Source organism: Serratia sp. NA_13 (assembly GCF_052691735.1).
The window spans coordinates 57,672-115,342 of record NZ_JBQZFV010000013.1 but is presented as its reverse complement, the minus strand read 5'-3'; the positions used below and the strand labels follow the sequence as shown (position 1 = coordinate 115,342).

The following is a 57,671-nucleotide window of genomic DNA, read 5'->3' as shown; positions in this document are numbered from 1 at the left end:
AGGCGGCAACCAAGCGTATCCCCGGGAGCGTACAGCCAGTACGTGACAGAGGTACGCGCAGGCAGCCAACACTGATGCAGCTTGAAGTATGAAGAGTATAACCCCGTGCGGCACTGCGCCGCGCTTTTAAGGATCTTTTCCATGTATATCGGCATCGACCTCGGCACGTCCGGCGTAAAAGTCATTTTGCTCAGTGAGCAGGGCCAATTGCTCGCCAGCCACGGTGAGTCGCTGCCCATCTCCCGCCCGCATCCCTTATGGTCAGAGCAGGCCCCGCAAGACTGGTGGCACGCCACCGATCGCGCCATGCTGGCGCTGGGCAAACAACACAGCCTGCAACAGGTGAAGGCCATCGGTCTCAGCGGCCAGATGCACGGCGCCACCCTGTTGGACGCACGGCAACAGGTGCTACGCCCGGCCATTTTGTGGAATGACGGCAGAAGTGGCACGCAATGCCAGGCGTTGGAACAGGCGGTGCCGCAATCGCGGCAAATTACCGGCAACCTGATGATGCCGGGCTTCACCGCCCCTAAACTGCTGTGGGTGAAACAACATGAACCCCAGGTGTTTGAGCGCATCGATAAAGTGCTGTTACCCAAAGATTATTTACGCTGGTGCATCACCGGCGACTTCGCCAGCGACATGTCGGACGCCGCCGGTACCGGCTGGCTAAACGTGGCACAGCGCGACTGGGGCGACGAGATGCTGGCCGCCTGCGGCCTGACCCGCCGCCAGATGCCGCAACTGTTCGAGGGTAATCAGGTCACCGGTCAAATCCATACCGAACTGGCCCGGCGCTGGGGCATGTCACCAGTACCTGTCGTGGCCGGTGGCGGCGATAATGCCGCCGGGGCGATCGGTGTGGGGCTATATCAGGCTGGCCGGGCAATGCTGTCGCTCGGTACCTCGGGGGTTTATTTTGCCGTCAGCGACGGCTTTCTCAGCAATCCGGCCAGCGCGGTGCACAGCTTCTGCCATGCGCTGCCCGACACCTGGCACCTGATGTCGGTGACCCTCAGCGCCGCCTCCTGTCTGGACTGGGTTTGCAAACTGACTAACGTCGAAGACGCCGCCACCCTGCTGCGCAATGTCGAACAGGCTCCCCCGGCGGCGGCTTCGCTGTGGTTTCTGCCCTACCTGTCCGGCGAACGGACGCCGCATAACAATCCGAACGCCAAGGGGGCATTCTGGGGCCTCACCCACCAACATGGACCGAACGATCTGGCTCGTGCGGTGCTGGAAGGCGTAGGTTTCGCTCTGGCAGAGGGCATGGACGTGCTGCACGCCAGCGGGCTACAGCCCTCCAGCATCACCCTGATTGGCGGCGGTGCGCGTAGCCCGTTCTGGCGGCAAATGCTGGCGGATATCAGCGGTCAACGACTGGAATACCGCACCGGCGGCGACGTCGGCCCGGCGCTGGGGGCCGCGCGGCTGGCGCAGATCGCCATGAATCCGCAGCGTTCACTCGGCGAACTGCTGCCTGAGTTGCCGCTGGAGCAGGTACATACCCCGAATGCCGAGCGCCATCAGCAATACGCAGAACAACGCAGCACCTTCCGCGAACTCTATACTCGCTTGTTGCCGCTGATGTAATACCAGAGGGGGCATTAGCCATGCCCCCTCAGACTGATGACAAACCTCATTCCTGCCCAGAGCGAGTCGAGGCCGATAAATAAAAATCAGGAAAATCAATTTATTGATTTTCGGCTGCTCACCACAAAGCAGGAAAAACCACGTTTTTTCCTGCTTTGTCAGCAACCTAAGGGGGCATTAGCCATGCCCCCTTATTATTGCGAAATCGAATAGTCGCCAGTGGCAAATGTCACTGCCAACCCGTCGGCTCCTCTCCTAAATTGGTGGCTGTCTTTTGACGCACTTCACCTCTGGATTAAGGAACTGAACGTGGAAAAAAACCAACAACAAAGCCGCAGAGCTTTCCTCAGCCAAACTGGCAAAATTACCACTGCCTGCGCGGTGATCGGCCTGACCGGCGGCATGGCGCAGGCCGCCGTACCCACCGGCAGCCCTTGTTTACCGGAGGCCCAACCCATGACCCTGACCGACAGCCACTACTGGCTGAGCGATGTGCGGCTGGAAGAGGGTTTCGAGTACGATGGCGACACGGTGATCGGCACCCGCACCGTGCTCTATCAGCTTGAAATCAAAAACGGCAAGATTGCGGCTATCCACCCGAAGGATGCAGCGGCCCCCGCCGGTGTACCGCGCTATCAGGCACAGGGCCAGTTGCTGTTACCGGCATTTCGCGACATGCATATCCATCTGGATAAAACCTTTTACAGCGGCCCATGGCAGGCACCACGCCCACGCCAGGGCAAAACCATCATGGATATGATCGCGCTGGAACAAACATTAATCCCCAAACTGTTGCCCACCTCGCAACAGCGCGCAGAAAACCTGATCGCCCTGTTGCAATCCAAAGGCAGCACCGTGGCACGCAGCCACTGCAATATCGATCCGGTCAGCGGGCTGAAAAGCCTGGAACACCTGCAACGGGCACTGGAAAAGCATCAGGCGGACTTCAGTTGTGAAATAGTCGCCTTCCCGCAGCACGGGCTGCTGCATTCCAAAGTCGAGGGTTTGATGCGCGAAGCCATGCAGATGGGGGTGCAATACGTTGGCGGGCTGGATCCGACCAATGTCGACGGGGCGATGGAACAGTCGTTGGATGCCATGTTCCAGATTGCACTCGATACCGGCAAAGGCGTCGATATCCACCTGCACGAAACCAGCCCGGCCGGGGTGGCCGCCATCAACTACATGATTACTACCGTAGAAAAGAGCCCTTCGCTGCGCGGCAAAGTCACCATCAGCCATGCCTTTGCCCTGACCGCGCTGAACCCGAATGAATTAGAGGAAACCGCCACCCGGCTGGCGGCACAGCAAATCACCATCGCTTCGACGGTGCCGATTGGTGGGCTGATGATGCCACTGCCGCAGCTCAGTGAGAAAGGGGTATTTGTGATGACCGGAACCGACAGCGTGATTGACCATTGGTCCCCGTTCGGCACCGGCGACATTCTGGAAAAAGCCAACCTTTACGCCCAGCTGTATCGGGGTTCCGACGAGTTCCATCTGTCACGCGCCATGGCGATTTCCACCGGCGGGGTGCTGCCGCTGAATGACAAAGGCCAACGGGTGTGGCCCAAAGCCGGGGACAGCGCGGAATTCGTGCTGATCGACGCCAGTTGCTCCGCCGAAGCGGTAGCCCGTCTGCCGACGCGCCGCACCACCTTCCATCAAGGGCGGCTGGTGGCCGGTCAGGTTGGCAAAGCCTGATATAGGTCCGCTAATGCCACCATGATGGCCGTTTTTGGCCTTCTTCCCAGCAGGATAACGGCTCAGTATGGCGTTATACCTAATTGGCGGAGGGCCGAAAATGTCACATAGCGCGTTATTGATCATCGATGTTCAACAATCATTTCAGCATCGTCCATTCTGGCAAGAGCAGGATCTCCCCGCTTTCCAACAGGCGTTGACGCGGTTGATTGCAGGCTGCCGTCAGCAGGGTGTAGCGTTGGTTGATGTATTCCATGTGTCGCCAGAGGGGCCATTTTCTTTGGCGTCCGGCTGGGTAAAGCGCCTGCCGTTCCTCGACCATCAGGCCGATGTCACCGTACACAAACAGGTGCATAACGCGTTGACCGAATCCGGCCTGGACGCCTGGCTGAGCCAACGGGATATCAATCATTTGATTATCTCCGGCATTCGTACCGAACAATGCTGCGAAACCACCACCCGGGTGGCGGCCGATCTCGGCTACCGGGTGACTTTCGTGACCGAGGCCACGCTGACTTTCCCGATGCAGCATCCCGACGGAGAAGTCTTTACCACCGAACAACTCAAGCGGCATACTGAGACGGTGCTGGTCGACCGCTTCGCCCGCATCGCCAGCGTGGATGAGGCTCTGGCGCAACTCTCACAGGAGTAACCATGCCGCAGGCCGTCTACTTTCTGATGCTGCCCCAGGTGCTGTCGCTGGACGTCAGCGGCCCGGCCGAAACCCTGCGTCTGGCCGGGCAGTTCAGTCTGCACTACATCAGCCCAGTGCCGCAGGTTATCTGCTCGGTTGGCATGACGTTGAGTCAGCTCCAGCCGCTGCCTGACCGGCTGGAAGACGGCGCTATTTTAGTGGTGCCGGGCGTCAGTGATTCGCAACATTTCTTCGCCAATGCGCCGGCCGAACAGGCCCGCCGCTGGCTGGCAGCGCTGCAACCCGACCTGCAACAGCAACGTATCACGCTGGTCTGTGTCTGTTCCGGCGCCCTGCTGGCAGCACAGGCCGGTTTGCTCGACGGTTACCAGTGCACCACCCATCACGACGTGCTCGAACGCATGCGCCAGCAGGCCCCGGCAGCGCAGGTGAAAGAAAACCGCATCTTTGTTGAAGACCGCAGCGTTTACACCAGCGCCGGCATCACTGCCGGTATCGATCTGGCACTGCACCTGATTAATCGCCAATGCGGTGCTACCCAGGCGATGGAGATTGCCAGGGAAATGGTGGTGTATTTTCGCCGTTCCGGCGACGACCCGCAGCTTTCGCCCTGGCTCCGCTACCGAAACCATCTGCACCCGGCAGTACACCGGGCGCAAGACGTGATGGCTGCCGAACCGGAAGCGGAATGGTCGGTGCCGCAGGTGGCGGAAAAGGCTCACGTCAGCAGTCGCCATCTGGCGCGGCTATTCCGCAGCCATGTTGGTATCAGCGTGCGTGAGTACCATGAGCAACTACGGCTGGCAGTGGCGCAGCAGCGTCTGCAGCAAGGCTATGGGCTGGAGAAAGCGGCGTTGGCCGCGGGGTTTTCCTCTGGCCGCCAACTGCGCCGCGCCCAGCTGCGCGGCTCAAGCGGATTATGACACCAGCCGCCGAGAGTCTATTTTCTGCAGGCCTATCGACAGCAGCAGGCTAAGCGCCAGCGCCACGCCGAACACCCAGAAGATATCCAGCAACGGATGAGATGTCAGTTCCAGGTGCCGGTTGCGCATAAAGTTAACGATAATGGCGTGAAAACCGTAGATTGCCAGCGAATGTCGGGAAAAAATGCCCAACCAGCCAATCGGCTCCGGCAAGCAATTTTTAAACCAGATAACCAGCGATACCGCCGCGATAAACACCAGCGGGCCGCAGTAAATGTAATAGGTATCGGCAAAGTTGCCGTTAATGAACATCTGGCTTTTGGTGCCGTGAATAATCAACGCCACGCAGGACACAAAACCAAACGCCGCCAGCCCACTGACGCCACGTCCCTGAGTGTCCATCATGCCAATCGCCCGTCCGGCCAACGCATACAGCAGGTAATAGAAGGTATCGCCGTAAATATACAGATTTACCGGTAGCAGGTGCGCGTTGCCCAGGGTCAGCGAGCGGGTATTGGGGTTGGCGATCACCGCCAGGATCACCAGCACAGCGGCCAGATAGCGGCGCGATACCGGTTTGACGCTGACCAGCGGCGACAGCAAGTAAATGACCGCAATCGCATAGAAGAACCACAGGTGATAGAACACCGGCTTCAGTAGCATGCCGCGCAGCGAAGGCCAGAAGCCGATTTTGGTGAACGTCGCGATATAGATCAACGCGATGGTGCTGTAGAACAAGATGCAACAGCCAATGCGGATGAAATGTTTCTTACCAGCGCTTTTCTCGCCGAAAAACAGGTAGCCGGAAATCATGAAAAACAGCGGCACCGAGACGCGTGACAGCGAGTTCAGCACGTTGGCGATATCCCAGTTGTGTTCCCCCACCGCCACCCCGCTGGTGACGTAATAGGTAGTTGCGTGGATCATCACCACCATCATGCACGCCACCGCACGCAAGTTATCTATCCAGCCAATTTTATTACTCAAAAGGTCGCCCGCAATATTGTCATCTTCGTCTGTTATATACCCTATAGCTTTCAAGTTGCAGCTAGGCGACCAACTCGCTCATCCCCGGGCACTTACACAAGATCGTCCCTGGGGTGAGCGACAAATCTGTCGGGAACAGATTTGAACGCGCGATCAGCGGCCCTGAAAGGGCAAGAACCCTGGATGGGCCTTGTAAGCAGGTAACAACGCTGCAGCTTGAAAGATGACGGGTATAAAGAGGTTAACTAGCCAAAGTGTGGGTGGCAACCCTGATGGGCAATATCAGAATGTGCTGAAACCACACCGGATGATTGCCAAGGTGAACAATTGGCGGCAAAATAGCCGCCACAACTCGCTCAGATAGCGCTCCCCGCCCTGACAGTTCCTTATTTCTTCTTTACTTTCAGTACGATAACTATGAAAACAACATTACCACCTGCGGCTCGCTTGGGTCGACAGGCGCTTTTATTCCCTCTTTGTCTGGTGCTGTTCGAATTTGCCACCTATATCGGCAACGATATGATCCAACCTGGCATGTTGGCGGTAGTGGCAGATTTCAACGCCGGTGAAGAGTGGGTGCCAACCTCAATGACCGCCTATCTGGCCGGCGGTATTTTCCTGCAGTGGCTGCTGGGGCCGTTGTCGGATCGCCGTGGCCGTCGCCCGGTGATGTTGGCCGGTGTGGCGTTCTTTATCGTCTCCTGCCTGGCGATTTTGCTGGTGACTAACATCGAGCAATTTATCTTTATGCGTTTCCTGCAGGGGATTGGCCTGTGCTTTATCGGCGCGGTCGGCTACGCCACGATACAGGAATCCTTTGAGGAATCGGTGTGCATAAAAATCACCGCGCTGATGGCCAACGTGGCGCTGATCGCCCCGCTGCTCGGGCCATTGGCCGGTGCTGCGTTGATCCACGTCGCGCCGTGGCAGAGCATGTTCGTGTTGTTCGCTGCGCTGGCGGCCTTTGCCTTCTATGGCCTGTGGAAAGCGATGCCGGAAACCGCGACGCTACAGGGTGATAAATTTTCGGCCGCCAACTTGTGGCGCGACTATCGCCAGGTGCTGTCGAACCGCCGCTTTATCTGCGGGGCACTGGCCATTGGCTTCGCCAGCCTGCCGCTGCTGGCCTGGATTGCCCAATCACCGGTGATCCTGATCAGCGGCGAGTCGCTGTCGACGCTCGATTACGGCCTGTTGCAAATTCCGGTGTTCGGTGCGCTGATCCTCGGCAACCTGACGCTGGCGCGTTTGACCGGTAAAAACAGCGTACAACGCCTAATCAAACTGGGCGCAGGGCCAATGATGCTGGGGCTGTTGATCGCGGCACTGGCGACGCTGTTCTCAAGCCACGCCTACCTGTGGATGACCGCAGGCCTGAGCCTGTACGCCTACGGTATCGGGCTGGCCAATGCCGGGCTGGTTCGCCTGACGTTGTTTTCAAGCTCCGTCAGCAAAGGCACGGTTTCCGCCACCATGGGCATGCTGAGCATGATGGTGTTCACCGTCGGTATCGAGCTGACAAAAGTGGCCTACGTGTGGGGCGGCAGCGGATTGTTCAATTTGTTCAACCTGATTAGCGGCCTGTGCTGGCTGGCGCTGGTGGCGCTGTTCCTCAGCAAACGCCGCAGCGGCGACGCAACGCCTGCGCCTAACCAAGCGCGGTAACGACAAGCGGGGCTAACGCCCTAATGCTTGTCAGTTAAGCCTGACTGGCATTTCTTATCCAATCCCTGTGCGCTCCGTGCAGGAGGAATTGCCGTAAATATCCCGCATTTCTCTGCTACTGCCATGAACGGCAATTGGAGGGGCCGAAGGCGCGGCCCCTCCACCCGCGCCCTCGCTTAACACCGTCTGTCCGCTACGCGGATACCCTCGCTGCACCTGCGTTGTCGGGCGGGTCGGCTACGACAAACCTCCCTGTTAGTCTCGCCTCAACCGGCCTTCCCTGGCCGGTTGCCCCTGACAACGCCGTCTTGCTCGGCAGCCGGTGATGCGCGCCAGGGTCAACACCCGAATCGGTTGCCACCGGGCAACGTTGGATATTGCGTTATAAAAAACAGTGAAAATGATGAGATGAGCAGGGTGTTGGGCGCCCTTGAAGACGCCGAACGCAGGAGCGGCGCATAGGCGAAACCGCCACGGACGGCGGTTTCAGGCGAGACAGGCAGGGACGCCTGTCGTAGCCGGCCGTGATGCGCGGTGACGGAGGGAGGGGCGTTGGCGTAGCCAACCGTCTGACAGGGCAAAGGCGCGGGTTGCAAGGGGCCGCGCCTACGGCCCCTTGCTCGGTCGAGACGAGTGAGTTTCATGGCGCATTTCACCTTTATCGACCGAAAACTTCACCACACCTTCAGAAAAACGTTAACTGACAAGCATTAGGCTAACGCCCCGCTTTAGCGTATCACCATCAACGGCCAAACAGCCCGCCATCGCGCAGCAGATGCTGGTTGCCCTTGCGGCGAGTGAAACCGCTGCGGTCGAAGAACTCCAGCACCTGGATCGCCAGCTTGCGGCCCACACCGAGCCGATCGCGAAAATCGGCGGCATTGGCGCTGCCCTGCTCCACATCAAGCTCGCGGATCAGTGCCGCGAACTGTTCAATACGTCGACTTAGGTAATAACGATCCACCACTACTGCCGTGACATGCCCCAACTGTGCCGCTTTACGCAATGTCGCCCGTATCCGGGCCTCGTCTTCGCCCAATTCGCTCGCCAAATCGCGTACCCACCATGCCTCGTCGCCAAACCGCGGCTCAATACTTTCCCACAGGGTCAGTTCTTCGGCACTGAACGCCAGACCGTGCTCCGGCAGGTGCAACCAACCCCGGGTATTGTTTATCAACCGCTCGGCCAGCAGCCGATCGATCATCATAAATACCAGCGGTTCAGCAAGCTGAGGCAAAGCCATGCGCCGTAGGCGTGCCCGCCCCAGGCCGAGCTGATCGGCATGCTGCTGGTGATACTCGGCCAATACCTGCAATAAACGCTGTTGGCCCTGCTGTGCATTCTCCTGCGCCAGCGCCATATCGCCGGCAATCAGCAACTCACAGCCCGCCAACAGTGCTGCCAATTCGCCTGCGGTCAGTTGCCGGGCCCAGGAAAAGGCGGCCAGATCCAGTGCGCCATTAGGCAGATGCAACGCCAACACTTGCCGGTCATCGTCGGCCTGTGCCAGCGCCGCCAGCCAGGTCAGATACTCAGGTTGGCGCTTGCCTCGCTTCGGGGTGGTCAAACTCAGTACTCTGGCACCGCCCAGCGTTTGGCGAGCGCCAATATCCCGCAGCACCAGCCGGTCGTTTTCCGCCAGCCACAGTGGACAATCGAGGAGTAGCTCTGCCAGCCCCTCATTGAGCAGCGAAATTCGCCCGGTGATATGGCTGGCGGCATGATGCAGATGCAGCGGTTGCCAATGTTTTATCGGTTGGTCAGCATCCAACGCAACCAAAATGCGCTCGGCAGCGGCCAGCGGCTTTTGTGCCAGCAGCCAGTCACCGCGCGCCACCTGCTCTTTACTGACGTCACCGCTGATATTCAACGCGATACGCTGCCCGGCCTGCGCCTGCTCAACCTGCTGGTTTTGCGCGTGCAGGCCGCGTACCCGCACCGGAGTATCGGCACCGGTCAGCCACAGCGAGTCACCCACCGCCACCTGCCCGCCCAGCGCGGTACCGGTCACCACCAGACCCGCACCTTTTACGCTGAACGCGCGATCCACCGCCAGACGGAAGCGACGGCTTAACGCATGTTCGTTTGACTGCAACGCCAACAGGTGCGCACGCAATGCATCGATCCCCCGCGCCTGTAGCGCTCCGGTGACGAACATCGGCACCTGATGCCACCCCTGGTGCGCCAGCTCGTCACTTAGCTGGCGTCGTACCTCTTCAATGCGTTCCTCATCCACCCGATCGGCCTTGGTCAGCGCCACAGTCAGCGCCGGCCGACCACTTAACCGCAGGATGGCCAGGTGCTCGCGGGTTTGCGCCATCACGCCGTCGTCACAGGCCACCACCAGCAGCGCATGGTCAATGCCGCCAACGCCTGCCAGCATATTGGCGAGGAATTTTTCATGACCGGGTACGTCGATAAAACCCAGCACCCGGCCATCCGGCTGCGGCCAGTAGGCATAGCCCAGATCTATGGTCATGCCGCGGCGTTTTTCTTCCGGCAGCCGATCGGCATTAATCCCGGTAATCGCCTGCAGCAGGGTGGTTTTGCCATGGTCGACATGGCCGGCGGTAGCGATAATCATGCGCTCAGCGCCTCAATCAATGCGTTTTCCTGCTCCAGACAGCGTAGATCCAGCCACAGCCTGCCGTCGTTAATGCGACCAATCACCGGTTGCGGCAGACGGCGCCAGCGTTCCGCCAGTGCCTCCAAAGTCGCGCCGCGACCGTCCTGCGGCGTAAAGGTCAATGCATAGCTGGGCAGCCGATCCACCGGCAATGAACCGCTACCGATCTGCGACCAGCACGGCTCGGCACGCAACTGGAAATGCCCGGCAAACTGCGGCGTCAACGCCTGTAACAGTCGCTCGGCGGCATACTGCATGGCCTGCTGTGGGCGAGTGAGCAACCGCAGCGTCGGCAGTTGCTCCGCCAACAATTCAGGTTGTTGATAAAGGCGCAGCGTGGCCTCCAGCGCTGCCAGCGTCAGCTTGCCGACGCGCAGCGCACGCTTTAAAGGATGCTGCTGCAACCTGGCGATCAGCGCCTTTTTACCGACAATGATGCCGGCCTGTGGGCCGCCCAACAATTTGTCACCGGAGAAGGTCACCAGATCCACCCCGGCAGCCAGCAGCCGCTGCGGCATAGGTTCGGCCGGCAGGCCGTACTGCGCCATATCAATCAATGAGCCGCTGCCCAGATCAGTGGCGGTCGGCAGGCCGTGTTCGGCACCAAGCCGCGCCAGCTCGGCTTCTTCCACCGCGGCGGTAAAACCCTGGATGCTGTAGTTGCTGGTATGCACCTTCATCAGCAACCCGGTCTGTTCGTTAATTGCGTTACGGTAGTCCTTTAGATGGGTGCGGTTGGTCGTGCCGACTTCGACCAACTGGCAGCCCGCCTGACGCATCACATCGGGGATGCGGAACGCGCCGCCAATTTCCACCAGTTCACCGCGCGACACCACCACTTGCTTGCCGGGGGCGATCGCCGCCAGCATCAGTAGTACCGCTGCCGCATTGTTATTGACGATGCAGGCGTCTTCCGCGCCGGTCAGTTGACACAATAAATCCGCGACGGCGCGATCGCGATGGCCGCGACCGGCACCATCGAGATCGTATTCCAGCGTCACCGCCGCGCCCATCGAACACGTCACCGCCTCTATCACCGGTTGCGCCAGCAAGGCCCGGCCGAGATTGGTGTGCAACACGGTACCACTGAGATTGAATACCGGGGCCAGCGACGGGCGTTGCTGTTGTGCCAACCTGACGCCAAGCGCCTGCGGCCAGTCAGCACACCAGCCAGGCAACCGTTGATGTTGTTTAATTGCCTCACGCGCCTGTAATTGCAGTTGGCGCAGTAGCTCGCTAATCAGCGTTTGGCCATGTTGTGCCACCAGCGGTTCGATAGCGGGATCGCGCAGCAGGCGGTCAATGGCGGGTAACTGGCTGTAAAGATGCTGGGATTCTGTGCTCATGGTCGCTCGGTTTTAATGTAATGGTCTCGGCATAAAGCAAAACCCCGCCGCAGCGGGGTAAGACTGCTGACCAAGCCTTGGTGGTTAACGTAATGATTTGAGTACCAATAAAAACAAAAGAATGATGTCTACTGGTTTACCCCAAACATCCGAAAACCACGTTTTTCGGGTGTTTGTCATCAATCTAAACCCCGCCGCAGCGGGGTAAGAGAAAGCAGATCAGGGGGGCGAGGTGCGGGCAAAGCTTTCGCGGGCAAACAGCCGTTCGGCCAGTTTGATCAACGCCGGTCGTTCAACGCACCAGTTGGGCATGATGCGGCGAAAGTTGAGGTAGCCCAATGCGCAGCCGGTAGCGATGTCCGCCAGCGTCAGCGTTTCGGTGTTCAACAGCTTTTTTTCCTGCGCCAACTTTTCCAGCGCGTCCAGCCCGTGCGTCAGCTTGGCGCGCTGGCGCAGGATCCAGTTTTCGTCCTGTTTGTCCGACGCCCGTTTGCTCTCGCGAAACAGCGTGGCGGCGGCCTCTGTCACGCCATCCGCCAGGGCTTCCACCTGACGTATGCTCAGTGCTGCCGCGCGATCGGCAGGTAAAAAAGCCGGAGCTACCGACAACAACTCAAGGTATTCGGCGATCACCCGCGAGTCGTAAAAGACGCTACCGTCGTCAGCCACCAGCACCGGAACCTTGGCGAGCGGATTTAGCTCCACCACCCGGCTGCCCGGCTCATACGGCGGATCGTTAACGAATTCGAACGCCATACCCTTTTCCAACAGCATCACGGAAATCTTGCGGACAAAAGGGCTGGTGTAACTGCCAATAAGCTTCATCAGTCTTCCCCTCGGCTTGCAAACCTCAGCGTTGTTATTTGATCGTCAGCGTGTCGATAATCTGCTGCACCAGTGCCTGGTGCGCCTCCGGCGTTTTGGCCGGCGACAACATTTGCAGCGTCACCACCCGCTTATTGAACACCGTCAGCACGATGGTGGATACCACCTTCTGCCCGTTGATGCTCTGCTCGGTATCCAGACGATGGAATTTCTGTTTACCGACGGTGAAGTTCTCTTCTTTGGTGGTCTGGATATTCTGATAACGGTCGGCCAGTTCGGTAATGATGCTCTGCGTCAGATCTTTCAGCATTTTATCGCTGCTGTTGAGCTTCATGTCGTCAGGCGGGATCACTTCGGAAGAGACGGTGCTCTGGCGCGATTTGCCGTCCAGAAAGCGCTGAATAGTGGATTGGCTGTCGTTGATGATGCCGCTGTTCTGGGTCTGATCGCTAAAGCCCGATGGCAATTCAAAGGTAATCTTGCCCTTTTGCATCGAGACTTTCAGGCCCGGAGGAGCTGCAGGTTTTGTCTCCACCACCGGCGGTGGCGGTGCAGGTTGCGTGACGACCGGCTTGGTATCCGGCTTCGGCACTTCCGGTTTGGTGTCGTCCTTGTTGTCACAGGCCGCCAGTCCGATGGCCAAAACGGCAACCGCCGTGAATTTCGCAATGGTCTTCAACATCGTCAGTCCCTTTCCTTTCGCTTCGCGCGTCATTGCGTAAACGTAGCAAGTCGCCCCGGCGAATGCCAGAAACCCAGTCCGAAATTAATCATTGTTGTTCACTACCAAGAGACGTAGCGAGCAACGGCAGTTTGAGCGCGGACAGCGCACAGGCCCCGGAGCGTACACGCAGTACGTGAGGAGGCCGAGCACTGCCCAAGGTCAACATGCCGCAGCACAGTAGCCGGAGACCATCATTCCCCAGGGAACAGGAACGGGTTGATGCTGCTACGTGCAAAGCCTTCATCTTCCATTTTGGCGTCGAGCACCAGCGTGGCCAGATCGTCGGCAACCGCCTCAACCTGCGGGTCTTTCTCCTGATATAAAATCTTCAGGTAAGTGCCGCAGTCACCGCAGCTTTCCGCTTTCACTGCCGCCAGTTCGCTGTCCAGCGACCAGTAGTTGAGGTCACGGGTCTGCTCACAGTTGCTGCATTTGATTCGCACCACGTGCCATTCGCTTTCGCACAGGTTGCAGTGCAAATAACGCAGGCCGCTGACGGTGCCGATATGCACCACGCTGGAAACCGGGATACTGCCGCACACCGGGCAGAATTGGCGGTGCTCGCCATATTCGGCGCGTGCCTTGCCGGGGATAAGACCTGCCATCTGCGCCCAGTAAAGCGACAGCGCGGCCCAGATAAACGGCGCTTTCTCGCTGCCAATCTTGCTGAACTCTTGGTTAAGCAACGCCTGAGCCATCAGTTCTAACTCATGCGACGAGGCCTTTTCCAGGTTATCCAGCACCGCCAGAATGTGTTCCGGCGCCTGCGGGCGCAACTCGGCAATCAGCGAAGCCAGCAGTTTGTGCCAGTGTTCACTGCGCGGAAAAACGCTCAGATCCAGCGGGGGTTTGCCGCTGGCTGCGCCCTGTTGTAACGCTTCGGTCAGATCCAACGTCAGCGGATTGTCGTGCAACGCGTGATGTTGCGCCTCGGCCAGTTGGGCGGCGAAGTTCAGGTAGTCGCCCAGCGGGTTGTCGGTCGCCAGCTTGCGCAGGCGTTCAGCACGGCGGCTGTAAAGGCTTTTCAGATTCGCGAAAAGTAACGGCGGGATGGTTTCCGCCGTTGTGGACTTCTCACGCTGTGCCCCTAACTGCTCTTTAGGAACAATGCGGATGCTCATCAGGGTTTGTCTTCCTGTTGTTTCTCGCGGACCTCTCGGTACCAACGCGGGTGATGTTTTTTAGCCCAGGCCGCCGGCACCCAGCCTTCCACCATCGCGGTAATGGTGCCTTTTACCCACAGCGCGGCGTAAATATGCACCATGATAACGATAATCAGGCCAACCCCTGCCAGCGAATGCACCAGCAACGCGATACGGATCAGCGGTATCGGGAAGGACGGCGCAAAGTACGGCCGCCAAATCACCACACCGCTGGCCAGCAACAGCACCAGACTAATGATTGCCGCCCAGAATACGCACTTCTGACCGAAATTATAACGCCCGGTGTCACCCACTTCTTCGTTCATGACGATTTTTTGGATGTTTTTAGCCCAGACGATGTCTTCACGGTTGATCAGGTTATGCTTCCAGTAGCGCAGGAACATCAGCAGGAAGGCCACAAACATAATCACCCCGATAAAAGGGTGCAGAATGCGCGCCAACTGCGGCGTGCCGAGAATGTTCATCAACCAGTTGAAGGAAGGGAAAAAGAACCCCAACCCGCTGATGGCGGCGAACACAAAGCAGAACGCCACAATCCAGTGGTTAATCCGCTCCGGCGCGCTGTAGCGCTGAATACGCTTTTCCTTCTTCATTTGCGCGTCTCCTCATCGTGCAGTTCGTCGTTGTCTTCCTCTTCGACGCGATTAGGGCCGACGCCGACATAGTGGAACACGCTCGCTGCAAAGGTGGCGGCAAAGCCGATGGCCGCCAGGGGTTTCCACACGCCTTTCCAGAACGTGACTGCCGGGCTGATGGTCGGGTTATCCGGCAAACCGTGATACAGCTGCGGCTTGTCGGCATGGTGCAGCACATACATCACGTGGGTGCCGCCCACGCCCGCCGGATCGTACAGACCGGCGTTCTGATAACCTCGGGTGTTCAGCTCGCTGACGCGCTCGGCGGCGATCTCCTTCATGGCGTCCTTGGTGCCGAAATGGATGGCCCCGGTCGGACAGGTCTTCACACAGGCCGGTTCCTGGCCGACATCAACCCGATCGACGCACAGGGTGCACTTGTACACCCGGTTGTCGTCCTTGTTCATGCGCGGCACATCGAACGGGCAACCGGCGATGCAGTAACCGCAGCCGATGCAGTGTTCAGACTGGAAATCGACGATGCCGTTGGCGTACTGGATGATGGCCCCTTCCGACGGGCAGGCCTTCAGGCAGCCCGGATCGGCGCAGTGCATGCAGCCGTCCTTGCGGATCAGCCACTCCAGCTTGCCGTTCTCCTCAACTTCGGAAAAGCGCATCACCGTCCACGACTTGGCGGTCAGATCGGCGGGGTTATCGTACACCCCGACGTTGTGACCGATTTCATCGCGGATGTCGTTCCATTCGGAACAGGCCACCTGACAAGCCTTGCAGCCGATACAGGTGGTGACATCGATCAGTTTGGCCACTTCCTCCTGGTGGTCACGGGCGCGCGGCGCCGGCGTGAAACCATTGGTGGCGGATTTACGAATGATGTCCTGAGATTGCATTGCCATAATTCGTCTCCGTTACACCTTTTCCACGTTGACCAGGAACGCCTTGAACTCTGGCGTTTGCGTATTGGCATCACCGACAAACGGCGTCAGCGTATTGGCAATAAAGCCTTTCTTCGCCACCCCTTCGTAACCCCAGTGGATCGGGATACCTATGGTGTCGACCTCCTGGCCGTGCACCTGCAGGGTACGGATACGCTTGGTCACCACTGCCTTGGCCTTGATAAAGCCGCGGTTGGAGCTGACCTTCACCGTATCGCCATGCTGAATGCCTTTTTTCGCCGCCAGCTTCTCGCCAATCTCCACAAACTGCTCCGGCTGTGCGATAGCGTTGAGTATCGCGTGCTTGGTCCAGTAGTGGAAATGCTCGGTCAATCGGTAAGTTGTCCCAACGTACGGGAACTTGTCGGAAGTGCCCATTGCTGCCAGATCGTCCTTGAACACCCTGGCCGCCGGGTTGGAAACCACGTTCGGGTGCAGCGGGTTGGTACCGAGCGGCGTTTCAAACGGCTCGTAGTGTTCCGGGAACGGCCCTTCGGCCATTTTATCGGTGGCAAACAGGCGGCCCATGCCTTCCGGCTGCATGATGAATGGCCCCACGTCACTGCCCGGTGCGGCGGCGCTGTAGTCCGGAATATCCACCCCGCCCCACTTGGTGCCGTCCCACTCCAGCAACTGACGTTTTGGATCCCAGGGCTTGCCCTGTGGATCGGCAGAAGCACGGTTGTACAGGATGCGGCGGTTGAGCGGCCAGGCCCAGGCCCAACCCAGCGTATTGCCGAGACCGGAAGGATCGGCGTTATCGCGCCGCGCCATCTGGTTACCGGCCTGTGTCCAGCTACCGGCGAAGATCCAACAGCCGCTGGCCGTCGTACCGTCGTCACGCAGGTGGGCAAAGGTGCTGAGTTGCTCACCTTTTTTCGCCAGCACTTTGCCGTCGGCGTCGAGAACATCCGCCAACGCCTTGCCGTTGCTTTCCATCGCCACTTCTTCAGAAGCAGGATTTTCCGGCGTCAGATAATCCCAGGTCATGTTCAGCACCTGTTCAGGTACCGCCCCCCCTTCACGCGCGTACATCTCACGCAGACGGATAAAGATACCCGCCAGGATTTCCCCGTCGTTCATCGCTTCACCCGGAGCATCAGCGCCCTTCCAGTGCCACTGCAACCAGCGCCCGGAGTTGACGATTGAACCGTTCTCTTCAGCGAAGCAGGTGGACGGCAGGCGGAACACCTCGGTCTGAATCTTCGACGGATCAACGTCGTTGAACTCGCCGTGGTTCTGCCAGAAGTTGGAGGTTTCGGTATTGAGCGGATCAATGGTCACCAGGAACTTCAGTTTTGACAGCGAGGCCACCACCTTGTTCTTGTTCGGGAACGACGCCACCGGGTTAAAGCCCTGACAGAAGTAACCGTTGACCTTGCCTTGTGACATCAGCTCGAAGTACTGCAGCACATCGTAGCCTTTGTCCCACTTCGGCAGCCAGTCGAAGCCCCAGCCGTTTTCCTTCTGCGCCTTGTCGCCGTAGAAGCTCTTCATCATGCTGACGAAGAATTTCGGGTAGTTGCTCCAGTAGTTCACCTGGCCCGGCAGCAGCGCCTTCGGCGTATTGGCTTTCAGGTAGGTGTCGATATCGGTCTGTTTCTCCGACGGCAGCGTCATATAGCCCGGCAGGCTCTGCGACAGCAGGCCCAGGTCGGTCAGACCCTGAATGTTGGAGTGGCCGCGCAGCGCGTTGACGCCGCCGCCCGCCATGCCCATGTTACCGAGCAACAGCTGGATCATCGCCATGGTGCGGATGTTCTGCGCGCCGACCGAGTGCTGAGTCCAACCCAGGGCGTACAGGAACGACGCGGTTTTATCCGCCACACAGGTTTCGGCGATGTATTCGCACACCTTGATGAAGTCTTCGGTTGGCGTACCGCAGATATTGTTTACCACCTCCGGCGTATAGCGGCTGACGTGCTGTTTGAGCAGGTTCCACACGCAACGCGGGTCCTGCAGTGTCAGATCGCGCTTGGCGAAGCCGTTTTCATCGAACTGGTAGTTCCAGGTGGTTTTATCGTACTTGCGGTTTTCCGCGTCATAACCGCTGAACAGGCCGTCTTCAAAGGTAAAGTCTTCCCGCACCAGCAGGCTGGCGTTGGTGTAGGCGTGGACGTATTCGTGGTTAATCTTGTCGTTGGTCATCAGGTACAGCAACACGCCCGACAGGAAGGCAATGTCGGTGCCGGAACGGATCGGCGTGTAGAAATCTGCCACCGATGCGGTACGGGTAAAGCGCGGATCGATGACGATCAACTTGGCTTTATTGTGTATTTTGGCTTCCATCGCCCAGCGGAATCCTACCGGATGCGCTTCCGCCGCATTACCGCCCATGACGATAATCAGATTCGCGTTCTTGATATCAACCCAGTGGTTGGTCATCGCACCGCGACCAAATGTTGGAGCAAGACTTGCTACCGTTGGTCCGTGTCAGACACGTGCTTGGTTGTCTACGGCAAGCATGCCGAGAGCGCGACTAAATTTTTGCGTTAAATAACCGGTTTCGTTACTGGAAGCAGAGGCACACAGCATGCCGGTGCTCAGCCAGCGGTTGACGGTCACGCCCTGTTCGTTGGTTTTAACGAAGTTGGCGTCACGATCTTCCTTCATCAGCTTGGCGATGCGGGTGAAGGCGTCGTCCCAGCTCAGGCGCTGCCACTTGTCGGAACCTGGCGCGCGGTACTCCGGATACTGAAGGCGGCTTTCACTATGGATGAAGTCGACCAAACCTGCGCCTTTCGGGCAAAGCGCGCCGCGGTTGACCGGGTGATCCGGGTCGCCTTCAATGTGGAAAATGCTTTCTTTGGCGTTTTTGGCGCCATCACCAAGGCTGTACATCAACAGCCCACAGCCGACGGAACAATACGTACAGGTATTACGGGTTTCACGGGCGCGCAGCAGTTTGTACTGCCGGGTTTCCGCTAACGCCACTTCCGGGGCAAAGCCCAGAGCAGCTACCGTCGTCCCTGCCATACCGCCAGCGCAGATCTTAAAGAACTGCCTTCTGCTGACCTGCATGGGGGTCTCCTTTCACTTGCGATTGTCACATTGTTTCAAATGGCGCTTTCCCCCTGGAAGCGGGAAGCGCTAAAATTACTGTTGTTTTTACGCGGCAATATTACCACAGCGTATTTGTGGGTGTTACAAACAGGTGCCACTTAAGTGAACAATATAAACCCAGACCAACATATCAATGAAACCTTGCTCACAGGGGTGACCCGGTCTCAGGTGTATCAACGCGGGCAACTCGCCACCGCACAGCAGGATTGGCTGGCGGAAGAAGTGCCGGTCGCGCTGGTCTATAACGGCATTTCTCACGTGGTGATGATGTGCACCCCCAAAGATCTGGAGGCCTTCGCCCTGGGCTTTTCCCTGTCTGAAGGCATCATCGAGTCACCGCGCGATATTTACAGTATAGAGATTAACCAAACTTGTAACGGACTGGAGGTGAAAATTGAGCTTTCCAGCCGTCGCTTTGCCGGTTTGAAAGAGCGCCGCCGTGCCATGGCAGGCCGCACCGGCTGCGGCGTGTGCGGTATCGAACAGTTGGCGGATATTTTTCGCCCGCTGCCTGCATTGCCGTTTACCCAAACCTTTTCCCTCACCAACCTCGATCACGCGCTGGAGCAGCTAAAGCAGGTGCAGAGCGTCGGCCAGCTCACCGGTTGCACCCACGCCGCCAGTTGGATCTCACCACAGGGGGAACTGCTGGGGGGCTGTGAAGACGTAGGACGCCACGTGGCGCTCGACAAGCTGCTCGGCGTGCGGGCAAAACAAGACTGGCAACAGGGAGCAATCCTGGTTTCCAGCCGCGCCAGCTATGAAATGGTGCAAAAATCCGCCATGTGCGGCGTCGAGATCCTGTTTGTGGTTTCTGCCGCCACGTCACTGGCAGTGGAAATCGCCGAGCGCAGCAACCTGACGTTGGTCGGCTTCAGCAAACCCGGCCGTGCCACGGTGTTTACCCACCCGCAGCGCATTGTGGATTAACCAAAGACCACAATATAAGTAGGGCATTGATAATCATTTTCAATATCATTTAAATAACTATAATGATCCGACTGCTTACGCGGTGCTCACATAATGCGCCGCCCTATACCCTTGGAGATGATGATTATGAGTTACTCACTGCCATCCCTGCCGTACGCCTACGACGCACTGGAACCGCATTTCGACAAGCAGACGATGGAAATCCATCACACCAAACATCACCAGACTTATGTTAACAACGCCAACACCGTGCTGGAAGCTTACCCAGAGCTGGCTCAATACAGCGTTGAAGACCTGATCCAGGATCTGGATAAAGTGCCTGCTGACAAGCGAACCTTCATGCGTAACAACGCCGGCGGCCACGCTAACCACAGCCTGTTCTGGAAAGGCCTGAAAATCGGCACCACTCTGGGTGGCTCCCTGAAAGCGGCTATCGAACGTGATTTCGGCAGCGTTGAGAAATTCCAGGAAGAGTTCGAGAAAGCCGCAGCGACCCGCTTCGGTTCAGGTTGGGCCTGGCTGGTACTGAAAGGCGACAAACTGGCTGTAGTGTCTACCGCTAACCAGGACAGCCCGCTGATGGGCGAAGCCGTTGCCGGCGCTTCAGGCTTCCCAATCGTGGGCCTGGACGTGTGGGAACACGCTTACTACCTGAAATATCAAAACAAACGTCCAGACTACATCAAGGCATTCTGGAACGTGGTTAACTGGGATGAAGCCGCAGCACGCTTCGCGGCGAAGAAGTAATTCGCCCCCAAAAATGAAGATACCCGCTTCGTGCGGGTATTTTTTTGACCAAAACTCGCTAAAGTTTGACCGTTCTTTGCCGATGGTTTATTCAATTGACGTTCGCCCAAAGGAAAGGAAAATCATTATGGCGGCATTGAAAACATTGGCAGGAAAGTTTGTTCATCTCACCGTGGGTAAAAAACTCGGTCTCGGTTTCGCACTGCTGCTGCTGCTGTCCACGGTCATCGCTGGCACCGGCGTGCAATATCTGCACATCATCAAATCCCGTTCCGCTCGCATCGATTTCAGCAACCATTTGAAAGAGGAGATCAACCAGGCCAAGTACAACCGCGCCATGTTCAGCCAAACCTACAAGACAGAGTATCTACAGAACAACCGCACTAACATCAAGAACGCTGTCAAACTGATCGGTCAGGGGCAGGAGCTGGACTGGGACCCGCAGAGCCACAAAGATCTGCAACGACTAATCACGCTGATCGACGAATATCAGCAGCAGCAAACAGCCTTTGAACAGGCCGTGGCAGCGAAAGACGCCGTGCGCCAGAGTTGGAATATGTCAGAGGTCCAGGCCAGCCTGGATCAAGTAGAGCGCCAGTTAAACAACGGTGAACTTCAACTTGCTTTCATCCAGCTAAATCAAAAACTGACCCAGATACACTACGGTTCCCGCGGTCTGCTCTTGAACCTGAATAAGGAAACCGAAACCTCGTTGATGACCACTATCGACGAGGCGCGCAACGCAGCCAACGCGTTGAATCGCCGGGTCAGTGAAGCACAGCGCCCTCAGTTGCAACCGCTACTGACTACACTCGACAATTACAAAAAACGTATCGCGGCCTATCTACCCGCCTATCAGCATGAACAGCAGCTCAGCCAAGAGCTCAGCGGAAGCGCACAACAGATCGGCGAACTGGTGAACGCCTTTATGCTGGACGAACTGGCGCAGACCCGCCACGACATCAATCTAGCGCAGTTGCAGATGGGGATCACCACCTTGATAGCCATCATCGCTGGGGTGCTGATCGCTTGGCGCATCACGCTGCAGATCACCCGCCCACTGCATAACACACTGGCGATGGCAGAACGTATCGCCAACGGCGATCTGCGCCAAGCGCAGACCAGCGACCGCCGCGACGAACTGGGGCAGTTGCTGAACGCCGTGGCGGCAATGAGCCAGAATCTGCGCGATATGATTGAGAAGATCCAACTGGGGGTCAGTCAGGTTTCGACCGCCTCGTCAGAAATTGCCGCTGGCAATACTGATCTGTCCTCCCGCACCGAGCAGCAGGCGGCGGCGGTTGAAGAAACGGCTGCCAGTATGGAACAGTTAACCGCGACGGTGAAACAAAACGCCGAAAACGCCCATCATGCTAATCAGTTGGCTACCGACGCCTCGCAGACTGCCCAGCAGGGCGGCAAGCTGGTGGAAAGCGTGGTCAGCACCATGCGCGATATTTCCAGCAGTTCGCAGCGGATCGCCGAAATTACCACCCTGATCAACGGTATTGCCTTCCAGACCAACATTCTGGCGCTGAACGCGGCAGTGGAAGCTGCGCGTGCCGGCGAACAGGGCCGTGGCTTCTCGGTGGTCGCCAGCGAGGTGCGCAATCTGGCACAACGCAGTGCCCAGGCAGCAAAAGAAATCGAAGGGCTGATTGCCGAGTCGGTCAACCGGGTACAGACCGGTACCACACTGGTGGAAAACACCGGCAACACCATGGAGCAAATCGTTCTGTCGGTCACCCACGTGCGTGACATCATGGCGGAAATCGCCGCGGCCTCCGACGAACAGACCCGCGGCATCGCCCAGATCGGCCAGGCAATTGTCGAAATGGACCACACCACCCAGCAGAACGCCGCACTGGTGGAAGAATCCGCCGCCGCCGCCGACTCGCTGGAGGAACAGGCAGAAATGCTGTTGCAGAGCGTCTCGGTCTTCCGCCTGACGGAACATTCTGCGCCTGTCGCCGCGAAAGCCGTCGCAGTCAAAACCCCGAGCGGCAAACAACCGGCCAGCCAAACCGCCGGGCAAGACAACTGGACCACCTTCTGACCCTATCCCGCCCGAAACCTCTCGGGCGGGTTATTGTTCCCCGCGGGCAACTCGGGCTATGCTGGGCCTTCGACGCGGGACAAGGAGGCGCATATGCATCACCCAGAGGTTTACATCGGCACTATCCAACCCTACGAAGGCGGGCGGCCCAGCGGCATTGCCAAACGCCTGGTGGACGGTGCCGTCAAGCTGACCCCGCTCGGCCTGGAAGGCGATGAACAGGCAGAGAAAAGTTATCACGGCGGGCCGGACCGTGCGCTGTGTCACTATCCACGTGAACATTATGACCACTGGCGTGAACAGTTCCCGGCACAAGCGGAAAAGTTCAGCGCGCCCGCTTTTGGCGAGAACATTTCTACCCTCGGGCTGACCGAACATAACGTGTTTATGGGCGATATCTTCCGCTGGGGCAAAGCGCTGATCCAGGTCACCCAGCCGCGTTCTCCCTGCTTCAAGCTCAACTACCATTTTGCTATCGATGAGATCTCGGTGCTGATGCAGCAAAGCGGCCGCTGCGGCTGGCTGTACCGCGTGGTATCTGCCGGCAAGGTCAGCGGCGATCACCCGCTGGAACTGATGACGCGCAACAGTGATGTCTCGGTCGCCGAAGCCATTGGCATCGCCTGGCATATGCCATTTGATGAAGAGCAGTATCGTCGCCTGCTGGCGGTGGCCGGGCTGTCTGCCAGCTGGAGCAAAACCATGCTGACGCGCATCAGCGAAGGACGTCTCGAAGACTTTAATCGCCGCTTGCTGGGCCGCTAAAACAGACCGGTGGAAAATAAAACCTGACGCTGCCTACAGCGCTTAACTTTTTCACCGGCCTATACTGTTCAGCGTCGGTTGTTCCGGCAACCTCATTCAGGCAGGAGCAAAGTTATGAACACCCCGTCTCATTCGATTCACCCTGCAGCAGCCGAAGGCTACCAGGCCAACGCCGATCGTTACGTTAAAGGGCGTCCGGATTATCCGCCGGAGATAGCGACCTGGCTGCGCGACACCATCGGCCTGCACGCCGGTATGACGGCTCTCGATCTCGGTGCCGGCACCGGCAAGTTCACCCCTCGCCTGCTGGAAACCGGTGCGCAGGTGATCGCCGTCGAACCCGTGGCCCAAATGCTGGAAAAGCTGTCGGCGGCGCTGCCGCAGGTGAAAACATTGGCAGGCACCGCGGAATCTATCCCATTGCCGGATGAGTCGGTCGACGCGGTAGTTTGCGCGCAGTCCTTCCACTGGTTTGCCACGCAGCAGGCTTTGGCCGAAATCCAGCGCATCCTCAAGCCCGGCGGCAAGCTTGGCCTGGTGTGGAACATGCGCGATGCGCGCGTGAGTTGGGTGCGTAAACTCAATCAGATTGTCGACCGCCATGAAGGCGACGCGCCGCGTTTCTACACCGGTGAATGGCGTAAACTTTTCCCGTCCAAAGGATTAGAACCGCTGCAGGAACAGGTGTTTATGCTCGGCCACCAGGGCGCAATAGAAGATGTGATTTATAACCGGGTGCGCTCCACCAGCTTTATCGCCGCCTTGCCGCACGAGCAGCAGGAACAGGTGATCGAACAGATTCGGCAGTTGGTGGCAGAGGAAGGGGAATTGCAGGGCAAGAATACGGTGACAGTGCCCTATCAGACCAAGGTGTATTTCACCACCAAGCGATGAAAACCGGGCGCCACAAAAGGCGCCCCAGCAATCAGAAAGCTTTTCTGGCGTAGCCGGTGACCACTTTCAGGCCCATTTCACGGCCCAGTGCGGTCATCGGGTGCACCACGATCAGGCCGCGCACGTTTTTCTTCAACGTGCCCATATCCGCCTGCTCTTTCTTGGTGATTTCACGATTGAACGGCAGTTTGCTCAGCTTTTGCGCTTCGGCGCTCAGCTTCTCAACGCGCACGCCTTTCAGGCGCTCGATCTCCGCTGCCATCTTCTCTTTTTCTTTGGTGTGCTGAGCAATCAGGTCAAGATTACCCTGTTGGATAATCAGGGTGTCTTTGTGCTTGAGGGCGTCCAGCAGGTCGCTAAGGCGCTTGATCTCTGCCTTTTCTATTTCTTTCATGGTTTCTGGCCTGTTGTGCCGATACGGCACGCTAATCAATGATGTCCACATTGTAGCAAAATGCGCGCGTGGTTACTCGTCTTGCGCGATGCCCGGTGGCAAGCCGCTCATCTCGCAGGCTTTGGCACCAACACGCGCCAGTGCCTGGCTGTAACGGGCATTAAACGGGTAGCAGCAGGAAAGCCGCAACGCGTTACGATAGCGGCCACTGGGGGAATACAGCGTGCCCGGTGTCAGGCAAATTTGTTCCTCCAGCATCTGGTGGAACAACGCCACGCTGTCGACCCCGACCGGGAACTCCACCCAAAACACGAATCCGCCCGCGGGTTGTGTCGCCCGGGTGCCACGTGGGAAGTGACGCGCAATCAGCGCCCGTGCCTCATCCACCTGAGCGGCGTAGCGTTTACGCAGGTTGCGCAGATGGTGATCGTATCCACCGGTTTCCAGAAACATCGCCAGAGTTTCCGACAGCAACTGCGACTCGGACATCGACGACACCGCCTTCAGCTTGCGCAACGCCTCGTTAAAGCGCCCCCCACTGATCCAACCGATGCGAAAGTCCGGTGCCAGGGTCTTGGTAAAGCTCGAACAAAACAACACCCAACCGTCGCGATCGAAAGATTTTACCGCCGGGGACAGCGCACCGCCGAATTGCAGTTCTGCGTACAACCCATCTTCTATCAGAGGTACCTGGTGATCGTTCATCAACCGCGCCAAACGTTTTTTCGCCGCCTGCGGCATGGTGCAACCCAACGGGTTTTGCACCGTCGGCATGGCGATTACTGCGTTCAGTCGCTTTTCATTGAGCAACAGCTCCAGCGCATCCAGCGACAGCCCGTGCTGCGGATCGGTAGGAATTTCCAACGCCTTCAGCCCCAGGCTGGCCAGCAGCGGCAGCAGATAAAAATAGGTCGGTGACTCCAGGCCAATACAATCGCCCGGTTTGGTGGTCACGCGCAGCGCCAGTTGCAGCGCCTCCATGCAGCCATGAGTCAACGTGATATCGCCGGGTTCCAGCAGCATGCCCAGCGTCATCGAACGACGGGCTACCTGCTGTCGCAGCCGCAGGCTACCGGGCGGTAGCGCATATTGACCGATTAAATTCGGCTGACGGCGTAACTGCGACGAAAGCATCCGCCCCAACTTGCCACCGGGATAGAAATCAGAAGTCTGTGGGCAGGCCAGCGAAAGATTGGTGAATGCCGGGTTTTGCTGGGCGGCGAACACCGTGTCGATCAACGCCAGTACGTCATCTGCCGGTGGCTCTATCCGGTTGCTGGTCGGCGAAGCAGCTTTCAGCGCCGGCAAGGTGTTGCAGACATAAAAACCGGACTGTGGCCGTGCCTCTATCAGCCCGCGATCTTCCAGGGTGCGGTAAGCCGCCACCACGGTATTGATACTGACGCTATGGCTTTGCGCGCAACGGCGCACCGAAGGTAAACGGCTGCCGGGTAGCAACGTGCCACGGCGTATGGCTTCTGCCAGCGTATCCGCCAGCTGCTGGTAGCGCGTTTCCGGCATTTCATCGAGCAAGGTCACAGTTTGTCTCCAGGCAATGGGTACAGTTTAAATTTGATACAACTGTATCCATGACAATAGCGGGTTTTTGGTTCTGTCACCATCTGCCTGTAGGTTTTATGCTGGTTCCCTTGCTTCTCAGCCCTTGTAAGGAACCCATTATGCTGGACTCCGCCTTTATCAGTTATGTCACGGTGATGTCGATCACCCCCGGCCCCAACAACCTGCTGCTGGCCTCGTCCGGGGTCAATTTTGGTCTGCGCCGCACCATGCCGATGGTGTTCGGCATCAGCCTGGGTTGTGGGGTACAGTTGGCCCTGACCACTAGCCTGCTGGCGCTGGTGCTGAGTTGGGCCGGAGCGATACGTTTCCCGCTGGCGGTGATTGGCTGTGCCTATTTACTGTGGTTGTCGTGGAAGCTGTTCCAGGCAACCTCGCCGGATGCCAAACAGCAGGCACAGCCGATGCGCTTGCTCAACGGCGCGCTGTTTCAGGCGGTGAATCCCAAAGCCTGGCTGATGGCGATTAACGTCGCCATTCTGTTCACCCCGCGTGAAGGGGCCAGCCTTGGCCATACGCTGATGATCATTGCCGGTTTCACCGCCCTGAACATTCCTTGCGTACTGGTGTGGGCGATATTGGGCGATCGGCTGCGTGATGCGCTACGCGTGACCTGGAAACTGCGGTTGTTTAACGGCGTCATGGCGGGCTTGATGGCAGCCACGGCACTGTGGCTGTTATTCGACGAGTGGCGCGCGGCCTTTGCTTAATTGCGGCCAAGCGGGGAAAGCCGGGACGGTTGCTTGGCACCGATGCCGGCGATCAGATCGGTGACCGACAGCACCATAGTGGAACGTAACACCTGTTGGTATCGCTGACGCTGCATGGCGATCAGCGATTCTTCCGCTTCGCCGGGCTGCAGGAAGGTCGGTACCGGCGGCAGCGCAGCCACGCAATGCAGTTCACCGAACGGCCCGAGGATTTCATCATCGACAAAACGGTATTCCGCCCCGTCGTGGTTCAGTTCTTCACGCATCGCCATCAGCAGTTCGGCGTCTTCGTATTCGTGACGTGAGATCACCCCCAGCCCATACATCAGCTTCAGGCGCACCGACAGCTCACCCAATGGACCGGCGCCGGACAATAGCGGTTCGACGGCATACTTCACCGCATAGTCATCTTTGCGGAACACCTGCACCACCAGAACGTTCAGCGCTTCCGCCAGCAGCTCTACCGCCGCGATCAGAAAACTGCGCACCGTCTTGCCTGCGTTCAGCCGTTCCAGAACCTTATTTTCAAATGCCTGTGCTTCTTCCATCGTCGCTTTTCGAATGGCGTGGGAGGGGTATGCTGTATTGGCCACTAATTTAATACCATAGGCGTTATTGTCGCAGCCAGTTTGCGGGCGGACAGCGCGCAGAATCCGGAGCGTACACGTAGTACGTGAGGAATTCGAGCACTGCCCAACCGTAAAATGGCAAGTAAAATAGCCTATTGGCGCTGCATGGCGTTATACACAGCAATGGCCTGTTCTACAACCTCACTTTCCGCCGGCAGGCCGGAAATTTGCGCCAGCGCCGCTTTTGGCCCCAGTTTGGCCAGCAGTTCCACCAGCTCTTTGGCCTGCGGATCCTGCTCGCTGCGGTAGCTCATGGCGGCGGCAATACCCTGGATCAGATTGTCATGCGGCAGACCGTATTCCAGCGTGCCGAGCAGCGGCTTGATCAGGCGATCGCCAGCGCTCAGCTTACGCAGTGGCTGACGGCCCACACGCTCCACGTCATCGTGCAGATAGGGGTTTTCAAAGCGGCTGAGGATTTTTTCAATGTAAGCGGCATGCTTGGCGGCGTCAAAACCGTAGCGTTTGATCAGCACTGCACCGCTCTCTTCCATCGCACCTTTCACCACACGGCGGATCGCCGGGTCGAGAATGGCATCGCGGATGGTCAGCAGGCCGGCCTGTTGGCCAAGATAAGCGGTAATCGCATGGCCGGTATTGAGCGTGAACAACTTACGCTCAACAAACGCCATCAGGTTATCGGTCAGCTCCATGCCGGCGATTGCCGGTGGCTGGCCCTTGAACTGGGTTTGATCGACAATCCACTCGCTGAAGGTTTCAACCGTCACTTCCAGCGGATCGCTGCTGCCCGCTTCCGTCGGCGGTACAATGCGGTCAACCGCCGAATCAACGAAGCCAACATGCTGTTCGACCCATGCCTGATCTTCCTGCGGCAACACATCGAACACGTGCTGCTTTAACTGGCTGGTGCCACGCACCATGTTCTCGCAGGCGATGATGTTCAGCGGTTGGCTGTTGCCTTGCTGACGACGTTTGATTAACCCTTTGGCGATAGTCCCGGCAATCTTAGCCAGGATCTGTGGGCCCACGGCGGTGGTCACGACATCCGCTTCGGCAATCAGCGCAACCGCCTCTTCACTGCCGCTATTCACTGCGCTGACATTGTTGACCTGCTCGACCCGGGCCTGCTCACCGACCACGTTGACCTGGTAGCTTTTACGGCTGCTGAGCAGGTCCAGCACCGTCTGGTTAACGTCGGCAAAGGTCAGTTCGGCCTGCGCGTCCGCCAGTAGCTTGCCGATAAAACCACGGCCAATATTCCCCGCACCGAAATGTAATGCTTTCATATTCCTACCTTTCTAATGTCGAAGGGTGCAGCAAGCTGCACCCCTTAAAATGATTCCGTTATCCGCGTTTTTTGCCGCCCAGCAGATCCAGCACTTCCTGCACATTGGTGGTATGCGCCAGTCGTTCGATGACGCCCTCGTCATCCAACGCGTTGGTCAGGCTGGTGATCACCTGGATATGTTCGTTATTGCGTGCGGCAATACCGATGACCAGCCGAGCTACCTCGTCCTCTTCATCACCGAAACGTACGCCCTGCGGGTATTGGCAGAACACCACGCCGGTGCGCAGTACCCGGTCTTTGGCTTCGATGGTGCCGTGCGGCACGGCGATCGACTCGCCCAGATAGGTGGAGGTCAGTTTTTCGCGCTCCAGCATTGCAGGAACGTATTCCGGCTCGACGTAGCCGCCCTTGACCAGTTGCTCACCGGCAAAGCGGATCGCCTGTTCCTTGTCGCTGGCCTGCAGGTTAAGGAACACGTTACTTTCGCTGAGTCTGAACAGGTTTTGCTCGCTCGCTTCAAAGCTATCGTCAAGCCGGCTGATGACTTTCTGTTGGTTATCGGTGGTTTTGTTGGCCGCCACCAGACGCTCGGTCAGATCGCTGTACAGCTTGCTGTCGAGGAAGTTGGTCAGCGAGATATGCTGAGCCTGTGGCGCATGGCGCATCGCTCGTTCGGTCAGATCGCGGTGAGTAATCACCAGATCAACATCGTCCGGCAGGCTATTGATGGCGCTGTTGGTCACCGAGATATTTTTCAGCCCGGCATCCGCCACTTTTTTGCGCAGCACCCCGGCCCCCATCGCACTGGAACCCATGCCGGCATCGCAGGCAACGATGATTTTACGTACCGTGGTCAGGTCGCCATCGACCGCTGCATGAGCCGCCGCGCCGCCTTTAGACTGCGACTTCATTTCTTGCATACGGCGAGTGGCATCGATCAGGCCGTCCTCTTCTTTCACTTTTGAGGTCTTCAGCAGGAAGCTGGCGACCACGAATGACACCACAAATGCCGCACCGATAGCCGCCAGGTTGGCGAAATAAGCGCCCTTCGGCGTCATCGCCAGCACCGCCAGAATCGAACCCGGTGAAGCCGGTGAAACCAAACCGCCATTCAACAGGGTCAAGGTGAATACCCCGGTCATGCCACCCAGGATCACCGCCAACAGCAGGCGTGGGTTCATCAGCACGTACGGGAAGTAGATTTCGTGGATACCACCGAAGAAGTGGATGATCGCCGCACCACCGGCAGACTGCTTGGCACTGCCGCGGCCAAAGAACATGTAGGCCATCAGCACGCCCAAACCCGGGCCTGGGTTGGCTTCGATCAGGAAGAAGATGGATTTGCCGGTTTCTGTCGCCTGCTGAATGCCCAGCGGTGAGAAGATGCCGTGGTTAATCGCGTTATTCAGGAACAGGATTTTCGCCGGTTCCACGAAGATGGACGCCAGCGGCAACAGGTTGTTGGTCACCATGATATTTACACCGGCAGCCAGGATATGCGACAACCCTTCTACCAGCGGACCAATCGCCATAAACGACAGAATGGCCAGCAGCATACCGATAATGCCAGCGGAGAAGTTGTTCACCAACATCTCAAAACCGCTTTTGATCTTGCCGTCTACCCAGCGGTCAAAATGCTTGATCGCCCAGCCGCCCAGCGGACCGGCAATCATCGCACCGAGGAACATTGGCATGTCGGCACCGACAATCACACCCATGGTAGTGATGGCACCGACCACGCCGCCGCGCTCGCCCCCCACCAAGCGGCCACCGGTGAAACCGATCAGCAGCGGCAGCAGGTAAGTGATCATTGGGCCAACCAACTTGGCTAAGGTTTCGTTCGGCAGCCAACCGGTAGGAATGAATAGCGCGGTGATGATACCCCAGGCGATAAATGCGCCAATGTTGGGCATCACCATGTTGCTTAAGAAGCGGCCAAAGTTCTGAACTTTGACTTTGATGTCTGGTGAAAACATAAAACACACCCCTATTGTTACGCGCTGACAATAGAGCGCGTGATTATTGTTGTTACGATCCAGCTGTGTTGTGGCTGTACGCGAAATGGACTCTATCACGCTGTTTTTACTGTGCGAACTTCACGAGTTTTTTGTGATTCAGATCACCAATACCACCCTACTCAATGGGCACTTATAGTGATCTGAATCACATTTAATCGGTGTAGAAAAAATACAACGAGCAAGATTCGCCCTGAAATCCCAATAAAATGCGATTATGATCACGTTTTTACATTGCGTGTTTGTTTTTAAATTGTGACATTAATCACAATTTATTTATTGATGGTTACCGAATCCTGGTCTGGAGGTGTTCTTCCCTGTGAGCATTCATCCCGTCGGGAAATAGCAGTGCGATGAATGAAAGAAAACTACATATCGGAAAAAGATGATTGATTGAAGTGTAGTACAGAAGCGACGCGCAAGAAGTGAGCAAGTGATTGGAAAGACTGGGCGGGAATTCTTGGAACAGAAAGGCAGAAGCCGAGATACCAGCCTCTGCCTTTCTACTATTACTGGGTGACGCTTGAGACGGTTTTCTGTGCGTTCAGTAAATCCTGCTGCTTGGCGACCAGATTCGACATCATGGTGTTGTACTGCGTTGCCTGCTGGGAAGTACGCAATTGCACGCCGTTATTGTTAAAGCTCACCTGATTACCCTGTGTACGCAGGAAATCCCCAACCTGCACCAGATCCTGAACGAAACTGGCGGTAGCTGGAATAACCGGCATCAACGCATTGGCCGGCCCGGTGACAATTTTGTCGTAGGCCTGGTTATACACGGCTTTCAGATCGTCAGGTTGCTTCAGCGCTGCCCGGGCGGTATCCGCCTGCGACTTGGCCGACTGGATCTGCTGCCCCAGTAGGTTCAGCGCCCCAACGGATTGCTGCAGCGAATCGCGCTTGCTCATGTAGTCCTGTGCGGTGCGGATCTGGTTAATTTGATCCAGCGCCGGCGTCAGGCTGGCATCCAGTGATTTGGACAACTGCTGTGAAAAACCGACCAAAATAGCGTAATCACCAGCATAGTTGCCGAACTTCTGTTTCTGATCTTCGCTCAGCGTCGGGATTTTCGCGCCGCTGCGCATCACCGTGTTCTGTATGTAATCTATAAACGCCTTGCGTTGTTCCGGCTCTTTATCGCCGCAAGCAGTCAGCTGCATGACCACCAACAATGCCAATACCGGGGCCAACCAACGCGCGAAATTTCTGCTCTGGATCCCTACCGCCATGTGACATAACTCCTGTTATAAACCTGCTTTTTCATCGGACTCCGTCCCTTTTGCTGCACTCCCTGCACCTATAAGAATAGATCAACTGAGTGCGATCCGATACGCGATTCACCTTTCGGGGCTTATTCTTCGGTGAAAGGGAAGTAATAGCGATACCTGAAACCAGGTCGAACATGATTTGAGAGCGAAGAAATCAAGCCCTACCCCCCAATTCAGCCCCCAAGTCAGTGAGCTATTGGCAGCGTTAAAAGGAACAGGTTTGACACAAAACCGCCCACTGCGCCGACAGCAATAGAAAAGGCGCCCGCAGGCGCCTTTTCACAGCAGAACCGCTTATTGCAGCACGGAGATATCCGCCACCTGCAAGAACAGCTCACGCAGCTTACTCAGCAGCGTCAGACGGTTCACACGCACCGCTTCGTCTTCTGCCATTACCATGACGTTGTCGAAGAACGCATCGACCGGCTCACGCAGGTCAGCCAGCTCCACCAACGCATCCTGATAGTTGCCTGCCGCAAAATACGGCTCCAGCTTATCGCGCAGCACCACCAGATGGGTCGCCAGTTGAATCTCAGCCGCTTCTTTCAATACCGAGGCATGGACGCGGTCATTGAGCGTATCGGTAGATTTGGCCAGGATATTGGAAACGCGTTTATTGGCCGCAGCCAGTGCAGCTGCCGCTTCCAGGGTACGGAAGTGGGTCACCGCTTTAACGCGCGCATCGAAGTCCGCCGGTTTGGTCGGACGACGAGCCAACACCGCCTGAATGGTGTCTACCGCGTGGCCTTCTTCCTGATACCAGGCGCGGAAACGGCCCAGCATGAACTCGACCACTTCATCGACAACTTTGGCGTTGGTCAGCTTGCTGCCGTAAAGGCGCACGGCCTCTTCGGTCAGGGTCAGCAGATCCAGCGTCAGGTTTTTCTCGACGATGATACGCAGCACCCCCAATGCAGCACGGCGCAGTGCGAACGGATCCTTATCGCCTTTCGGATGTTGCCCGATGCCGAAAATGCCGGCCAGGGTGTCCATCTTGTCGGCAATCGCCAACGAACAGGCCACCAGCGACTCCGGCAGTGCATCACCGGCAAAGCGCGGCTGGTACTGTTCGTTCAGCGCAACCGCCACGTCTTCAGCTTCGCCGTCATGACGCGCGTAGTGCATGCCCATCACGCCCTGGGTGTCGGTGAATTCGAAGACCATGTTGGTCATCAGATCGCACTTCGACAGCAGGCCCGCACGGGTGGCGTGGTTAACGTCGGCACCAATCTGGCCGGCAACCCAGCCCGCCAGCGCCTGAATACGATCGGTCTTGTCGCGCAGGGTGCCCAGTTGCTGTTGGAACAGCACGGTTTCCAGACGCGGCAGGTTATCTTCCAGACGTTTTTTGCGGTCGGTGTTGAAGAAGAACTCGGCATCGGCCAAACGCGGACGCACTACCTTCTCATTACCGGAGATAATCTGCTGCGGATCTTTGGATTCGATGTTGGCCACGAAGATAAAGTTCGGCAGCAGTTTGCCCACGGCGTCATACACCGGGAAATACTTCTGGTCGCCCTTCATGGTGTACACCAGCGCTTCCGCCGGCACCGCCAGGAATTTATCTTCGAATTTGGCGGTCAACACCACCGGCCATTCAACCAGCGAGGCCACTTCTTCCAGCAGGCTTTCGCTCAGATCGGCCTTGCCGCCAATGGTCGAAGCAGCCAGCTCGGCGTCACGCTTGATCATCGCCTTACGGGTTTCGTAATCGGCGATCACCTTACCGCGCTCCTGCAGGATCTGCGGATATTGGTCGGCATTGTCGATAGTGAATTCCGCTTCACCCATAAAACGGTGGCCGCGAACCGTACGCGCGGAATCGATGCCCAGCACGGTACCTGGGATCAGTTCCGCACCCAGCAGCATCGTCACGGTGTGCACCGGACGCACGAACTGCACGTCGGAATCGCCCCAACGCATCAGTTTCGGGATCGGCAGTTTGGCCAGTGAATTGCTGACCATGCCTGCCAGCAGCGCTTGCGCGGACTGACCTTTAACATGGGCGCGGTACAGCAGCCATTCGCCTTTGTCGGTCGCCAGGCGTTCGGCCTGATCGACGGTAATGCCGCAACCGCGTGCCCAGCCTTCGGCCGCCTTGCTTGGCTTGCCTTCGGCGTCAAACGCCTGGGCAATAGCCGGGCCGCGTTTTTCGACTTCGCGATCGGCCTGTGCAGCGCTTAAATTAGCCACTTTCAGCGCCAGACGGCGCGGCGCGGCAAACCAGCTCACTTCGCCGTGCTCGAGGTTAGCGCTATCGAGCTCAGCGGTAAAATTCGCGGCAAAGGATTCTGCCAGTGAACGAAGAGCCTTCGGCGGCAGCTCTTCCGTGCCGATTTCCACCAGGAAAGTCTGTTGAGTCATGGCTGCCTCTTAGCTCTTGTTCTTTTTGCACATTGGGAAGCCCAGCGCTTCGCGAGAAGCGTAGTAGGCCTCGGCAACAGCTTTGGTCAGCGTGCGGATACGCAGAATATAACGTTGACGCTCGGTCACCGAGATCGCCTTGCGCGCATCCAACAGGTTGAAGGTGTGGCCAGCCTTCAGAATACGTTCATAAGCCGGCAGCGGCAGTGGTTTCTCCAGCGCCAGCAGTGACTGGGCTTCTTTCTCGTACTGCTCAAAGCAGGAGAACAGGAAGTCCACGTCAGCGTATTCGAAGTTGTAAGTGGACTGCTCCACTTCGTTCTGATGGAACACATCGCCGTAGGTGGTTACACCCAGCGGGCCGTCGCTCCATACCAGATCGTAAACGCTGTCCACGCCCTGGATGTACATCGCCAGGCGCTCAAGGCCGTAAGTGATCTCGCCGGTCACCGGTTTGCATTCCATGCCGCCGACCTGCTGGAAGTAAGTGAACTGCGTCACTTCCATGCCGTTCAGCCACACTTCCCAGCCCAGGCCCCAGGCGCCGAGCGTCGGGTTTTCCCAGTTATCTTCTACGAAGCGGATGTCGTGAATGGTCGGATCCAGACCCAGCTCTTTCAACGAGCCCAGGTACAGTTCCTGAATGTTGTCCGGCGATGGTTTAATCACCACCTGGAATTGATAATAATGTTGCAGACGGTTTGGGTTTTCACCGTAGCGGCCGTCGGTCGGACGGCGGGACGGCTGCACGTAGGCGGTAGCCATTGGCTCCGGTCCCAGTGCGCGCAGGCACGTCATCGGGTGTGAGGTTCCCGCGCCGACTTCCATGTCCAATGGTTGAACGATGGTGCAGCCCTGGCGCGCCCAATAGTCCTGCAGTGTCAGGATCAGGCCCTGGAAGGTCTTGGTATCAAACTTTTGCATGTTGAATTCGCACGCGATACAAGTGGATTTAAATGGGATGCGCCAGTATACCCGTTGACCGTAAGATATACAGCCCGAATCCGGCAACAAGTGTGAATCATCAAAGAAGCGTGGCGTTTTTACGCACTGAAATGGGGCAAATGCGTCCGAATGGTACTGTTTCACCGTTCTGTTCGGCGGCCGCATCGCCGATGCGCTACTGAGACGCTTCGGCAATCTGCGGCTGGCCCGCAACCTGTTTGCGGCGGTAACGCTGCTGCTGACCGCCACCTGCTTCCTGTTGATCCCCTTTATGAGCACGCCCACCGAAATCATTTTGCTGATGACGTTGGGAAACGCGCTGAATGCGCTGGTGAATAATGTGTATTGGTCGGTGGTGATCGACGTCACACCCAAGGCTTCAGTAGGCACCTACAGCGGTATGACGCTGGCGATAGCCAATATTGCCTCAATCACTGCACCTATGCTGAGCTGTTGGTTGGCGCAGCACCACGGCTATGGCGCGATGTTCTTCGCCACCGCCGTGGTGTCCTTCTGCAGCATGCTGTGCATGACCCTGCTACAGCCGGAAAGAAAGATGGGAGCCGACAGCTCGCCGCACCACCGAGGTATTCAGCACGCAGCGCAGCGATAACAACAAAACCATGAGGCAAGGATGCCGTCAGGTTAGCGTCTGTCGAATTAAGTTAACTTCTGTACCTGCAGACAAGAACATTTCTATTATTCACAGAATTGATAACATACCGACAATAATCGTGCTTAAAAAGACATCCTCATGTGAAACATTCCAAGAGATAATCCGCAAACAAAAATGTGATTGTTAAAATAACAATCATCACACAAAAGAAACACTTTATTATAGAAACCAATCATCAATTATTTACCTCACAGGCTAAAAATTTACTTGCCGACTTGACTCTGGTAGGATTGTCTACCGCACCCCAGCATTGTCGCAAGACGAAATTAAATTTAAAATTCGATTATGGAAGATGTAGAAATGATAGAAATCTTTGATGTGGATTACAATCTACTGTCGGATAACCGTTCTAAAGAATTATTCTCTTTAAGAAAGAAGACATTTAAAGACCGTCTCAACTGGATTGTTAATTGCGAAAACAATATGGAATTTGACGAGTATGATAACAATCATACTACGTACCTTTTTGGTATGTATGAAAATATGGTAGTCTGCAGTCTGCGATTTATAGAAACAAAATACAATAATATGATTACTGGCACGTTTAAATCCTATTTTAATAAAATAGAACTTCCTGAAGGTAACTTTGTTGAGGCCAGTAGGCTTTTTATCGATAAAGGACGTGTGCAGGCGATGAAATTACAAAATGAACCGATCAGTTCACTACTGTTTTTATCTATGATCAATTATGCAAGAAATTATGATTACCAAGGGATTTATGCAATTATCAGCCATTCCATGCTGATTATCTTCCAAAGATCCGGTTGGGAAATTACAGTAGTCGAGCAAGGGCAATCAGAGAAAAACCAGCGAATTTACCTGATTTACATGCCGGTTGACGATCGCAACCAGCAGATATTGGTCGATCGCATCAACTTGGCCCACCCTGGCTTAACCCCGGACCGCGATGCCTGGCCATTAACCTTCCGTGTCAGGAAGCACGGGTCTGATCAGCTGTAGTTCAACGCCTAGCCTGATAGCATGCTTGGCGTTGGTAACGCCTAATTTTTTGACGGCATTACCAATATGATATTTTATTGTGGTGAGCTTGATCCCCAGGATGAGCGCAATCTCCTGATAGGATTTACCCATGCTTGCCCAGTAAATTATCTCATTCTCTCGCTTCGAGAATATTCCTTTATTGTTCATTTTGTCAAAGTAGGTAGGGCTATTAATTTCCTTGTAAAATGCAGTAAGCTTATCATGAGTAGTAATTAGCAGCATTTGAAGTTTGTCTTGGTTGGCTATTATTCTTTCTTCTATATTATAGTCGCAATGTTTATCAATCATAATAGAAAGCACCACCAAATTATGATTATGATCGTGCAGCACAAATGTATAGCCATTAACTACATTGTAATTCTTAGCCATATCAAAAATTCTTGGCAATTTTAACCCTGGATCAATCATTATATTTTCATCCCAGGAGAACGGAGTAATACGGCGCGAAGCAGTAATAAGAACCGGGTCGATAAATTGATAGTTATTTTCTGTATAAAATTCAAACCATTCAGTTCCGTTAGAAATAATCGCAAAGTTCGCCGGGTTTCTTTTATTCATTATTGCATAAGCGTACTTCACGTTACTATACTCGCTAAGTTTACCTTCCAAATCATTTTTTATGGTGGTGTTGATGGTTTCATCATTGAAGAATGAATTTGACACTGAACCCTCTCCTTAAAAAATAAAAATCCTTAGCTAATAAAAATTATAACATAAAAATTGCTGGCGGCATAACTGATAAAAAGTCAGGTTAAACTATTAAAATAGACAACCAAAACCATCTATACAATATAAATAATCACGGATTGGAATTTATTTATATTAATAAGCGCCATTTAGCCACATAAAGGATAGGTAAAAAAGAAAAATAACGTGGTTATCTTCGAAAAACTTCAGACACATGTTATGTTAATTTTTATTACAAAATAAACAAGAACACAACATACGGAGTGAGGAGTTACGAGCAAGTACGGAGGAAGACATACGATTCGCCATCAGAGGAAAAAACCAATAACTCCCTCACCCCATCAAATGACAGGGTGAAAGAAAGAAATTGACAATCAAAATACATAAAACAATAATATTTAAAATTGTTTCCCTGGTGTTGGCCAAATTGGCTATCTGATCCTGATTCAGGATCAGTTTTTTTTATGTGTGTCTTGTTTTTCTGAGATAACAATAAAGTTTTTTAAACTCGAATGATAGTTGTACTAAAGTACAGTCAAATACTGTATTTCATCATGCAAAGAGCGATAATTATCGCATTATAACGTTGATTCCCCCCCACTCAGTGCCATAAATAATCCATAGCAAATCGAATAATCCCTCATACATCATAGATGTGCCCACACTGTTTAATTGGCTAGCATCAACATACCGTTATATCTGCGATCCGCCACATCAACCGGTATTGATTATGGGCCAGATGTCCGGACCCCTTACTGATATATCAACCACTCAAAACCGCGCGCTGACGCCGACGTTATACATAAACTGCTCGCCGCTGCTCAGGCCGCCGGTTTGCGAAACGGTGGCGAACGCCGCTACCTGATCGGTCAGCGGCATGTTCGCTCCCAGGGTCACATCCACCCAGTTTTTATCCTGATTGGCGCTGTCGCGGGTAAAAGAGGTCTGGGTAGACTTCAGCCCACCGCCGGCCCGATAGACATCATCGCCAAACTGATGCTGATAACTCACCTCGGCGTACGGATTAAACAAACCAAACTTGCTGTCCAACCGCCAGCCCAACGCGCCGATCTGCGAATGGTAGGTCTGGTCGTTAAAGCGCATTGAGGTGCTGGTGTTGCCATCCTCGCTGTAACCGGAGACGTTACTGTAATCCCAGGCAAATTGCGCCATCGGGCCGCTAGTCAGATAAGAAGTAATGGGGAAGTCGTATCCGGCGGTAAGGCGCGCCCCCCACTGCTTGCCGGAGGTCGAGCCGGTTTCGGTGCGAGTTAACGACCCTAACTGCATGCTGCGGCGAATATCATCGTAATCCATTGTCGCGTAGTGCAGATCGGCGTTCACCCAACCGTGCTCAAACACGTCCAGGGCGGTAAAGGCCGAGAACAGCAGGCCGCGCGCCTTGTACTCATAGCGGCTGGAAGGCTGCTGATCGTCATTGGAACCGGAAATCAGCGCCCCAATTAACCAGCCGTCGGTCAACTGGTAATCCACCCCAACCGTCAGATTATGGGTGGTGGCGTTGCCGTCACCTGCCGCCAGATTGGAAGAATAGTCATAGTGTTGTCCGGCATAACCGCCGAATACGCCCAGCGCGCCTTGCGGGTTGCCGCCATTGCGTAGCTGTTGGAAACGGCTGTCGAGGGTAGCACGGCTGTCACGTGCCATCGCCGCCGTCGCCTGATTCAGCGCCACTGCCTGCGCCGGGCCGTCCAGCACCGCCTGAATGTAATCGGCAATCAGTTGATGTGCCTGCGGGCTGGGGTGGAAATGATCGGAAAACAGGTAGGATTGGTTGCTGTCAAATCCCGGCATGGCCGAGCTGCACACCGCAGAAGAAACGCCTGGCGGGCAGGCCATACCGGCGGTATTGGTAAAGCCAAACTGCGTCGGATTGGCAATGGCCTCGCTAAACAGCTGGTTTACGTCAACCCGCACGATATTGCCGCTGCCCTGTGCCAGCAGGCGGTCTTCGCTTTGGTTATAAAAATCGGTCAGTTGCCCGGCCTGAGCGCTCAGGCTGTCAAAGGCGGCAATCAGCTGTGCGGCAATTGCCTGCTGCACCTGCGGGAGCGCACTGCCCTGCGCCGCCGCGGCCGTCAGCGCCTGGTGAATGGCCTGAGTCCGCGTGTCATTGTCCGGTGTCGCCAGCGAATTAAGGGTGGCGTAGGCCGCCTGCACTGCCGCGTTTTGCACCGGCGTCAGCGCCTGCTGGATAATCAGCTCCATCAGTTGAGGCGTAGAGCCAATATTCGGCACCGTCGGAACGATCACCGTTCCGGCGCCGGCATTTAACAACGAGTGAACCTGCGCTGCTGCGGCGGCCGCACTGTTGTAGGCCACACCCGGCGCAGTCGCCGGATTTAACGCCGCCGCAGCCAGATCATTGCCGCCAATCCAGTGTATATACAGGCCATCACCATCGGCCCGGTCATTAACCCGATTGAGATAGCTCTGCACCTGATCCTGGGTGTTATCCGCCGGGTTAAGCGCCGGCACCGCCACGCCACCACCGGCGGCATAGTTGTCACCGCCGTTATCCGATGCCACCAGCGCGGCACCGATACGTTGCGCCAGCACTTCGTCATATAACAGGTGTTTATTGCTGTCGTAGGTAAAGCGGCCATTGTTACCGGTGTCGCTTAGACTGTCGCCAAACACGTAGAGTTGGTCATAGGCCAGCGCCGGGGGCGTCATACTGCATAATATTGCCACTGCAAGCACCGCTGGGCGGGGCATACGAGTTATTTTTAGAGGCATAAACAGACTCCTGAGAGCCAAGCAAATGAAGGAAAATACATTTTTATCATTGGCCTTTTTGGCTACCGGCCATCTAGTAAATATTGCTGGCTTTTTCGCCACGTCAAGCCGGTTGTTGATAAAACAATCAGGGGCTTGCCAAGTTCGCAACTTCGGGCGATGCTTACTGTAAATAAACACAGCATAAGGACAGTCAGTATGGTCAACGAACGTTGCGGTTGGGTGACGGCCGATCCGTTATATCTCGAGTATCATGACAAGGAATGGGGCGCACCGACCACCGATGCACATGAACTGTTCGAAATGCTGTGTCTGGAAGGACAACAGGCCGGACTTTCCTGGATCACCGTGCTGAAAAAGCGTGAAAACTACCGTCGTGCCTTCCACAATTTCAACCCACAGCGGGTGGCGGCCATCACTGAACAAGAGGTGGAAATCTTGCTGCAGGACAGCGGTATCATCCGCCACCGGGGCAAAATCGAAGCCATCATTGCCAACGCCAGGGCCTATCTGGCGATGGAGGCGGCAGGAGAAGACTTCGTCAGCTTTATCTGGGCGTTTGTCGACGGCGAACCGCTGCTCAACCGTTGGCAACAGCTAAGTGAAGTACCGGCAAAAACCGAACGCTCGGATGCCATGTCCAAAGCGCTGAAAAAACGCGGTTTTAAATTTATCGGCTCCACGACCTGTTACGCCTTTATGCAGGCCAGCGGGCTGGTGAACGATCATCTGACGGGCTGCCTCTGCTACCCAAAGCCATAGCGATCCGCCCTTGCCATCCGGGCGATCTGCCGCGACTGATGGCCCTGTGGCTGCCCAGCACCATCGCCGCCCATCCGTTCGTGAAGGAAAGCTACTGGCTTGAAAGCGCCACCCTGGTGCAGGAAAACTACCTGCCGCGCGCGCACAGTTGGGCGTATTGGCATGAAGGGGAAATCGTCGGCTTTATCAGCGTGTTGGATCAACGTTTTATTGGCGCGCTGTTTGTTGACATGGCGTTTCACGGCCGTGGCGTCGCCCAGGCACTGATGGCGTATGTGCAACAGCGCTATCCTCGGCTAAGCCTGGAGGTCTATCAGCAAAACCTGCGGGCCTGCGCCTTCTACCATAAGCAGGGTTTTCACGTCACACAGCGTTTGTTTAATGAAGAAACTCAAGCCCATACATTGATCATGAACTGGGCTGCCAGCGTTTGATTTTTGTCACTTCTGGCTAAAAACAGCGCACTCCGCACCGGGGTGCGTTCAATTCAGAATCCGCTGCATGGTATTCCCTTTCGTTTTGCCGGATAACAAGCGCAGCCCGTGAGCCGCTTATAAATTGTCACGTTTTTTTCCGGAACTGCCGGAGGAGATACGCGTCATAGTAGCGCCGCAACCTGGCATGCCAGGCGGCCAACGGTTTATTTAGCGTCCCCGAGATTGGACCGACGCACACAGATTCTGATGCCACAAGGGAAAAAACATGAATAAACGCATTGCGATTATTGCCGGCGCGGTGAGCCTTGCGCTCACGCTGTCAGCCTGTACCACCAACCCGTACACCGGGGAATCTGAAGCCGGAAAATCCGGCATTGGCGCAGGGATCGGCGCGGCATTGGGCGCAGGCGTCGGCATGCTGTCCTCGTCTAAAAAAGACCGCGGCAAAGGCGCACTGATTGGTGCCGCTGCCGGTGCCGCACTGGGCGGCGGTGCCGGTTATTACATGGACGTGCAAGAAGCCAAACTGCGCGACAAAATGAAAGGTACCGGCGTTAGCGTGACCCGTCAGGGCGACAATATCGTGCTGAACATGCCAAATAACGTCACCTTCGACAGCAGCAGCGCTACCCTGAAACCGGCGGGTGCCAATACCCTGACCGGCGTGGCTATGGTGTTGAAGGAATACCCGAAAACGGCAGTTAACATCATCGGCTACACCGACAGCACCGGTTCCCGTGCTCTGAACATGACCCTGTCGCAGCAACGTGCCGACGGCGTCGGTAGTGCGCTGATCACCCAGGGTGTGGCGGCCAACCGCATCCGCACCTCAGGAGCCGGCCCGGACAACCCGATCGCCTCCAACAGCACCACAGAAGGCAAGGCGCAAAACCGCCGCGTTGAGTTAACTCTCAGCCCGCTGCAGTAATCCCGTGCGGGGCGCTCTGCCCCGCCACTTCCTATACCCCGCAGCTCCGCCATTGGACATTCCGGCTCTGCGCCGGGTGTGTTAGTCTCCTTGGCAATTAACCACAGGGGAGATCGGCTGTGAGCAGTGTTAAGGCAATACGCGCCTCGGGGCGGGCCACCATCAGCGATGTGGCGAAAACCGCCAAGACCGGTAAAACCAGCGTATCGCGCTATCTCAATGGTGAGCAGCACCTGCTTTCTGACGATCTCAAACAGCGCATCGAACTGGCGATCAACCAGCTCGACTATCGCCCCAGCCAGATGGCACGCAGCCTGAAGGGCGGCCAAACGCGACTGATTGGCCTGATCATTGCCGATATCACCAATCCCTACTCGGTGGACGTGATGCGCGGTATCGAAGCGGCCTGTCGTCAGCACGGTTTTACCCTGCTGGTGTGTAATACCAATAACGAGGTCAATCAGGAACAGCACTACCTGCAATTGCTTAGCAGTTACCGGGTAGAGGGCATCGTGGTCAACGCCGTCGGTATGCGTGAAGAGGCGCTGTCGACCCTGCAACAATCGATGTTACCTATGGTGCTTATTGACCGCAAAATCTCTGATTTTGCCTGTGATGTGGTGGGCCTCAACAATCACGAAGCGGCAACCGTCGCCACGGAACACCTGTTGCAACAGGGTTTCGAAGCCATTTTGTTTCTCAGTGAGCCGATCGGCACGGTCAATACCCGCCTGGAAAGGCTGCACGCCTTTAACCAGACCATGGCGCAACATGCCGGACTGTTGGCCGAACAGGCCGAAACTCCGCTTAACGACGTTAAACAGCTGGAAGGCGTGATCCACGACTTTAACGCCCGCCATCGCGGTATGCGCAAGGCGGTGATTTCCGCTAATGGTTCCCTGACGCTGCAGGTGGCACGCGCCATGCGCCGATTGGGCATCCAATGGGGCAGCGATATCGGCCTGCTGGGCTTTGACGAACTGGAATGGGCCGAACTAGCCGGGGTGGGCATCACCACTCTGAAACAGCCCACCTATCAAATGGGTCATGCGGCACTAGAACAACTGGTGCAACGCATTCAGGGCCTGAATACCCCCATCAGCGAACAGATGTTCCCCGGTGAACTGATCGTACGCGGCTCCACCACCCGGTAATCGCCCCCCTTTCCCGCAGGGGGCGGCCTGTTACGCCCCTTTATCGCATCATCCAGACTATTTTTTGCTCAGGTTCGTGATTGCGATCATATTTTTACACTCTGTCGCTTTTGGATGGAACCGGTACCATTTAACTTGTGGTTAACAGTATCGGTGGGACTGACACCACCTCAGGAGCAAAAATGACCAGAGAAATTATCATAGTGACCGGCGCCTATGGCACCGATACCGTCCAGCAGCTCGGTGGCCAGGCCGCTTTACTGCCGATCATCGCCGCGGCAGGTGCCGACGGCGTAGAAATTCGCCGCGAACTGTTTTCTGCTCAGGATCTACAGGACCTGTCAGCTCTGGCTCAGGACATCGAACAGCAGCAATTGTTTGCCGTTTACTCTGCACCTGAAGCCCTGTTTACCCCACAGCACACTCTGAACCCAAACCTGGCGGCTCTGCTGGCGGAAGCCCAGACGCTAAACGCACGCCAGTTAAAATTATCCCTGGGCCATTATCAGCCGGGCTTCGATTTTACCGAACTGAAAGTGGCACTGGAGCAGCATCCGGTCAACCTGGTGGTGGAAAATGACCAGACCCCGGACTGCGGCATTCTGTCACTGCTGAACGCCTTTTTCCACGCGGCGGAAGATAACCGTCTGCCGGTCAGCATGACTTTCGATATGGCCAACTGGCACTGGGTCGGGCAAGACGCCTTCGCCGCTGCCGAGCGTCTGGCTCGCCACGTCAGCTATGTGCACGTGAAAGCGGCCACCCATAGCCTGCGCGGTTGGCGCGCCGTGGCGCTGGACGACAGTGACGGCCGCTGGCGTGAGTTGCTGACCCGCCTGCCGCAGGATGTACCACGCGGCATTGAATTCCCATTGCAGGGCGACAGTCTGGAAGACGTAACCCGCTACTACGTTAACCTGTTACGCGCGGAGTAAAACATCATGACAACGCTGACAGCAGCGCATAGCGCCCCCTTAGATGTCGTCACCCTGGGTGAAGCCATGGCCATGTTCGTGGCAAACCAAACCGGTGATATGGCGGAAGTAGAAACTTTCACCAAACGCATTGCCGGTGCCGAGCTGAACGTGGCGATCGGTCTGGCACGTCTGGGCCTGAACGTCGGCTGGGTCAGCCGCGTCGGCAATGACAGTTTCGGCCGTTTTGCCCTGCAACAATTGAAAAAAGAAGGTATCAACGCCCAGCAGGTCACGGTAGACGGCAATTATCCGACCGGTTTTCAGATCAAATCGAAAACCACGAATGGTACCGATCCCAAAGTAGAGTATTTCCGCAAAGGTTCGGCGGCTAGCCATCTTTCTGTGGACGATTTCAACCGCGATTACTTCGGTTCCGCGCGCCATCTGCACCTGAGCGGCGTAGCGGCAGCCTTGTCCGGTCAGTCGCTGGCGCTGTGTCACCATGCCGCACGTGAGATGCGTGCAATGGGCAAAACCATTTCTTTCGACCCTAATTTGCGTCCGGTGCTGTGGTCCAGTCAGCAGATGATGATCGAACAGCTCAATAAGCTGGCGTTCGCCGCCGACTGGGTGCTGCCGGGGCTGAAAGAAGGGCAAATCCTCACTGGCCAATCAACGCCGGAAGGCATTGCCGATTTTTACCTGGAGCGCGGCGTACAGGCGGTGATTATCAAAACCGGCCCGGACGGCGCCTGGTTTAAAACTGCCGCCGGCGATCAGACGGCCGTAGCTGCCATCAAAGTCGACAACGTGGTGGACACCGTGGGAGCAGGCGACGGTTTTGCCGTCGGCACCCTTAGCGCCCTGCTGGAAGGCAAAACGCTGAAACAGGCGGTTCAACGCGGCAATAAAATCGGCTCGCTGGCGATCCAGGCCATCGGCGACAGCGAGGGCTTACCGACCCGCGCTGCACTGGCTGAATAAACACAATAAATACCAATCACTACATTCAATCTCCATAACGGTTAGCCTCTAGCCCTACAACTAGATTTCCGGGAGATCGCCTATACCCAATGACTTTCAAGTTGCAGCTAGGCACCCAGCTCGTGAGTCCCCGTCCCCAGGCGCTTACTTAAGTAAGTAACTGGGGTGAGCGAGTGCAGGTAACAACGCTGCAGCGTGAAAGACGAAGGGTATGCAACACCACTGAAGGAACCTGAACATGAACAAAGCGACTATCGCGGCTAAACGCTGGTGGTACATCATGCCCATCGTGTTTATCACCTACAGCCTGGCCTATCTCGATCGCGCCAACTTCAGCTTTGCTTCGGCCGCCGGCATCAATGACGACCTGGGCATCACCAAGGGCATGTCCTCGCTGCTGGGGGCGCTGTTTTTCCTCGGCTATTTCTTTTTCCAGATCCCCGGCGCTATCTATGCCGAGCGCCGCAGTGTTAAAAAACTGATTTTCTGGTGCCTGATCCTGTGGGGGGCCTGCGCCTCGCTGACCGGCATGGTCAGTAATATCCCCATGCTGGCCGCTATCCGCTTTATCCTCGGCGTGGTGGAAGCCGCGGTCATGCCGGCGATGCTGATTTACATCAGCAACTGGTTCACCAAATCAGAACGCTCACGCGCCAATACCTTCCTGATCCTTGGCAACCCGGTAACGGTGCTGTGGATGTCGGTGGTTTCCGGCTACCTGATCCACGCCTACGGCTGGCGTGAAATGTTCATCTTTGAAGGCATTCCGGCGGTGATCTGGGCCTTCTGCTGGTGGGTGCTGGCCAAAGACAAACCCGCCCAGGCCAAATGGCTGAGCGACAATGAAAAGCAGGCGTTGCAGCAACAGCTGGAAGAGGAACAAAAAGGGATTAAAGCGGTGCGTAATTACGGTGAAGCCTTCCGCTCACGCAACGTTATTCTGCTGTGCGCACAGTACTTTGCCTGGAGTATTGGCGTGTATGGCTTCGTGCTGTGGTTGCCTTCCATCCTGCGCAGCGGCATGCAGATGGGCATGGTGGAAGCCGGCTGGCTGTCGGCGGTGCCTTATCTGGCGGCGACTATCGCCATGATCCTGGTGTCCTGGGCCTCCGACAAAATGCAAAACCGTAAGCTGTTCGTCTGGCCACTGTTGCTGATTGGCGCGCTGGCTTTCTTCGGCTCTTATGCCGTCGGTGCCAACCATTTCTGGGTCTCTTACACCCTGCTGGTGATTGCCGGGGCCGCCATGTATGCCCCTTATGGGCCTTTCTTCGCCATCATTCCTGAAATGCTGCCGAAAAACGTTGCCGGTGGCGCTATGGCACTGATCAACAGCATGGGTGCGCTGGGCTCCTTCTTCGGCTCGTGGTTTGTCGGTTACCTGAACGGCGCTACCGGTAGCCCGGCGGCTTCTTATATGTTTATGGCCATTGCCCTGCTGGTGGCGGTGGTGCTGACTCTGGTTGTCAAACCCGCTCGCAACGAGGCCCAGCCACAACTGGCTTAGTCTCGTTATAATTTATTTTCTGTTGAATATACCCAATGAATTTCAGGCTGCAGCCAGGCGAAAAACGAACTTCCCCCAGTTACTTACTTAAGTAACTGGGGGAAGTTCGAGCAGTTAACAACGCTGCAGTCTGAAAAAGGGTATTGCTGGAGTTCGTGATGAAGCCTTCTATTGTTCTATACAAAAACATCCCTGCCGAACTGCGTGAACGACTGGAACAGCACTTCACCGTGCACGCCTTCGACGGCCTGAACCCGGATAACTGCGATGAGTTGCACCAGGCGCTGCAACAGGCGGAGGGGATCATCGGTTCCGGCGGTAAAATTGATGAGGCTTTCCTGCAGCAGGTGCCAAAACTGCGTGCCGCTTCAACCATTTCCGTCGGTTACGATAATTTCGACGTCGACGCGCTTAATGCCCATAACGTGCTGCTGATGCATACCCCCACCGTGCTGACCGAAACCGTCGCCGATACCATCATGAGTCTGGTGCTGGCGACAGCGCGCCGGGTGGTGGAAGTGGCCGAGCGGGTCAAGGCCGGCGAATGGCAGGGCAGCATCGGGGCCGACTGGTTTGGCGTCGATGTGCACCATAAAACCATCGGCATTCTCGGGATGGGCCGGATCGGGCTGGCGCTGGCGCGACGTGCGCACTTCGGTTTCGGCATGCCGGTGTTGTATAACGCCCGCCGCACACACGAAGAAGCGGAACAACGTTTTAACGCCCGCCGCTGTGACCTGGATACCCTATTGGCTGAGTCCGATTTCATCTGCATTACGCTGCCGCTGACCGATGAAACCTTCCATATGATCAGCCGTGAGCAACTGGCGAAGATGAAAAAGAGTGGCATCTTGATTAACGCCGGTCGCGGCCCGGTGGTGGATGAAGCGGCACTGATTGAAGCACTGCAAAACGGCACTATCTACGCTGCCGGGCTGGACGTGTTCGAAAAAGAACCGTTAGACGTGTCTTCACCGTTGCTGAAGCTGCCAAACGTAGTGGCGCTGCCGCATATCGGTTCTGCGACCCATGAGACCCGCTATGGCATGGCCGAATGCGCCGTCGACAACCTGATTGCCGCACTGACCGGCACGGTCAAAGAAAACTGCGTGAATCCGCAACTGCTGAAGAAATAGTCATGAAGGGCGGCGCCCGCCGCCCATTTCGTTCCATCCCTCTCCCCCTTCCATCTCCTCCCGGAAAATTATCTGTTGGGATGAGGCGACTTTTTCATCATTTGTCACACTGGGCATTACCCTACAAGAAAAACGCTTCCTGCCACGCGTAAGGAGAGCCATGAAACGCCAGATCCTTCCCCTGCTGATACTGCTGTCACCGGCGGCAATGGCGAGCTGGACGCTGCAAAGCTTCCCGGCCTTTGACGAGTCCGCCAGCGGCTTGTTCACCAGCCACGCCACCTTGCCCAAGGGTGAACTGCCGCTAAAGATTTACCAGGACCAACAGTGTTGGCAGCCGGCCACCACGGCCAAACTGAATCAAGCCCTGTCGCTGCAACCTTGCGGCGATAACCCACCGGTTAACTGGCGGCTGTTCCGCGCTGGCGAATATCAGGTACGCATCGACACCCGCAGCGGTACACCAACGTTGCAGCTCAGCCTGAAAACCGCACCGGAAATCGCCGCCGCTACGGTAGCGCGCACCTGCCCACGCTGGAACGGCTTGCCGGTCACGCTTGACGTGGCCGCGACCTTTGCCGAAGGCGAAACGGTGCGTGATTTCTATTCGGGCCAAACGACCAGGGTCAGTCAGGGCAAAGTCACCCTGCAACCGGCCGCTGGCAGTGGGGGATTACTGTTGCTGGAGTCGGCAAGCCGCGAGAAAGCCGCGCCGTTCAACTGGCACAACGCCACGGTTTACTTCGCCCTCACCGATCGCTTTGAAAACGGTAACCCGGCCAATGACCACAGTTACGGCCGCCGCAGCGACGGTATGCAGGAGATAGGCACTTTCCACGGCGGCGATTTGGCCGGCCTGACGCAAAAGCTCGATTATCTGCAACAGCTCGGCGTCAATGCGCTGTGGATCAGTTCACCACTAGAGCAAATCCACGGCTGGGTTGGCGGCGGCACCAAGGGCGATTTCCCGCATTACGCCTATCACGGATACTACGCATTGGACTGGACCCGGCTCGATGCCAACATGGGCAGCGAGCAGGATCTGCGCACGCTGGTCGAGCAAGCCCACCAGCGTGGTATCCGCATTCTGTTCGACGTGGTGGTGAACCACGTCGGTTACGCCACGCTGGCGGATATGCAGACCTTCCAGTTTGGCTCACTGTATCTGAAAGGTGCGGAGATCGAAAAAACACTGGGTAAAAACTGGGGCGACTGGCGGCCGGGCACGGGACAAAGCTGGCACAGCTTCAACGATTACATCAACTTCAGTGATAAATCCGGTTGGGATACGTGGTGGGGTAAAAACTGGATCCGTACCGATATCGGCGACTACGACTCGCCGGGTTATGACGACCTCACCATGTCGCTGGCCTTCCTCCCGGATATCAAAACTGAAGCGCCCGGTGCCAGCGGTCTGCCGCTGTTTTATCGCCATAAACCCGACACTGATGCGCGCGAAATTCCCGGTGCCACAACCCGCGACTACCTGACTACCTGGCTCAGCCAATGGGTACGCGATTACGGCATTGACGGCTTTCGCGTCGACACCGCCAAACACGTAGAGAAACCGACGCTGGCACTGCTGAAACAGCGTGCCACGGCGGCATTGGCCGAGTGGAAAGCCGCTCATCCGCAACAGGCGCTGGATTATGCCCCATTCTGGATGACCGGTGAAGCCTGGGGCCATGGCGTGATGAAAAGCGACTATTACCAGAACGGCTTCGACGCGATGATCAATTTTGATTTCCAGGATCAAGCGTCGCAGGCGCTGAGCTGTTTTTCCAGCATCGACGCCACCTATCAACAGATGGCCGACAAGCTTCATTATTTCAACGTGTTAAGTTATATCTCTTCGCACGATACCCGGCTGTTCTTTGCCAGTGATGCCAAAGGTTCGCTGGCACTGCAACAGCGTGCCGCCGATCTTCTGCTGCTTGCCCCCGGCGCGGTACAAATTTACTACGGTGATGAAAGTGGTCGTCAGCTTGGCCCGAGTGGTTCAGATCCGTTGCAGGGCACCCGTTCCGATATGAACTGGAGCGAGCTGCAGGGCGACAAAGCCCCACTGCTGGCGCACTGGCAGCGGCTGGGCCAATTCCGCGCTCGCCACCCGGCAATCGGTGCGGGTAAACAGCTGTCGCAGCAAACGACGCAATACTATGCTTTCAGCCGTCGGCTCGGTGACGATAAGGTGATGGTGGTGTGGGTCGGCGATCGGTCACAATAAATCAGTGAAATATGCCAATAAAAAACCATTGGGTAAAATTTACTCCCGGTGGTTTTTTTATGAACCGCATTGCGCCGGAAATTGTCAGGCGGTATGGTGGGCGATTACCTGCTAAAAACACTACAGCTGCACCTATGACTTTTTCACTTTTCGGCGACAAATTTACCCGTTACGCGGGCATTACCCGTTTAATGGATGACCTGAACGAAGGCTTGCGTACCCCCGGCGCCATCATGCTTGGCGGCGGTAATCCGGCGCAAATTCCTGAGATGGAAAGCTACTTCAAGCAACTGTGTCAGGACATGCTCGACCAGGGCAAACTGACCGAGGCGCTGTGTAACTATGACGGCCCTCAGGGCAAAGACTCCCTGCTGAAAGCACTGGCTAAATTGCTGCGTGACGAGCTGGGCTGGCAGATTTCTCCACAGAATATTGCACTGACAAATGGCAGCCAGAGCGCGTTTTTCTACTTGTTTAACCTGTTTGCCGGGCGCTATGCCGACGGCAGCCGCCGCCGCGTACTGTTCCCGCTGGCGCCGGAGTATATCGGCTATGCCGATGCCGGGTTGGACGAAGGCCTGTTTGTCTCGGCCAAACCCAACATCGAATTGCTGCCGGAAGGCCAGTTCAAATATCACGTTGATTTCGAACACCTGAATATCGGCGATGATATCGGCATGATCTGCGTATCACGCCCGACCAACCCGACCGGCAACGTGATCACCGACGAAGAGCTGATGAAGCTCGACCGGCTGGCGCAACAGCGCAATATTCCGCTGGTGATCGATAACGCCTATGGCGTGCCCTTCCCCGGCATTATCTTCAGCGACGCAACGCCACTATGGAACCCTAACATCATTCTGTGCATGAGCCTGTCAAAACTCGGCCTGCCCGGTTCGCGCTGCGGCATTGTGATCGCCGATGAAAAGACCATCAGCGCCCTGACCAACATGAACGGCATCATTAGCCTGTCACCGGGCAGCATGGGGCCGGCTATGGCAACGGAAATGATTGAACGCGGCGATCTGCTGCGCCTGTCCAACGAAGTGATCCGGCCCTTCTACAAGCAGCGTGTCGAGCATACTATCGAGATCATTCGCCGCTACCTGTCGCCAGAACGCTGCCTGATCCATAAACCGGAAGGGGCCATTTTCCTCTGGCTGTGGTTCAAGGACCTGCCGATCACCACCGAATTGCTGTACCAGCGCCTGAAAAAACGTGGCGTGCTGATGGTGCCGGGCCACTATTTCTTCCCGGGGTTGGAGCACGAATGGCCGCATACCCATCAGTGCATGCGGATGAACTACGTGCCGGATCCGGAGAAGATTGAGCGTGGCGTGGCGATCCTGGCGGAAGAGATCGAACGCGCGCACCAGGAAGCGGGCTGATCGTTGAGATGGGGCGTCCAGGCGGCGCCCCGTCGTGTTACATCGCCCAGTTTTTTACATCGCCCAGAACAATACCGCCAGCAACTGCGGCGACATGATGCGCAGGAACATCGCCAAAGGATAAACCGTAGCGTAAGACAGCGCGGCAGCGCCGCTGGTCGGGTGCAAGCCATTAGCGAAGGCCAACGCCGGCGGATCGGTCATTGACCCTGCCAGCATGCCAGACAGCGTCAGGTAGTTCATCTTGCCCACCGTGCGCGCCAGTACGCCCACGCTAAACAGAGGGATCGCGGTAATCAGCGCACCGTAGCCAATCCATGCCAGCCCTTCACCATTAATCAGCGTATCGACAAAGTTGCCGCCCGACTTCAGCCCGACCACCGCCAGAAACAGCACAATCCCCAACTCACGCAACGCCAGATTGGCACTGGGCGGCATAAACCAGTACAGCTTGCCGATGCTGCCGATACGCCCAAGGATCAGCGCCGCCACCAGTGGACCACCAGCCAGCCCCAGACGCAATGCCGCCGGGAAGCCCGGTATAAACAGAGGGATGGATCCCAACAACACGCCCAGGCCGATACCGATAAACACCGGCAGCATTTGCACCTGCTGGAGCTTCTGCTGGGCGTTGCCGACAATCGCCACCACCGCCTCGATAGATTCGGGCCGCCCCACCAAATTGAGGATGTCACCAAATTGCAGGGTCACATTGCTGCCGGCCACCAGTTCGACCCCGGCACGGTTGAGGCGCGAGATCACCACGTCGTATTTTTGCTTCAGGTTCAGATCGCGGATTTTGCTGCCCAACACCTTCTCATTGGTCACCACCGCTCTCACCACCTGCAGCTCTGTACCGCGCGTTGACAACGAGACGTCGACCTCTTCGCCAATCACCAGCCGGGCATTTTCCAGGCTTTCGCGCTTGCCCACCAGATGCAGGTAATCGCCCAGTTCCAGCCTCTCCAGCGGGGCCGGCACCATCAGAAAATCGCCGCGTTTCAGGCGAGAACAGATGATGTCCTCACCGTTCAGCAGCGGAACATTTTTGATAGCCATTCCCTGCAGATTCGGGTTACGCACCGCCACGTTCATGGTGTGCAGCAGTTCACGCTGGTTGCCCAGGCTGCCTTCAAACGCCTGCGCCTCTTGCTCGATATTAATGCGGAAAAACAGGCGTATCAGCCACATCACCAATAAAATGCCGCAGATGCCAAACGGATAGGCCATGGCGTACCCCATACCCATGCGATCGACCAGTGCCGGATCTGAACCCAAATCGGTCAGGATTTGCTGCCCAGCACCGAGCGCAGGAGTATTGGTGACCGCCCCGGAGAACACGCCGAGAATGATTGGCAACGGCACGGCAAACAGCTTGTGAACTACCGCCGCGACCAGCCCACCGACCAGCACCAGTAAAATGGCAAAGCCGTTGAGCCTCAGCCCCGATACCCGCAAGGAAGAGAAGAAACCCGGGCCGACCTGAATGCCAATGGTGTAGACAAACAGGATCAGGCCAAACTCCTGAATGAAGTGCAGCATGTCGCCATTAAGATTAAGCTGCCAGCTCTGGGCGAAATGCCCAACGATAATGCCACCGAACAGCACCCCGCCGATGCCCAGCCCTACCCCATAGATTTTCCAGTTACCCATCCACAACCCGAGAACGGCCACCAACGCCAACATACTGACGGTCAGGGCGATTTCGCTCATAACTCACATCCTTGCCAGAAGTTTAACAACCGGTTTGCGGTTAAAGTCACACAATTAACAGGGATTTTGGCACAGGCGGGAAAGGGTGACTGTGGCTTGTGCCACAGAAAGCAAAGGGGGAAGCCCGTTAGGACTTCCCCCTGAAAATTTAACTGTTTCTCAGTCTGTTATTTAGCTTCCAGCCCTGGCGTAGTGCCAATGGCGATCCGCTGCGGCTGCAGGGCTTCCGGCACTTGACGAACCAGATCGATATGCAGCAGGCCATTTTCAAACTGGGCCTCGGAAACCTGCAAATGCTCAGCCAGCGTGAAGGTCAGTGTGAACTCTTTGCACACCAGTCCCTGATGCAGATATTCCACCTGTTTTTCCGACGGTGTCGGCTTACCGCGCACGGTCAGGCGTGGGCCTTCGACTTCGATATCCAGTTCGCTTTGTTTGAAGCCGGCCAGCGCCAGAGAAATGCGGTAGTGGTTATCGTCGCTTTTCTCGATGTTGTATGGCGGGAACCCTTGCGGCTCCTGGCCGCCCATTGAACTGGCCAATTTGTCAAAGCCGATCCACTGACGCAGTAGTGGGGATAAGTCGTAATTACGCATAGTATAAACTCCTTCTATGAAGCGAGACTTTACCCGTCGCCTTTCAAGCTACAGTGTTGTTACCTGCACTCGGCTATGTGGCCCATCCATGAGCCACACCCCTTCGGGGCCGCTGCGAGCAGCGTTCAAATCTGCTCCCGGCAGATTTGTCATCCCAGTCACTTACTAAAGTAAGCTCCGTGGGCTAAATGAGCTGGTCGCCTAACTGTAACTTGAAATTCATAGGGTAAATTAAGCTGTGCCCCCTGACGGCAGGCAAGTTAACTAACATTCATCGCACCGGCGGTTCATTCCGCCGATGAAATAAGAATTATTTAATTTCTATCCGGCGCGGTTTTAATGTTTCCGGCACGATACGTTCCATATCGATATACAACAGGCCGTTTTCCAACTTGGCACCTTTAATTTGGATATGTTCGGCCAACTGGAATTTACGTTCAAAGTTTCGCTCAGCAATACCTTGATATAAATAGGTTCTTTCCGCAGGTTCATGATTATGAGCACCACGTACAATCAACAGGTTATCCTGAGTCGTGATCTCGAGTTCTTGCTCGGCAAACCCTGCCACCGCGATGGCGATGCGGTAATGATTTTCATCCACCAGCTCAACGTTATAAGGGGGGTAGCCGCCATTACCCTGGCTCTGGCCTGCCTCCAACGCATTAAACAAACGGTCAAAACCAATAGCAGAACGGTAGAGTGGAGAAAGATCGAAATTACGCATAAAACAGCCTCCTAAGGCACTTCAGCGAGGTTTAATAATTAGGCCTTCCATCATGGACAGGCTAAATAATCAGAATTCCCTTACGGCGAATTCTTAATTTGCTTCTGATAAGAAAATGGGGGTGGCTTTCACCATTTCAAGCGACGATGATAAAAAAAATGATAATCAGTGCAGCGAAAGTTTTTTTATCCCTTACAATAAACTGAGACGGCCGCCACAGAGCGGGCGCTTGCTCCTTTTAAAACATCCACAAGATGTTAGAGATCAGCAGATTTTGGAGAACAGCACCCTGCAGGATGGAATAATGAAAACGATAAGAGTCATAGCAACCAGTTGCATGCTGTTAGCAACCAACGGCTGCTCCAGCGTAATGAGTCACACCGGCCCGAATCAGGGCTACTATCCGGGTACCCGTGCCAGCATGGACGTGCTGAGGGACGACAATACCAGTTGGGCGATGATCCCACTGGTGACGCTGGATCTGTCATTCTCGGCGGTGATGGACACGGTGTTACTACCTTACGACTATATGCGTTCCGGCAGTGACGGCACCGCAGACTCGCCGAGAGCACGCATCTTGCGAGGCGAAGAGCAGAATCTGGTCGCCAGCGGTGACCCTGCCCATGCCGCCACTGCAGCCCCACATTAAGCGACTCTGATGCGGGCTGTTCGCCCGCCGTTGCTCACACCTCGGCCACAAAAATCTGGCTGAATCCACCGACCTCTCGCATAAACGCCACCTTGCTACCGTCAGGTGAGAACACAATAGCGTCCCCCGAAGGCGGTAACGCCGTTCGCCGCGTCAGGCGCTGCATCCGTCCGCTGGCTACCTCACATAACATCAGGCTGTTATCACACACCAGCGCGATACGACCGCCCTGCGGATGCCAACTGAACGCCGATTGAATACCCTGTTCACCATGAGTGACCTGACGCGGGTCTCCGCCGTTGGGTGAGACCACCCACAGCTGTACCACACCCGCGTCATCCTTCATCAGGCAGGCAATCATACTGCCGTCGGGTGAGCTGCGCAGCCAGTGGCGGGGAGTGGTCGCCACACCGGGGAAACGTCGCTGGCCGGTAAAGGTCAGCCGACGTTGGCATACCCCCAGCGGGGGGGCAGGTAAATGAGTGGCGGTGCCTTGCAACGGCCGGGCACCGGCTTTGGCGTAATCGGCATCATCCTGCGGCAGATCAACGATAAACACCTCAGGCAGCTTTTCACCGCTGCTGGAAATGGTATCGCCGATAAACGCCAGCGCCCAGCGCTGTTGCCGCCCATCAGGCCGGGTATAACCGCCCAGGCCAACCCAGCCCTCTTCGTAGGCGCGATTAATTTGGTCACTGCCCGGCTGCGGGTGTGGCGTGGTCTCGCTGACTAACACGCAGTAATGGCTGCCGTCATATTCACGCGGATGCTGCTTGGGAGGATTCACGCCCTGTAATGGCACGGCTACCCCCACGTTGCGCAGATCCAGCGCCGGGTCCAGTTCATGCATCACATGGTCATTATAAGTAAAGCTCAGGCGGCTGCCGTCCGGACTAAACACATGCACGTGAGTGCCGCCACGCAGTGCACCGGGGGTATAGGGCGCGGTGATATCCATCGCATCGAGGGTAATGGCAAGTTCGCGATCCGGTTCGCTGACAATTACCCCACGGCGATGGTGAAAATCGTAATGCCAAACGCTATCAGGGTGCTCGGGGCCGTGAATAAAAGCATATCGGGCCGGCGCGTCCGGGCTGACAGTCACCACGCCCACGTGAGCACCGTGCTGGGCACGGTAAACCACTTCTACCACGCCGCTGTCGACGTTCACCCGTTCAATGCTCAGGCCGGTGAAAGAAGCGCCGCTCGGGCGTACGTCGTAAGCCAGCCACTGGCTGTCCGGCGTCCAGACGTTAATATTGGTTAGCTGATGCCCACGTGGATCAAAAGTCAGCTGTTTTTCCCGATGGCTCATGGCGGCTCCCCTGCTCATGCTGGCACTGAGCCGCCATCTTACCGGATCAGCCGACGCGTTTCACATCACCCACCAACAGCAGATACGACAACCCGCCGAGTAACGCCACAACGGCGATATAAATCAGTGAGGGTGCAAAACCATAATCCTGCGCTAAGCGCCAAATCGGCATTCATCGGCATTCATCGGCAACGCGACAATGGAAATATTAGATCTGTCTATTATGCAAGAAGATAAAGCAGCTTAATAAATGGAATAATACGCCGGTTCATTTTTTTGATTGTCGTGGAGTCGATACTGGTATCCATGATTCATCCCCCTGAGAAATATATTCATTTCTGCACAATCTGCTCCCGAAAAATCATGCAGCAGTGGTGTTTTCATCGGGTTAACCGACCTGGTTCGCTATTGAGTATTAAAATCTAGCTAATGGATTATTTAATAGGTCGTTGATCATTGTAGACACGAAATCGGATCTTGTAATACAAGATGGATAACAAAAAAACATCAGCCAGAAGAACATCACGATTTACATTTTGGAAAATTAATTCTAAATTGGATTTTTAAATCCAAATGAAAGATCACCATGCTGAGTCGTTACCAAGCCATCGCCGATGCCATTACGCTGTTGTTTGCCCCTTACGCCGAAGTGGCACTTCATGATCTCGCCAGCCAGAAGCTGGTTTACATCAGCAATAACCGCTCGCAACGTGAGCTGGGCGAAGACTCCAACCTGAGCGAGTTACAGGGCGATCAAGGCTTG

Annotated in this window: 47 protein-coding genes and 2 pseudogenes (1 of these 49 only partly in view); 25 read left to right on the top strand and 24 right to left on the bottom strand. The window is 56.2% G+C overall.

Annotation, left to right across the window (positions count from 1 at the left end):
- The first annotated feature begins 141 nt into the window (after window positions 1-141).
- The 4 genes from xylB to ACUTSU_RS17455 all read left to right on the top strand — a co-directional run bounded on the left by xylB (window position 142) and on the right by ACUTSU_RS17455 (window position 4,875).
- The gene (gene xylB / locus ACUTSU_RS17470; protein ID WP_445654444.1) at window positions 142-1,593 is read left to right on the top strand and encodes a xylulokinase; all 1,452 of its coding nucleotides are present in this window, start codon (window positions 142-144) and stop codon (window positions 1,591-1,593) included.
- Window positions 1,594-1,902: 309 nt separating this feature from the next.
- Window positions 1,903-3,297, top strand: a complete 1,395-nt coding sequence (locus ACUTSU_RS17465) for an amidohydrolase family protein (protein ID WP_445654443.1) — start codon at window positions 1,903-1,905, stop codon at window positions 3,295-3,297.
- A gap of 100 nt (window positions 3,298-3,397) precedes the next feature.
- Complete coding sequence (locus ACUTSU_RS17460; protein ID WP_445652905.1) at window positions 3,398-3,949, top strand: cysteine hydrolase family protein; 552 nt, start codon at window positions 3,398-3,400, stop codon at window positions 3,947-3,949.
- A gap of 2 nt (window positions 3,950-3,951) precedes the next feature.
- A complete protein-coding gene (locus ACUTSU_RS17455; protein WP_445654442.1) occupies window positions 3,952-4,875 on the top strand; it encodes a GlxA family transcriptional regulator in 924 nt (307 codons plus the stop codon).
- Here the strand turns inward: ACUTSU_RS17455 and ACUTSU_RS17450 are convergent.
- Window positions 4,870-5,862, bottom strand: a complete 993-nt coding sequence (locus tag ACUTSU_RS17450; protein WP_445654441.1) for an acyltransferase — start codon at window positions 5,860-5,862, stop codon at window positions 4,870-4,872. The genes ACUTSU_RS17455 and ACUTSU_RS17450 overlap by 6 nt on opposite strands.
- Window positions 5,863-6,279: 417 nt before the next feature.
- Between ACUTSU_RS17450 and ACUTSU_RS17445 the strand changes: the two genes are divergently transcribed.
- Window positions 6,280-7,527, top strand: coding sequence for an MFS transporter (locus ACUTSU_RS17445; RefSeq protein ID WP_445652908.1), 1,248 nt, complete (start codon window positions 6,280-6,282; stop codon window positions 7,525-7,527).
- 742 nt (window positions 7,528-8,269) lie between these two features.
- Here the strand turns inward: ACUTSU_RS17445 and selB are convergent.
- The 8 genes from selB to fdnG form a co-directional block, all read right to left on the bottom strand.
- Window positions 8,270-10,111, bottom strand: a complete 1,842-nt coding sequence (gene selB, locus ACUTSU_RS17440; protein ID WP_445654440.1) for a selenocysteine-specific translation elongation factor — start codon at window positions 10,109-10,111, stop codon at window positions 8,270-8,272.
- The gene (gene selA / locus ACUTSU_RS17435) at window positions 10,108-11,499 is read right to left on the bottom strand and encodes an L-seryl-tRNA(Sec) selenium transferase (protein WP_445654439.1); all 1,392 of its coding nucleotides are present in this window, start codon (window positions 11,497-11,499) and stop codon (window positions 10,108-10,110) included. Before selA ends, selB begins: the two co-directional genes overlap by 4 nt.
- Before the next feature lie 219 nt (window positions 11,500-11,718).
- Window positions 11,719-12,324, bottom strand: a complete 606-nt coding sequence (locus tag ACUTSU_RS17430; protein ID WP_261092910.1) for a glutathione S-transferase — start codon at window positions 12,322-12,324, stop codon at window positions 11,719-11,721.
- Between the two features lie 34 nt (window positions 12,325-12,358).
- Window positions 12,359-13,006: a DcrB-related protein gene (locus ACUTSU_RS17425; protein ID WP_445652648.1), complete on the bottom strand. Its 648-nt coding sequence runs from the start codon at window positions 13,004-13,006 to the stop codon at window positions 12,359-12,361.
- Window positions 13,007-13,239: 233 nt separating this feature from the next.
- The gene (gene fdhE, locus ACUTSU_RS17420) at window positions 13,240-14,169 is read right to left on the bottom strand and encodes a formate dehydrogenase accessory protein FdhE (RefSeq protein WP_445652647.1); all 930 of its coding nucleotides are present in this window, start codon (window positions 14,167-14,169) and stop codon (window positions 13,240-13,242) included.
- Window positions 14,169-14,804, bottom strand: coding sequence for a formate dehydrogenase cytochrome b556 subunit (gene fdoI / locus ACUTSU_RS17415; RefSeq protein ID WP_445652646.1), 636 nt, complete (start codon window positions 14,802-14,804; stop codon window positions 14,169-14,171). Before fdoI ends, fdhE begins: the two co-directional genes overlap by 1 nt.
- Window positions 14,801-15,700 (bottom strand): formate dehydrogenase subunit beta, encoded by a 900-nt coding sequence (gene fdxH, locus ACUTSU_RS17410; RefSeq protein WP_135314605.1) that lies wholly within the window; start codon window positions 15,698-15,700, stop codon window positions 14,801-14,803. Before fdxH ends, fdoI begins: the two co-directional genes overlap by 4 nt.
- A 12-nt stretch (window positions 15,701-15,712) precedes the next feature.
- On the bottom strand, window positions 15,713-18,760 hold the full coding sequence (fdnG, locus tag ACUTSU_RS17405; RefSeq protein WP_445652645.1) for a formate dehydrogenase-N subunit alpha: 3,048 nt from the start codon (window positions 18,758-18,760) through the stop codon (window positions 15,713-15,715).
- Between the two features lie 144 nt (window positions 18,761-18,904).
- Between fdnG and fdhD the strand changes: the two genes are divergently transcribed.
- The 5 genes from fdhD (at window position 18,905) to ACUTSU_RS17380 (ending at window position 24,194) form a co-directional block, all read left to right on the top strand.
- Window positions 18,905-19,732, top strand: coding sequence for a formate dehydrogenase accessory sulfurtransferase FdhD (gene fdhD / locus ACUTSU_RS17400; RefSeq protein ID WP_445652644.1), 828 nt, complete (start codon window positions 18,905-18,907; stop codon window positions 19,730-19,732).
- Window positions 19,733-19,858: 126 nt separating this feature from the next.
- Complete coding sequence (gene sodA, locus ACUTSU_RS17395; RefSeq protein WP_445652643.1) at window positions 19,859-20,479, top strand: superoxide dismutase [Mn]; 621 nt, start codon at window positions 19,859-19,861, stop codon at window positions 20,477-20,479.
- A gap of 127 nt (window positions 20,480-20,606) precedes the next feature.
- Window positions 20,607-22,535, top strand: coding sequence for a methyl-accepting chemotaxis protein (locus ACUTSU_RS17390; protein WP_445652642.1), 1,929 nt, complete (start codon window positions 20,607-20,609; stop codon window positions 22,533-22,535).
- A gap of 93 nt (window positions 22,536-22,628) precedes the next feature.
- Window positions 22,629-23,300 (top strand): 6-hydroxyaminopurine reductase, encoded by a 672-nt coding sequence (gene yiiM, locus ACUTSU_RS17385; RefSeq protein ID WP_445652641.1) that lies wholly within the window; start codon window positions 22,629-22,631, stop codon window positions 23,298-23,300.
- A 114-nt stretch (window positions 23,301-23,414) separates the two neighbouring features.
- The gene (locus ACUTSU_RS17380) at window positions 23,415-24,194 is read left to right on the top strand and encodes a class I SAM-dependent methyltransferase (protein ID WP_445652640.1); all 780 of its coding nucleotides are present in this window, start codon (window positions 23,415-23,417) and stop codon (window positions 24,192-24,194) included.
- Window positions 24,195-24,225: 31 nt separating this feature from the next.
- On the opposite strand, the gene ACUTSU_RS17375 is transcribed toward ACUTSU_RS17380, so the two are convergent.
- Both ACUTSU_RS17375 and ACUTSU_RS17370 read right to left on the bottom strand, forming a co-directional pair.
- Complete coding sequence (locus ACUTSU_RS17375) at window positions 24,226-24,588, bottom strand: YibL family ribosome-associated protein (RefSeq protein WP_261111514.1); 363 nt, start codon at window positions 24,586-24,588, stop codon at window positions 24,226-24,228.
- A 72-nt stretch (window positions 24,589-24,660) separates the two neighbouring features.
- Window positions 24,661-26,127 (bottom strand): aminotransferase-like domain-containing protein, encoded by a 1,467-nt coding sequence (locus ACUTSU_RS17370; RefSeq protein ID WP_445652639.1) that lies wholly within the window; start codon window positions 26,125-26,127, stop codon window positions 24,661-24,663.
- A gap of 140 nt (window positions 26,128-26,267) precedes the next feature.
- Here ACUTSU_RS17370 and ACUTSU_RS17365 point away from each other — a divergent pair, with 140 nt between their 5' ends.
- Window positions 26,268-26,876, top strand: coding sequence for a LysE family translocator (locus ACUTSU_RS17365; protein ID WP_445652638.1), 609 nt, complete (start codon window positions 26,268-26,270; stop codon window positions 26,874-26,876).
- Here ACUTSU_RS17365 and ACUTSU_RS17360 read toward each other — a convergent pair.
- The 6 genes from ACUTSU_RS17360 to glyQ form a co-directional block, all read right to left on the bottom strand.
- Window positions 26,873-27,424 (bottom strand): MltR family transcriptional regulator, encoded by a 552-nt coding sequence (locus tag ACUTSU_RS17360; protein WP_012004547.1) that lies wholly within the window; start codon window positions 27,422-27,424, stop codon window positions 26,873-26,875. The two genes, ACUTSU_RS17365 and ACUTSU_RS17360, sit on opposite strands and share 4 nt — an antisense overlap.
- A 173-nt stretch (window positions 27,425-27,597) precedes the next feature.
- Window positions 27,598-28,752, bottom strand: a complete 1,155-nt coding sequence (locus ACUTSU_RS17355) for a mannitol-1-phosphate 5-dehydrogenase (RefSeq protein WP_445652637.1) — start codon at window positions 28,750-28,752, stop codon at window positions 27,598-27,600.
- A gap of 58 nt (window positions 28,753-28,810) precedes the next feature.
- Window positions 28,811-30,730, bottom strand: a complete 1,920-nt coding sequence (locus ACUTSU_RS17350; RefSeq protein ID WP_445652636.1) for a PTS mannitol transporter subunit IICBA — start codon at window positions 30,728-30,730, stop codon at window positions 28,811-28,813.
- 548 nt (window positions 30,731-31,278) lie between these two features.
- The gene (locus tag ACUTSU_RS17345) at window positions 31,279-31,998 is read right to left on the bottom strand and encodes a DUF3053 domain-containing protein (RefSeq protein ID WP_445652635.1); all 720 of its coding nucleotides are present in this window, start codon (window positions 31,996-31,998) and stop codon (window positions 31,279-31,281) included.
- A gap of 333 nt (window positions 31,999-32,331) precedes the next feature.
- Window positions 32,332-34,401 (bottom strand): glycine--tRNA ligase subunit beta, encoded by a 2,070-nt coding sequence (glyS, locus tag ACUTSU_RS17340; protein WP_445652634.1) that lies wholly within the window; start codon window positions 34,399-34,401, stop codon window positions 32,332-32,334.
- A 9-nt stretch (window positions 34,402-34,410) separates the two neighbouring features.
- Window positions 34,411-35,325: a glycine--tRNA ligase subunit alpha gene (glyQ, locus tag ACUTSU_RS17335; protein ID WP_012004542.1), complete on the bottom strand. Its 915-nt coding sequence runs from the start codon at window positions 35,323-35,325 to the stop codon at window positions 34,411-34,413.
- 157 nt (window positions 35,326-35,482) lie between these two features.
- Here glyQ and ACUTSU_RS17330 point away from each other — a divergent pair.
- Together ACUTSU_RS17330 and ACUTSU_RS17325 are read left to right on the top strand one after the other, a co-directional pair.
- Window positions 35,483-35,959, top strand: a pseudogene (locus tag ACUTSU_RS17330) (MFS transporter); the annotation flags it as partial.
- Between the two features lie 363 nt (window positions 35,960-36,322).
- Window positions 36,323-36,982, top strand: a complete 660-nt coding sequence (locus ACUTSU_RS17325; protein WP_445652654.1) for an acyl-homoserine-lactone synthase — start codon at window positions 36,323-36,325, stop codon at window positions 36,980-36,982.
- Here ACUTSU_RS17325 and ACUTSU_RS17320 read toward each other — a convergent pair.
- Window positions 36,941-37,687, bottom strand: a complete 747-nt coding sequence (locus ACUTSU_RS17320) for a LuxR family transcriptional regulator (protein ID WP_115183488.1) — start codon at window positions 37,685-37,687, stop codon at window positions 36,941-36,943. The genes ACUTSU_RS17325 and ACUTSU_RS17320 overlap by 42 nt on opposite strands.
- 795 nt (window positions 37,688-38,482) lie before the next feature.
- Window positions 38,483-40,471 (bottom strand): autotransporter outer membrane beta-barrel domain-containing protein, encoded by a 1,989-nt coding sequence (locus ACUTSU_RS17315; RefSeq protein ID WP_445652633.1) that lies wholly within the window; start codon window positions 40,469-40,471, stop codon window positions 38,483-38,485.
- 198 nt (window positions 40,472-40,669) lie between these two features.
- On the opposite strand from ACUTSU_RS17315, the gene ACUTSU_RS17310 reads away from it, so the two are divergent.
- The 10 genes from ACUTSU_RS17310 (at window position 40,670) to ACUTSU_RS17265 (ending at window position 51,911) form a co-directional block, all read left to right on the top strand.
- Window positions 40,670-41,233: a DNA-3-methyladenine glycosylase I gene (locus ACUTSU_RS17310; protein WP_445652632.1), complete on the top strand. Its 564-nt coding sequence runs from the start codon at window positions 40,670-40,672 to the stop codon at window positions 41,231-41,233.
- Window positions 41,209-41,667: an N-acetyltransferase gene (locus ACUTSU_RS17305; RefSeq protein WP_445652653.1), complete on the top strand. Its 459-nt coding sequence runs from the start codon at window positions 41,209-41,211 to the stop codon at window positions 41,665-41,667. The genes ACUTSU_RS17310 and ACUTSU_RS17305 overlap by 25 nt, the downstream gene beginning before the upstream one ends.
- A gap of 268 nt (window positions 41,668-41,935) precedes the next feature.
- Window positions 41,936-42,598 (top strand): OmpA family lipoprotein, encoded by a 663-nt coding sequence (locus ACUTSU_RS17300; RefSeq protein WP_445652631.1) that lies wholly within the window; start codon window positions 41,936-41,938, stop codon window positions 42,596-42,598.
- A 137-nt stretch (window positions 42,599-42,735) separates the two neighbouring features.
- Window positions 42,736-43,752, top strand: a complete 1,017-nt coding sequence (locus ACUTSU_RS17295; protein WP_445652652.1) for a LacI family DNA-binding transcriptional regulator — start codon at window positions 42,736-42,738, stop codon at window positions 43,750-43,752.
- Window positions 43,753-43,934: 182 nt separating this feature from the next.
- Window positions 43,935-44,687, top strand: coding sequence for a sugar phosphate isomerase/epimerase family protein (locus ACUTSU_RS17290; protein WP_445652630.1), 753 nt, complete (start codon window positions 43,935-43,937; stop codon window positions 44,685-44,687).
- A gap of 6 nt (window positions 44,688-44,693) precedes the next feature.
- Complete coding sequence (locus ACUTSU_RS17285; RefSeq protein WP_445652629.1) at window positions 44,694-45,653, top strand: sugar kinase; 960 nt, start codon at window positions 44,694-44,696, stop codon at window positions 45,651-45,653.
- Window positions 45,654-45,891: 238 nt separating this feature from the next.
- Entirely contained in the window at window positions 45,892-47,160 is a 1,269-nt protein-coding gene (locus ACUTSU_RS17280) for an MFS transporter (RefSeq protein WP_445652628.1), read from the top strand.
- Window positions 47,161-47,318: 158 nt separating this feature from the next.
- Window positions 47,319-48,296, top strand: coding sequence for a glyoxylate/hydroxypyruvate reductase GhrB (ghrB, locus tag ACUTSU_RS17275; RefSeq protein ID WP_445654438.1), 978 nt, complete (start codon window positions 47,319-47,321; stop codon window positions 48,294-48,296).
- A 160-nt stretch (window positions 48,297-48,456) separates the two neighbouring features.
- The gene (locus ACUTSU_RS17270; RefSeq protein WP_445652626.1) at window positions 48,457-50,523 is read left to right on the top strand and encodes an alpha-amylase; all 2,067 of its coding nucleotides are present in this window, start codon (window positions 48,457-48,459) and stop codon (window positions 50,521-50,523) included.
- 134 nt (window positions 50,524-50,657) lie between these two features.
- Window positions 50,658-51,911, top strand: a complete 1,254-nt coding sequence (locus ACUTSU_RS17265; protein WP_174354804.1) for a valine--pyruvate transaminase — start codon at window positions 50,658-50,660, stop codon at window positions 51,909-51,911.
- A gap of 54 nt (window positions 51,912-51,965) precedes the next feature.
- Here ACUTSU_RS17265 and ACUTSU_RS17260 read toward each other — a convergent pair whose 3' ends face one another.
- From ACUTSU_RS17260 to ibpA, 3 genes are all read right to left on the bottom strand, one after another.
- Entirely contained in the window at window positions 51,966-53,624 is a 1,659-nt protein-coding gene (locus tag ACUTSU_RS17260) for a putative transporter (protein WP_445652625.1), read from the bottom strand.
- Between the two features lie 167 nt (window positions 53,625-53,791).
- Window positions 53,792-54,220 (bottom strand): small heat shock chaperone IbpB, encoded by a 429-nt coding sequence (gene ibpB / locus ACUTSU_RS17255; RefSeq protein WP_135314580.1) that lies wholly within the window; start codon window positions 54,218-54,220, stop codon window positions 53,792-53,794.
- A gap of 310 nt (window positions 54,221-54,530) precedes the next feature.
- Window positions 54,531-54,944 carry a small heat shock chaperone IbpA gene (gene ibpA / locus ACUTSU_RS17250; RefSeq protein ID WP_445652624.1) on the bottom strand — a complete coding sequence of 138 codons (414 nt, stop codon included), beginning with the start codon at window positions 54,942-54,944 and terminating at the stop codon, window positions 54,531-54,533.
- Window positions 54,945-55,248: 304 nt separating this feature from the next.
- Between ibpA and ACUTSU_RS17245 the strand changes: the two genes are divergently transcribed.
- Window positions 55,249-55,593, top strand: a complete 345-nt coding sequence (locus ACUTSU_RS17245) for a YceK/YidQ family lipoprotein (protein ID WP_445652623.1) — start codon at window positions 55,249-55,251, stop codon at window positions 55,591-55,593.
- Between the two features lie 34 nt (window positions 55,594-55,627).
- Here ACUTSU_RS17245 and ACUTSU_RS17240 read toward each other — a convergent pair whose 3' ends face one another.
- Both ACUTSU_RS17240 and ACUTSU_RS17235 read right to left on the bottom strand, forming a co-directional pair.
- Window positions 55,628-56,908: a DUF3748 domain-containing protein gene (locus tag ACUTSU_RS17240; RefSeq protein WP_445654437.1), complete on the bottom strand. Its 1,281-nt coding sequence runs from the start codon at window positions 56,906-56,908 to the stop codon at window positions 55,628-55,630.
- Window positions 56,909-56,954: 46 nt separating this feature from the next.
- Window positions 56,955-57,065: pseudogene (locus tag ACUTSU_RS17235) on the bottom strand (hypothetical protein); the annotation flags it as partial.
- Window positions 57,066-57,494: 429 nt separating this feature from the next.
- On the opposite strand from ACUTSU_RS17235, the gene ACUTSU_RS17230 reads away from it, so the two are divergent.
- Window positions 57,495-57,671, top strand: partial view of a helix-turn-helix transcriptional regulator gene (locus tag ACUTSU_RS17230; RefSeq protein ID WP_445654436.1) — the 5' portion only. It continues 429 nt past the right edge of the window; 177 of the gene's 606 nt are visible here — the first part of the coding sequence; it begins with the start codon at window positions 57,495-57,497; its stop codon lies beyond the right edge, outside the window.

Coding starts and splice junctions, on each gene's coding strand:
- xylB (WP_445654444.1), top strand. CDS start 142: ATGTATATCGGCATCGACCTCGGCACGTCCGGCGTAAAAGTCATTTTG.
- ACUTSU_RS17460 (WP_445652905.1), top strand. CDS start 3,398: ATGTCACATAGCGCGTTATTGATCATCGATGTTCAACAATCATTTCAG.
- ACUTSU_RS17455 (WP_445654442.1), top strand. CDS start 3,952: ATGCCGCAGGCCGTCTACTTTCTGATGCTGCCCCAGGTGCTGTCGCTG.
- ACUTSU_RS17445 (WP_445652908.1), top strand. CDS start 6,280: ATGAAAACAACATTACCACCTGCGGCTCGCTTGGGTCGACAGGCGCTT.
- selB (WP_445654440.1), bottom strand. CDS start 10,111: ATGATTATCGCTACCGCCGGCCATGTCGACCATGGCAAAACCACCCTG.
- selA (WP_445654439.1), bottom strand. CDS start 11,499: ATGAGCACAGAATCCCAGCATCTTTACAGCCAGTTACCCGCCATTGAC.
- ACUTSU_RS17430 (WP_261092910.1), bottom strand. CDS start 12,324: ATGAAGCTTATTGGCAGTTACACCAGCCCTTTTGTCCGCAAGATTTCC.
- ACUTSU_RS17425 (WP_445652648.1), bottom strand. CDS start 13,006: ATGTTGAAGACCATTGCGAAATTCACGGCGGTTGCCGTTTTGGCCATC.
- fdhE (WP_445652647.1), bottom strand. CDS start 14,169: ATGAGCATCCGCATTGTTCCTAAAGAGCAGTTAGGGGCACAGCGTGAG.
- fdoI (WP_445652646.1), bottom strand. CDS start 14,804: ATGAAGAAGGAAAAGCGTATTCAGCGCTACAGCGCGCCGGAGCGGATT.
- fdxH (WP_135314605.1), bottom strand. CDS start 15,700: ATGGCAATGCAATCTCAGGACATCATTCGTAAATCCGCCACCAATGGT.
- sodA (WP_445652643.1), top strand. CDS start 19,859: ATGAGTTACTCACTGCCATCCCTGCCGTACGCCTACGACGCACTGGAA.
- ACUTSU_RS17390 (WP_445652642.1), top strand. CDS start 20,607: ATGGCGGCATTGAAAACATTGGCAGGAAAGTTTGTTCATCTCACCGTG.
- yiiM (WP_445652641.1), top strand. CDS start 22,629: ATGCATCACCCAGAGGTTTACATCGGCACTATCCAACCCTACGAAGGC.
- ACUTSU_RS17380 (WP_445652640.1), top strand. CDS start 23,415: ATGAACACCCCGTCTCATTCGATTCACCCTGCAGCAGCCGAAGGCTAC.
- ACUTSU_RS17375 (WP_261111514.1), bottom strand. CDS start 24,588: ATGAAAGAAATAGAAAAGGCAGAGATCAAGCGCCTTAGCGACCTGCTG.
- ACUTSU_RS17365 (WP_445652638.1), top strand. CDS start 26,268: ATGCTGGACTCCGCCTTTATCAGTTATGTCACGGTGATGTCGATCACC.
- ACUTSU_RS17360 (WP_012004547.1), bottom strand. CDS start 27,424: ATGGAAGAAGCACAGGCATTTGAAAATAAGGTTCTGGAACGGCTGAAC.
- ACUTSU_RS17355 (WP_445652637.1), bottom strand. CDS start 28,752: ATGAAAGCATTACATTTCGGTGCGGGGAATATTGGCCGTGGTTTTATC.
- ACUTSU_RS17350 (WP_445652636.1), bottom strand. CDS start 30,730: ATGTTTTCACCAGACATCAAAGTCAAAGTTCAGAACTTTGGCCGCTTC.
- ACUTSU_RS17345 (WP_445652635.1), bottom strand. CDS start 31,998: ATGGCGGTAGGGATCCAGAGCAGAAATTTCGCGCGTTGGTTGGCCCCG.
- glyS (WP_445652634.1), bottom strand. CDS start 34,401: ATGACTCAACAGACTTTCCTGGTGGAAATCGGCACGGAAGAGCTGCCG.
- glyQ (WP_012004542.1), bottom strand. CDS start 35,325: ATGCAAAAGTTTGATACCAAGACCTTCCAGGGCCTGATCCTGACACTG.
- ACUTSU_RS17325 (WP_445652654.1), top strand. CDS start 36,323: ATGATAGAAATCTTTGATGTGGATTACAATCTACTGTCGGATAACCGT.
- ACUTSU_RS17315 (WP_445652633.1), bottom strand. CDS start 40,471: ATGCCTCTAAAAATAACTCGTATGCCCCGCCCAGCGGTGCTTGCAGTG.
- ACUTSU_RS17310 (WP_445652632.1), top strand. CDS start 40,670: ATGGTCAACGAACGTTGCGGTTGGGTGACGGCCGATCCGTTATATCTC.
- ACUTSU_RS17300 (WP_445652631.1), top strand. CDS start 41,936: ATGAATAAACGCATTGCGATTATTGCCGGCGCGGTGAGCCTTGCGCTC.
- ACUTSU_RS17290 (WP_445652630.1), top strand. CDS start 43,935: ATGACCAGAGAAATTATCATAGTGACCGGCGCCTATGGCACCGATACC.
- ACUTSU_RS17285 (WP_445652629.1), top strand. CDS start 44,694: ATGACAACGCTGACAGCAGCGCATAGCGCCCCCTTAGATGTCGTCACC.
- ACUTSU_RS17280 (WP_445652628.1), top strand. CDS start 45,892: ATGAACAAAGCGACTATCGCGGCTAAACGCTGGTGGTACATCATGCCC.
- ghrB (WP_445654438.1), top strand. CDS start 47,319: ATGAAGCCTTCTATTGTTCTATACAAAAACATCCCTGCCGAACTGCGT.
- ACUTSU_RS17270 (WP_445652626.1), top strand. CDS start 48,457: ATGAAACGCCAGATCCTTCCCCTGCTGATACTGCTGTCACCGGCGGCA.
- ACUTSU_RS17265 (WP_174354804.1), top strand. CDS start 50,658: ATGACTTTTTCACTTTTCGGCGACAAATTTACCCGTTACGCGGGCATT.
- ACUTSU_RS17260 (WP_445652625.1), bottom strand. CDS start 53,624: ATGAGCGAAATCGCCCTGACCGTCAGTATGTTGGCGTTGGTGGCCGTT.
- ibpB (WP_135314580.1), bottom strand. CDS start 54,220: ATGCGTAATTACGACTTATCCCCACTACTGCGTCAGTGGATCGGCTTT.
- ibpA (WP_445652624.1), bottom strand. CDS start 54,944: ATGCGTAATTTCGATCTTTCTCCACTCTACCGTTCTGCTATTGGTTTT.
- ACUTSU_RS17245 (WP_445652623.1), top strand. CDS start 55,249: ATGAAAACGATAAGAGTCATAGCAACCAGTTGCATGCTGTTAGCAACC.
- ACUTSU_RS17240 (WP_445654437.1), bottom strand. CDS start 56,908: ATGAGCCATCGGGAAAAACAGCTGACTTTTGATCCACGTGGGCATCAG.